The organism is Clostridium chromiireducens, from assembly GCF_002029255.1.
GTDB lineage: Bacteria > Bacillota > Clostridia > Clostridiales > Clostridiaceae > Clostridium > Clostridium chromiireducens.
This window is the reverse complement of the sequence record NZ_MZGT01000009.1, coordinates 1-57,671: the sequence shown is the minus strand read 5'-3', so window position 1 is coordinate 57,671 and position 57,671 is coordinate 1. Positions and strand designations below refer to the sequence as shown.

Here is a 57,671-nt window from a genome sequence, read left to right as displayed (position 1 = left end):
AGCTTAGGCTCTTCTCTTACTACATTTTCTTTAGGTGCTGCTGCAATAACTGCTCCAACTTCCATTCTCTTAGCTGCATAGTTTGCATGATACACTTCTTCAACTTGACCTGTTGCAAGACCAATTTGATTTCCATATGAACTGTATCCATGAGCTGCTCCAAGTGTTATTTTTCTTTGAGGAAGTTTTCCTTCTAATGTATCTTCAACTGGTACTGTTGGATCTGCTGCCCCTGTAACTCTCATTGCTTGATATACATATGTTCTTCCTGAAAGTGGATCTCTTATAGCACCACCAAGACATGTTGCTGCCCCACCAAAAGGTTCAATTTCTGTTGGGTGATTATGTGTTTCATTCTTAAACATTACTAAGTAATCTTCCATGCCTTTTTCTGTTTCAATTCTTACATTAATCGAACATGCATTTATTTCCTCAGAAATATCTAAATCCTCAAGCTTACCTCTTTTTCTAAGTTCCTTCATAGCAATTACTGCCATATCCATAAGAGTTTTGCTCTTTTCTTTATCCCCATAAACATAGTCTCTTGATTTCAAATATCCTTCATAACTCGCTTTTATTGGAGCTGTGAATTTATTATCTTCAATTTGAACATCTTCCAAAATCGTTGAGAATGTTGTATGTCTACAGTGATCTGACCAATATGTATCTATAACTTTAATTTCAGTTATACTTGGATCTCTTTGTTCTCCTTTAAAGTAATCTTGAATCATAAGAAGATCATCAATGCTCATAGCCAAGCCTTGTTCGCTATGGAATTCTTTTAATTGATCTAACGACTTGTTGATAAATCCATCTAATATTTGGACATCTTTAGGTATGTTTGAAGGTACTGATAATTCTTTGCTATCAATTGTAACTTCTCTCGAATCGACTGGATTGATATAATATTTTTTAATTCTATTTACATCATCTTTTGAAAGGTTTCCTTTTAATATTACTACCTTAGCTGATTTAATTTCGACCTTGTCTTCAGCTGTTAAAAGAGCTAAACATTCAGAAGCTGAATCTGCTCTCTGATCGTATTGACCTGGTAAGTATTCTACGGCAAAGGCTTCTTCCCCTTTATTAATTGGTAATTCTGCTTCATACACTATATCTACTGTTGCTTCAGAAAAAATTGTATGTAATGCTCTCTTATAATATTCTTCAGATATATCTGAAATAATATACTTATTTACAAGTCTTACATCTTCCAATGCAAATATCCCTAAGTTTTCTTTAAAATCATTTAATAAACTTTGGGCTTCTACATTAAATCCTTTTTTCTTTTCAACGAATACGCTTCTAATATCTAACATCTTAATTCCTCCAAAAATATTATAAGATTTAGCCTAATCACTACTTCTTTGTAATGGCGAATGTTTTTAATCAACGCTCCACTAACTTTCGTATCGATACTTTAAGATTATCATCTAACACGTATGATGTCAACTCATATTGTGTAAAATTTTATTTATTTTTGCTTTTTTACGAATTTTAATTCTTTTTTTCTTTTTTATAGTTCGTATTTAGTTGTGTATACGTTATATTCAATTACAAGTAAAACATTTCTTACATTTGCTTACGTAAATTGTTTTGTAATATATAATACACAAAAAAAGACTGTCTCAAAATAAAAAATTATTTCGAGACAGTTCATATTTTATCCAATATTTTTTAGATTTATGTTAATAATTCATTAAATGAAATATTAATCTTCTTATTTGTTTTATCCAATGTACATTAATACAAGACTGAAAATTTACTAAACTCTAACAAAAATAAAGAGTCATAAGATTAATCTTATGACTCAATAGTTACTATCTGTCGAAGTTTCTGTTGTTTCTTTGTTGCTTTCTAGCTCTTCTACAATCTGGACATCTAACTGGATCGTTATCAAATCCTTTTTCTTTGTAGAATTCTTGTTCTCCAACTGTGAAAGTGAATTCCTTTCCACAATCTTTACATACTAAAGTTCTATCTTCCATTATAAAAATCCTCCCTTTTTCCAAAGATTATAACCCGATACTTGACCCAATCTCTGAAACAGAGGCTAATGTGCAGTATTGATTAAATCTTGAATTATCTTACTCTTTAAGAATACCACACTTTATCTTATAATTCAACAGAAATTATTACAATCAAATTGATAATTATAAACCTTATCAGTTTATAATATAATAAAATTATTCAATTTTATTATATTATTTATCAAAGCATTTACATAAATGTATATCAATCTATTATTTAGTATTCTTATTAATTCTCAAAGATTAATCCCTCTTGAAGTTTTCCTGAATCCATTGATACAATTCTATCTGCTACGTTTTTAGCAAAGTCCATATCATGAGTTATAATCATCATGCTCATACCTTTGGTACTTAAGCTCTTTATCAATGTTGCAACTTCTCCTGTAAGCCCTGGATCTAACGCAGATGTTGGTTCATCAAAGCACATAATGTTTGGTTCTAACACCAATGCCCTTCCAATTGCAACTCTTTGTTTCTGTCCGCCTGATAATTCAAATGGGTAATTATCTTTTTTTTCTAGCAAATTCAAAAACCCAAGTGTTTCTTCTGCTTTCTTAATCGCTTCATCTTTTGTCCATCCCAGTACTTTTTGAGGCGCTTCTATTAAATTTTCTAAAACAGTCATATGTGGAAATAGGTTAAAGTTCTGAAATACTAATCCTATATCTTTTCTTATTTCTCTAAGCTCTTTTTTATCCACATACTTTCCATCTTTACATAAGAACTTCCCGTTAATTTCGATATTTCCTTCATCACAAAGTTCTAATGCATTTACACATCTAAGTAACGTAGTTTTTCCGCCACCAGAATGACCTACAACAACTAATATTTCACCTTTTTTTATTTCAAGGTTAACCCCTTTTAAAACTTCTGTATTCCCAAATTTCTTTTTTACATTACTAACTTTAAGCATAACTTTTCCTCCAGATTACTTATAGTAGTCATATTTCTCTTCGATTTTCTTTAACACTTGGCTCAAAATTGCTATTACTAGCAAATACACAACTCCAACTATTAAAAGCGGCATTAAAGATACATCTCTATTTGCAGCCATTTTACCTATCTTTAGCATCTCATCTAATCCTAATACGTATACTAAAGAAGTATCTTTTACTAAGGTAGTTACTTCATTTGCAACTGGAGGAATAACTCTTTTAAATGCTTGTGGAAGTATGATTCTGAAAAATATATCTTTTGAACTCAAGCCTAAAACTTGAGCTCCTTCTACTTGTCCATTATCAACAGACATTATTCCTGCTCTAAATATTTCTCCAAAGTAAGCACCATAATTTAAAGTAAATGCAAGAATCGCAGCCGGAAACCTATCGAATGTAATTCCTATTATAGGTAATCCAAAGAAGATTACAATAATTTGCAATAATAGAGGAGTACCTCTCATTATAAGAACATATGCCCCGCTCACTTTGCTTAATATTAGAGATTTAGATGTTCTCATTACGGCTATTACTATTCCAAGTGGAATAGATAACAGTAATGTCATTGCAAATATTTCTAATGTGACTTTAAGCCCCTCTAATACTTGAGGCATTATTTCTAAAATATAACCCAAGGTTATTTCCTCCCCTTTATTGTTTCCATTATTTAAGTATACTATTTAACAAGTATATCTTGTTCAAACCATTTTTTTGATATTTCACCAGCAGTTCCATCTGCTATCACTTCACCTAAAGCTTTATTAAAAGCTTCAACAAACTTAGTGTCACCTTTTCTAATTCCAACACCATATTGCTCGCTTCCAAAGTTTTCAGTTAAAACTTTATACTTTTCTACGCCTCTAGCTTTCATGTAATATCTAGCTAAAATTTCATCTACAACAATAGCATCTAATCTTTTTGCTTCTAAATCCATTAATGCAGCGTTATTATCATCAAATGTAACTAATTTTCCACCATCAAAACTCTTTAATACATTTGCCTCAGCTTCTACTGCGTCAACTGCTGTTGATCCATTTTGAGCACCAACTTTTTTCCCTGCTAAATCTGCTTTAGTCTTTACATTAGAATCTGCTAAAGTAACTATTACTTGAGTATTATTTAAATAAGCTTTTGAAAATTCAACTTTTCCTTTTCTTTCATCCGTAATTGAATATCCATTCCATATTAAATCTATATTTCCATTATTAAGTTCAGTTTCTTTCATACTCCAATCAATCGACTGGAACTTAACCTTTTTATTAAGTTTTTTAGCAACAGCATTTGCTAAATCCACATCAAAACCAACTATTTCTCCACTTTCGTTTTTGAATCCCATTGGAACAAAAGTATCATCTAAACCTATTACTAATTCATCTTTATCTAATGTGCTGCCTGCAGACTTAGTTTCAGATGATTTATTTGCAGCACTATTCCCACTACATGCTACAAGACTTGTACCTAAAGTTGTTATAATCGCAGCTACTGCTATTTTTTTAATTAATTTATTAATCTTCATTATTATTTCCTCCCCAAATTGTTTTTCTCTATTTATCACTTTATCATACTAAAGCAAAACATTCAAGCACTTTTTTTATTTTATAGTTTTTTTCATAAAATATTAAATAAGCTTATTACCACTAAACAAAGAACGGGAGTAAACACATATATTCCCGTTCGGTTGTTTGGCAGTAAACTTAAACAATTCTCTCACTGCAAGTATTTTTATATTTTTCTGGTTAGCAATATCTGTATTAAAGAATATTTACAATCTTTAATAAAATATACGAATAATTTTTAGACTGGTTTATGTGAAATACTTAAAGTTATAGCAATACTAAAGAAATAGAATACATATATGTGGAGTCAGGCATTGAAAAATAAGCTGCTGGAGTATCTTAACGGGAAGTTGTTCCACTTCCGCTTGTCCTGTGCTTGTCACAGGAACACGCAGAAGTGGTGCAACTTTCCATTTAGATATTCCCAGCGAAATTTTTCACAGTCCTGTGGAACATATATGTATTCTATTTCGGTTTGTCATTGCTTCACTTTAAGTTCTTCTCAATTACTTTGTTGAGGATGCTCTATCTAAAGCTCTTTGTAAATTATCCATATGTGTTGTGAATTCATCCACAGTATTTGTGACTTGTTTTTCATCAATTGGATTTTCATATGTATCTACCCTATTTTTTGCGTCATCAACATTATCTTTAATTTCATCTAATTTATCATTTATATCATTAAACTTATTTATAATATCTTCACTTTTACCTTGAAAATCAGCACTATTTAATGCATCTGTCAATTCATCTGCTTTGTCACTTAATTCTCTCATAGTTCTTACTGTATCACTATCAACTTCATCTGACTTATCTGAAACTTCCTTAGGAGTAGTTTTTAATTTATCCATTAAATCTTTCATTTTTTCAGAGTCAAATACTTCATTAACTTTATCTCCAGATGGTATTTCATCTGTGTCTTCTTTAGTTTGAAGTATATAGTCATCTTTTAGACTGCATCCAATAAAAGAAAAAGAGAGTATTATAGAAAGTATTAAACTCATAATGTTCTTCATTTTCATTTTTTTCACCTCAACTCACTTTTTGTACTGCTTAGTATATATTAATATTTTTTTATTATTATTTCAATTATTATTATCAAATTTACTAAGCATATTTATGGTTAAAGCCTTACTACAATTTTGATAACAATCTTTTCTTGTACTTTATACTAGCCACTTCACTTATATCACTTACAAGTCTAAAGTTTGATAATCCTCCGTATACACCTACTATAGGAATTCCTTGAATAACCTTTGAAAATATTATATTTTCCGATAAATTCCTTGAGGTTTCTTTTATCATATTATTTATATCAACATTGCTATATATTTCATTATCAATGTTATATCCAATTCTATCTGATTCGTTAGAATATAAAATCTTCTCAGATGTTTTATTTGCGCTTGCACAAATTACGTTCAAAATAAAAGCTTTTTCCTCATCCGTGTCATAATTAAATCCATAATTCAAACATATTTCATAAACTGTTCTTAGTATCACACTTAAGAATACTGGTATATCAGGCAGTCCTATTCCAAAAACTCCAAGTACAGTGCCTTCAGCCGTAGTAATACCTTTATTTATAATAACTCCTCTTTTAACTTTCTTATCGATTCGATTTAAATTTTTATTATTAACTCTTTTGGATAAAATGTATTCATTTATATCAGCTTCATTTTTCAACTTCTCAGAGTTATAACTTTTTTCTATTAAGCTAGTACCCTTTTCAAATACGAAATAAAATCCTTTTTCGAAAGCTTTTTCAAATGTCTCTAACATTTTATCTGGGATTCTTTCTTCTATTTTTTCTTTTATAGGTAATATTTTATTTTTTATATACTCATTTTCTTTTTTATAAAAAAATTTTTCTTCTCTTTTTATTAATTTCTTCCGTTGAGAATTTATAATTTTTTCTTTCTTAAAATCTTTCTCCGTTATACTCACTTATTACTACCTCCATTTCTAACACCTTCTTGTTTGTACCATTGTATCTTATATAATATATTAATTCCATAAAAATGCTCCCTTTAATCAATAACTTTTTATTTTATCTAATGTCCAGCTACTGAACGCTCCCAATTGAATCGAGTTTTACTTTATAAAAAAAAGACAAGTCATCCTTGTCTCTTTTTATTATTGTATTATTCTCTACTTCCTTTAAGCAATTCTCCAATTGCTGCTATGCTTCCAAGGGATGATAGTGTTTCATTTGGTAATATAAGCTTATTAGCAGGATTATTAGCCATCTCTTTAAGCGCTTCAACCTGTTTTAAAGCTATTACAACTTCATTAGTTCCTGAATCAATGATTGCTTGATTTACTTTTCTTATAGCTTCTGCTTCCGCTGTTGCAATTTCTTCTATTGCCTTTGCTTTACCTTCTGCTTCTAATAATTGAGATTCCTTTAGTCCTTCAGCCCTTCTTATATTAGCTTGCTTCTCAGCTTCTGCTGATAATATTTTAGCTTGCTTTTCTCCTTCTGCTTTTTCGATTTGCGATTGTCTTAAACCTTCTGCTTGAAGAATCATAGCTCTTTTATCTCTTTCAGCCTTCATTTGTTTTTCCATAGCTTGTTGAATCTCAGCTGGTGGAACTATATTTTTTATTTCTACTGACAATATCTTTATACCATATGCATCTGTAACTTCATCAATAATACTTAGAAGATCTTGATTTATAGAATCTCTTCCCGATAGAATTTCATCTAGTGACATATTACCTAATATATTTCTCATATTAGTTGTAGCAGAATATATTATACCTGATTGAAAACTTTCTATATTATAAACTGCATCTCTTGCGTTTATTACTTTATAAAATATAACATTATCCACTAATATTTTAACATTATCTTTTGTTATTACTGATTGTGGCTCTACATCAATAATTTGCTGTTTTGTAGAAATTCTTCTTCTTACAAAATCCACAAATGGAAGCGTAAAATGCAATCCTGGCTCTAGCACCTTATGAAATTGTCCAAATCTTTCAACTACATATAAGTATCCTGTATTTACAACCTTAATTGATGCTAAGATCACTATAAGTGCAATTAATAAAATTATTCCTAAAACAATAATAGTACCCATACCCTAATCCTCCTGAACCTTTTTAATTTTTAATTTTATTCCTTCTATTCCTGTAATAATAAACTTTTCACCTTGATTAATTGTATCCCCTTCATTTATTACAGTCCAATATTCACCATTCACTTTAATTTGTCCTTTATCTTCAATGTCTTTTTCACATTTTATAACTCTTCCTATATAAGTTTCTTCCATGAGAGGCGCGCTCTTAACTTTCACGTTAAATTTTTTCTTAAGCCACGGGTAACCAATAGCAAGCGCTACTATATTAACTACTGCAAAAATTAACACTTGAATCATTAATGGCACACCCAACGTTCCACATATTGCTGCGACAATTGCGCCTATTGCAAATAACATAAAACAAAAATTACTAGTTAATACATCAATAGCTACTGCACAAACAGCAATAATTAACCAAAAGATTACCATTCCCATCATACTTCCCCCCTAAATATATAATAATTTTATTACATGTAATAAAATTATTATACATCTTCTAAAACATTTTTTCAAGTTATTTATTATCTTGAAATAAGTTTTTAAATACCTTTTATCGCTTTTGATTTTACTCTCATGTTAGTATATAATTATGAGGATATATTTCTATTATTTAGCTAAAATATAACAATGAAACTTTTAATATAAAAATTATATATTTCTATATTAAAAATTTGCCAAATACTATAATTGTAAGGAGCGATTTTATGGATTTCATTAAAGTTGCAGCTGCCTGCCCTAAAACTAGGGTCGCTGATATTAATTATAATGTTGAAAATATTTTAATATGCATAGATGATGCAGTGAAGAAAGAAAGTAAATTTATAATTTTTCCAGAACTATGTATTACGTCTTATACTTGTGGAGATTTATTTTTACATGAATATCTAATAACAAAATCTCTAGATGGAATTAATCAAATATTAGAAGCTACTAAAAATTATGATATGTTAATTGCTGTTGGTGCTCCACTTCTTTGTAATAGCGCCTTATATAATTGTGCATTTCTACTTTTTAAAGGAAGTGTTCTAGGGATAGTTCCAAAGTCATATCTTCCAAACTATAGCGAATTCTATGAAAAAAGATGGTTTACAGAAGGGCTTTCTATTGAAAACGAAAAAATAGATTTACCTTTCCAAAAAGACGTCCCTTTTGGTACAAATTTAATTTTTTCATCTGGAGTAGCAAACTTTGCCGTTGAAATTTGTGAAGATTTATGGGTGCCAATCCCTCCTAGTTCATATCTTTCTCTTATGGGAGCTCATATAATAGGGAACCTTTCTGCGTCAAATGAACTTGTAAGTAAGATGGATTATAGGAAAAGTCTTATATCGAATCAAAGCGCTAGAACAATTTCTAGCTATATATATTCATCTTCTGGCGTCCACGAGTCCACTACAGACGTATTATTTAGTGGTCATTTATTAATTAGCGAAAACGGATCACTTTTAAAAGAAAATAATAGATTTCAAAGAGAGAATGAAATAATATGCTCTTTTGTTGATGTATTTAAATTAAAAGCTGAAAGAATGAAGAACTTAAGCTTTAAAGATTCGTCTAAATATTGTAACAAGAAACCTAATATAATCAGATTTGAATTTGAAAATGTCTCATTTAACGGCTTTGATAGATATATTGATAAACATCCTTTTGTGCCTTCATACGAAAAGGAAAGAGAAATTCGTTGCAAGGAAATTTTTAGCATCCAAGCTGCTAGTTTAGCAAAAAGACTTGAACATACAAAATCCCAAAAAGCAGTAATAGGAATTTCAGGCGGATTAGATTCAACCCTTGCACTTCTTGTAATTGTTAAAACCTTTGAACTACTTAACTTAGACAAAAAAAATATTGTAACTATCACTATGCCTGGATTTGGCACAACTGATAGAACTTATAATAATGCAATTTGCTTATGTAAGGAGCTAGGTACAGATCTTAGAGAAATAAACATAGTTAAAGCATCGCTTCAACATTTTGAAGATATTGGCCACGATAAAGATATACACGATGTAACTTACGAGAATGTTCAAGCAAGAGAAAGAACTCAAATATTAATGGATCTTGCAAATAAGGAAAGAGGACTATTAATAGGTACAGGAGACTTATCAGAGCTCGCACTTGGCTGGTGTACTTATAATGGAGATCACATGTCAATGTATTCTGTAAATCCTTCTATCCCTAAAACGCTGGTTAGATACTTAGTAGAATATGTAGCTCAAAACGAATCAACTGAAGTTGTGTGTGACACCCTTATGGATATATTAGATACTCCAGTTAGTCCTGAGTTACTACCTAAAGATAAAAATGGTAATATAGCTCAAAAAACTGAAGACATTGTTGGTCCTTATGAACTTCATGATTTCTTCTTATACCATTTTATTAAACATGGTTCTACAAAAGACAGAATATTTTTCTTAGCAAAAAATGCATTCAAAGCTGATTACTCAGAGGAAGAAATCAATAAATGGTTAGACAAATTTATGTTTAGATTCTTTACTCAACAATTCAAAAGGAGTGCCCTTCCTGATGGACCTAAAGTAGGAAGTATTTCTTTAAGTCCTAGAGGTGACTGGCGCATGCCGTCAGATGCTGAGCCTTGGCTTTAAATGAAAGATTAATAATTATTCATTATTCATCATTCACCATTAATTTATCATGAATTGTGGAAATTCTTTTCAAGTAGTGCTAAAATAGATGTTATTAAATAAACAATGGCAATAAGCCTATATAGATGTGGAGGAATATAAAATGGGGAAAAAAGCTGATATAGACTGGGGTAAATTAGGATTTGAATATATAAAAACAGATCTTCGTTATATTTCAGTTTGGAAAGATGGAAAATGGGATGAAGGAAAGCTTGTTGAAGATAATATGGTTACTGTAAGCGAGGCTTCTACTGTTATTCATTATGGTCAAAGTTGTTTTGAAGGACTTAAGGCATATACAACAAAAGAAGGTAAAATTCAATTATTTAGACCTGATTTAAATGCAGAGCGTATGAATGAAAGTTGTGACAAACTTCTTATGCCGCATGTTCCTGTTGAAAAATTTATTGATGCTGTTAAGCAAGTTGTAAAAGCAAATGAAAAATATGTTCCACCATATGGAAGTGGTGCAACTTTATATATCAGACCATATTTAATGGGTGTTGGAAACAACATAGGTGTTAAACCAGCTCCAGAATATATCTTTGGTGTATTTTGTATACCTGTTGGTCCATATTTTAAAGATGGAGTATCTCCTTGTAACTACATAGTTTTAGATGAATTCGACAGAGCGGCTCCTCATGGTACTGGTGGTAATAAAGTTGGTGGTAATTATGCTGCGTCATTACAAGCTCATGCTGTAGCTGTAGAAAAGGGATTTGCTGATTGTATTTACTTAGATCCAGCTACCCATACTAAAATTGAAGAAATAGGCGCTGCAAACTTCTTTGGAATAACTAAGAATAATGAATTTGTTACTCCTGTATCTCCATCTATTTTACCTAGTATAACTAAGCGTTCTTTACTTTATATAGCAGAACATTATTTAAAAATGCCGGTTTATGAAAGAGAAGTATTTATTGATAAAATAGATGAATTCAAAGAAGCTGGCGCTTGTGGTACAGCTGCTGTAATCACTCCAATTGGAGGAATACAATATAAAGATGAATTACATGTATTCCATAGTGAAACTGAAGTAGGTCCTGTAACTCAAAAATTATATGATCTTCTTGTAGGTATACAACTTGGCGATGTTGAAGCTCCAGAAGGATGGATATACGAAGTAGAAGTATAATACTTCTACAAAACTTGAATTTATGCGATAATCAACCGAAAGAGAAGGTACTCTGTTTCTCGGTTGCTATAAAAAAATAGCTGTGGATTTCTATCAGTAAAAGTTGCACCAGTGCTGCTTGTTCCTTAGGCAAGCTAATGACAAGCAGCACTGGAACAACTTTTACTGAAGAAATAACTACAGCTATTTTTTCGATGCAACACTACGAAAAAAGAGTACCTTCTCTTTCTGGTATGGAAAGTATTTCAAATCATAAATCAAATTCATAGTTAGATAGATAAATATAGGGTTCCTCATCGATAATTAAACTTATGCTGTGATATATTCCCTAACTAGAAATCAATGATATTCTTTTGTGTAGTGTTTCATCTGGAATTTTGATGGCTGTGGTTCTTAGATTAGAAGTTGTTCAAAAGTGCTAGTTCAATGCTTAAGTGAGAATCCAAATCTTGCATTTGGCCCTTCGAACTTACTCAGCGAACGAATGTGAGTCGAGTTTCCTCTTTTGATGCTAGCACTTTTGGTGCAACTTCCAATCTTAGAACTACCCATCAAAATTCCTTAGAAACCGAAACAAACGAATATCATTGATTTCGGTGGGAATACACATAAGTTCGATTATCATTGCGGAACCCTATATGAATGTTTTTTAACTAAAAATTAATGGAATATATTCAAAAATAGTCATCTTTTATTAAGTATGTCCGAATATAATAGTATAAGATATAAATTCTTAAGTTTAGTTAAATTTATGGTTATAAAAAGGAGGATTATATATGTCTGATAACAGAATAATTTCTAGAAGTGAATATGTTGTAACAAGTGTTTCTAACGCTGCTATTGATAATAGGATAATTAAGAGGCCTTATAGTGACTCAAAAAATCCTCCAAGGAAGAAACGCGAAAATTCTAAGTCCTTTAATAATTCATTAAATGCGGCTGCTGAGCATCTATCATCAAATGATAATTCAACAACTTTTTATAATGAACTAGAGAATATGGAAAGATTAAAAAGTGCGGAAAACGCTAGAATAGTACAGGCTCGACTTAATAAGAATAATTTTAATTCACATGTTTCTAATAATGCCGCTGAAACAGAAATTCACAACAAGTTAAGTCAAGCTATGGATGTTGAAATAGATGTATCTACTTTATATAAAAAAGTACAACTATTAAGTTCGTTAAATGATGAATCTGAAAATTAATACGAGGCTGTCAAAAATATTTAATTATTTTTGGCAACCTCTTTTTTTCACAAAACTTATACTGCTGCTAATCTATGTAAGTTACTATATTCTCCTTGCTTTTCCATTAACTCTTCATGTGTTCCTGCTTCTATTATTCCTGTCTTTCCAAGAACAATGATTTCATCTGCATTTTTAATGGTAGACAATCTATGTGCAACTACTATGGTTGTCCTTCCAGTACATAACTTTTCTAATGATTCCTGAATTATGCGCTCAGTTATATTATCTAATGCTGATGTTGCCTCATCCAAAATTAGTATTGGTGGATTTTTAAGAAAAACTCTTGCAATAGAAATACGCTGCTTTTGTCCACCAGACAATTTAACTCCTCTTTCTCCTATATAAGTGTCGTATCCTTCTGGAAGAGTATTTATAAATTCATGAATATTAGCCATTTTAGCAGCTCTTATTAATTCCTCTTCAGTCGCATCTGACTTTCCAAACAGTATATTATCTCTTATACTTCCTGTAAATAAGAAAACTTCCTGCTGCACAATTCCAATATTTTCTCTAAGGGAATCTAACTTAACATCATATATGCTTTTATTATCAATTAATATATCTCCATTTTCTACTTCATAAAATCTTGGGATTAGATTACAAAAAGTTGTTTTACCTCCGCCAGATGCTCCTACTAATGCAAGCATCTTTCCTTTGTTTATCTTCATAGAAATATCTTTTAAAACTTCTTTACCTTCATAGCTAAAGCTGACATTTTTAAATTCTATTTCCCCTTGAACATTTTCAAGTTCAACTGCGTCTTTTTTGTCTTTTTCTCTATCATTGTTCATTATTTCTATATACCTTTGAAAACCTGTAATTCCATTTTGAAATTGTTCCATAAAATCAATAAGTTTTTTTATTGGTGTAATAAATATCTTTATAAACAACATGTATGCCATAAAATCTCCAATATTTATAAAACCAATAAGCGTGAATACTCCTCCACCTACTAAACCTACATAGCTTAGCACATCCATCCCAAATCCTGCACCTGAAGAATATTCTGCCATTACCTTATAGGCTCTTTCTCTCGCCTTAATGAATTTTTTATTCCCTTTTTCAAATTTTTCTTCTTCAGATCTATGACTTACGAATGCTTTCGATATTTTTATTCCCGAAATACTATTTTCAAGATTTGCATTAACTGCCCCTGTTTCTACTTTTGTTTCAAGAAAGGCTTTATTCATTTTCTTTCTCTCATACAAAGTAAACCACACTATAAATGGTATAAAAGCGAATATCAATAATGTAAGTGGAATATTAATTGTACACAATATTATGAATGATCCTATAAGCATAACTATTGATATAAACAAATCTTCTGGCCCATGATGTGCAAGCTCAGATATATCCATCAAATCATTAATAATTCTAGACATTATATCTCCCGTCTTATTATTATCAAAAAAACTATTAGGTAATTTTTGAAGATGCTTAAATATATGCCTTCTCATATCCCCCTGCATTCTAACACCTACAACATGTCCCCAATATTGCATAAAATACCCACAGGCAGCCTTAATTGCAAAAATTATAAGTAATACTACCGCAAATACAATAATTGTTCTTAAATCTCTATTAGGAATTGATTCATTGACAAGATCCCTTGTCATGACTGGATACACTAAATCACACAAAGATGCTATAAGTGCTACTACTAAATCTAAAATAAATAATAATTTATATGGTTTATAAAATGAAATAAACTTCTTTATCATTTTAAATCTCCTTTCTTCTTAGGTATCAACCTATTAATTTTTATATCTTTAAGGAATAAATTTCAAACAGCTTGTATATAATTAAAACAAGATACATAATTTTACAATTGTTAGGCGGTGAATAAATATGTCAAAAAAGCTTTTTTATATTGTCAGTTTAATCTTAGGCACGCTATTGCCTTTGTTCTCTCTGAATATTATAGTAAGTAAATATGATCCAAATGATTTTTTTCCACTAATTTTTATTTGCCTAGGCTTATGTGACACATTACTTGGAATAAATCTGCTCAATGCAAACAAAAAAATTCTAAGTGTATCAAGTTTCATCCTTGCCGGCTTTTTGTTCATTTTAGTTGGAAGTAAGGTCTACATCTATAGTTAAATTCAGATAGTCTATCATAAGTTAATATTCAGGCATAATTGGTACAACCTCATACTGGATTAAAAATAAGTAAGTAACCACCATCAGATTAGATATCAAACTCTTAAATTTGATTTATAACTTGAAATATATTCCACACCAGAAAGAATGGGTACTCTTTTGTGCAGTGTTTCGTAGATAATTTGTCTGTAGGATTTCTTCAGCAGAAGTTGTTCCATTTGAGCTTGTCATTTGCTTTCCAAAGGAGCATGCTCAAATGGGCACAACTTCTGCTGGTGAGTGAGAGTCCAAATTTTACATTTGGGAACTCGAACTTACTCAGAGAGCGAATGCGAGTCGAGTTTCATATTCATCCACAGATAAATTCTCTAGAAACCGAAACAATAGAGTACCCATTCTTTCGGTGAAATATATGTTTCTACATTATTTTTAATACTTCGTTCTTGCATTCCTCTAACTTATTATTGAACACTCCTGCTATTTCAACTGGTTTATCACGAAATACTATTATATTTCCTCGGAAATATATAGCTTCGTCCAAATCATGAGTGACTAATATAACCATCCTTTTTTCACGATTTAATAAATTCTTGAATTCATCTATTATCGTATATTTTAATTTATAATCTAATGATTTAAATGGCTCATCCATTAAAATTAATTTTGATGGCTTCCCAAAAGCTCGTGCTATATTAATCCTTTGTCTCATTCCTCCACTTAATTTATTAGGATATTTGTCTTTTATATCATAAATTCCTACTAATTTTAAAACTTCATTAACTTTATTAGTAAGAGTTGAGTTATCAAAATATCGCTTTAGTGCAAGCTCCAAATTTTCTCTGACAGTTAGCCATTCAATTAGCCTATCTTCCTGAAATATATAACTAATGTCATTCATTGATACACCACTTATTTCTCCACTTTGAGCTTCTATAAGTCCTGCTATAATATTCAAAAGAGTACTCTTACCGCATCCTGATTTTCCTACTATGCAATTTATCTGTTCATCTGAAAAATCAATATTAAAATCTTTAAAAACTATTTCATTTCCATAGGATTTATTTAAGTTTTTAATTTTTATATTCATTTTGCCCACCTATATATCTTTTGTCTTAACGCTTTATTCAATATCTCTAATAATAAAGATATAATAACAATAATTACAATCCAAGCGAATATTCCAGATGTATTAAAATTCACTTTTTCTATCTGTATCTGAGAACCTATGCCAAATTTAGGTTGTCCATATACTTCTCCTGCTATTACAACTTTAAAAGTCAGAGAAAATGTTGATACGAATATGCTCATAAAATAAAATTTAATTACCGGAATATAGATTTTCCTAATTTTATCAATTAAGCTGACTTCGTATATTTTAGTCATATCAATTATTTTTTTATCTATATTAATGAGATTATTTCTTATTCCTTCATACAGAATAGGAAAAATGATTGCAAATCCAACAACAAAAGGAGTTTTATCTTTGTCAAACCAAACCAATGAGAGAACCACTAAAACCATAGTCGGTATAGTTTTACTAAATGAATTTATTGGTTCCATTAAATATTTGAAAAAGGGATACACCATTCCGAGTACCCCTAAAACAATTGAAAAAACTAAGGCTAAAACATAGCTGAGAGTAGTTCTATAAAAACTGCTGATAATAACCCTAAATGAACCTGGTTCATTAAAAATTCCTTTAATTGTTTCTATAACCTGCCCTATTCTTGGAATATATATATCATTATTGATTATTATAGCAGAAGCTTGCCATAATCCTATGAAAAATATGCATGATAAGAAAGTATATATTTTACTTTTCCATGAATATTTCATCATCTGGTATACTTCCTCCAATTGTTTTCGGATCAAATTCATTTAATCTCTCAAAATAAGTTTTATATTCTTTATTGCTGTCTTTTATATCTACAAATTTTATATTCGACTTATCAATCGCTTTTACTACTATTGGTTTCTTCGCTGAAACACCTATTTCTTCACAATATGATCCAACAGTTTCTTTATTAGTATATATCCATTGTGTTGCATCCTTGACCTGTTTTAAAAATTCTCCTATGAATTCCTTATCTTTATCTAGCAATTCCTTTTTAATTATTATTGTTGATTGTGGATATCCATACTCTGAATTATTTATTTTTTTCCATTCTTCATTTAGATCTAACATAACATTAAATTTATCATTTTTGCTTTGAACAGTTGATAATGCTGGTTCCGGTATTACTGCATATTGTGCTTTACCTGCTAAAATCACTGGTGCAAGCTCATTAACTGAATTTACATAACTAAAATTAATATCTTTGTCTACATCAATACCTTTAGCTTTTAGTATTGTCTTTGTAATTATATCAGGAGTCAACCCTTTTCCTATATTATAAACTTCTTTCCCCTTCAAGTCGTTAAGAGTTTGATTCTCATTAGTTGTCCCTATATAAAACGAACCAAAACCTATTGTTCCTGCTATTTTGTATTCTTTATTTTTATTATATACAGTTGCGGCCACATTCGAAGGCACTATTGCAATATCTGGCTCACTTTTCATAACACTTGTAACCAAACTATCAGAATTTTGTTCGATTGTATAGTTGACATTGTATCCAGGTCTTATTTCTGGTTTTTCTTTAATAAGCTTAGATACAGCTATTGCCGTAAGCCCATCTGGTGTTACAAATTTTATATCCTTAGTTTGTGTACTTTGCTCTTTAGCTTCATTTTGAGCTGCACTATTATTTCCACAGCCTATCAACGTTAACATCGATAATACTATAACTAATAATAATGATAATTTCTTTTTCATTTTTATTCCCCTTTACAAATACAATTATCCTATTCTTGAATATATTATTTTCCCAACACGCTCTATATGCTCTTTTAACTCTTTATGATTTATATGTGTTACATCTACTACATCAAAAAAATAAGGCATGGGCCCCTTTTCTTCAAGGTTTGAATGAAGTTTAGAAACTATGTCAAAATTTATTTTTTCTCCATAGATAGCTATATCTATATCCGATCCCGGTTTATAATTTCCTTTTGCTCTTGATCCAAAGATTATTGCTTTTTCTATTTCAGGAAATTTTTCAATTGTTTTAATAATATACTCTAAATCAATTCTTTTTAACCCAAACTCCATATTTAATTCTCCAATTTATTCAGTAATTCTTTAATTATACCATAATACTTTTGTTTTATTAGTTGCTCCGCTTCCTTTGCTACGCCTTCATCATACGTATGTGCCATCAAATTTCTTTTTTCAAGTGCATCAATCCATGTATGACCATCTGTGACTAATTGTGTCTGAAATGCTGTTTGTATAGTTTGTCTAGGACTTTTGACCTCAAACCCCTCATTTTCCAAATAATCTTTCATGGTTTTCCATGCTAATTCAAATGTATATTCAAAGCACTGAATTAGTCCCTGAATTTCAAATTTATTAAGTTCGTCTTTTTCTATAAATTCTTCTAACTGCATTGCTGCTTTTTTATAATTACTAAATCTTTGTTTCCAAAGGATATCCTCATTCATGATCTAAATCTCCTTCCTTTAATCCTGTAATTCTTCATTATTTCTTTACTCTTTATTGTACTACAATAATTGCTATTTAACCATTATATATGAGCACATAAACACGGCTAACGCAAGAAAAGGTTTACGTCATTACCTGTCCATGCAATAAAAGCTTTTACAAATTAAACTGAATCTATACTAAATAGCCGTTGAATTTTATTAGTAATATTCAACGGCTAATTTAAAAAATAAATGGTCTTTTTCAGTGGTCTCCACATAACTAAGTCTTATGCAATAATTTACCGAAAGTAGACACGTTTTTGCACCTAAATACATATAAAAAAGACATGTATTAAAACTAACTTTAAAACATGTCTTCATCGACTTATTATTAAATTAACTACCCTAAGTTTTATAAATATTTTCATAACTTTATGCCTCTTCACTTCACTATATTCTTATAAAGTTCTTCTGTCATTTCTTTAATTAAGCCCCCTAATTCAACCTTATAAATCCATTCTTCTGGTATCGCTTGTACCCCTAATTTTGCTCCCATTATATTCCCACAAATAGCTCCTGTGCTATCACTATCTCCACTGTGATTTACTGCTAATTTTAATGCTTCTTTGAAATCTTCTGGATACGAAAGTGCACAATAAACAGCAATTGATAGTGCCTCCTCACCAATCCAACCTTCACCAAGCTTCGAAAGTTTATCTGAACTCGGATTTCCTTCCTTAGCTAAGAGTAAAGCTTTATTTAACGCATCTATAGTTTCTTCACTATATCCCATAGTTTTTAATATTTTTATTGCATTTATAATAGCCTGATCTATTGGTACATCTAAGCATAAATCTGAAATTATACTTGAGAGAGCTCCTGCTGTTAAATATCCTGTTGGATGTCCATGGGTGATTGCTGCTAATTCACAACCAAGAATAAAAGCATCTTTCTTTCTATGTACATAATATAATCCTGCTGGTGCTGCCCTCATTACACCTCCACAGCCCTTACTACCATTTATACGATTTTCAATTGTTCCAAATTTATCATTTTTGGACTTTTGCAGAGCTGTAAGACAGCTATTTCCTGGAAATCTTTGATCATATAACTCATTATACTTTAATAACCTTGAATCATTTTCATTCATCAAATAATTATACTCTTTTGAAATAGTACATCCTTGGGTATATAACCATCTCACATATGCGTGAAATATACTCTTCTGAATATTCTTCTCCTTTGCAAATCTACTTGTATATTCGTAATCCAATATACCGTCAATAGTAAATAGAGTCATTTGAGTATCATCGGAAATAAGCGCTTTCTTTGAGATTATATTTACATCTAAGTCTTCTATTCCACTTTTTCCATACTTATGATATATTTCATCTAACTTATAAAATTCTATTGGGTAACCTAGCGCATCACCCAGGGCGCCCCCAATTATACATCCAATGAATCGTTCTTTCATATTCATCATAATAATCTCCTTTTTAATACAATTATATCACTTATTACGTAATTATTATTAGATATATTTGACACATATAGAAAAAAAATTATATAATTATGATAACGAATACATTATTTATGATTCTAATCATATATTAAAATATATATCTTCGATTTAAAAAAAAAGGAGTTGATCATATATGTGCACTGCAGATGAAAAATTAATTTATGATTCTTATGTGGAAGGTGACTTTGCTACTGATAAATTAATTGAATTAGCTGAAAAGCATTCACAAATATTAGAATGTGAAATTTATAGAGGAATATTTTTACCAAATATTTTATTAAAAATCGGCAGCAACATAAACAAATATTATTCCACAAAAATTATGTCTTTTTCAAAAAGTTTAGATATAGCAAAAAAATTCTCACAAAGATTATATATTGAAGACCATATTTTTAATCGCCTAAAAAAAGATGGATATGACGTAGCGTATCATTATGCACCTAATGACAACTCTTTCTTCTCAAAAGTTATCATTAGACTTAAAAATCATAAATCTTTTGATTTATATGCTAATTACGAAAATAAAGTATATGAACGTGAGAAAGAAGTTCTAGTACTTACAGAACCACTTTATATTAAATCAATCACTCAAGAAGGTGATATTACCTTTATCGATTGTGTTAATGAGGCCGAATTCTCTAGAAATTATATGCTTAATTCACTTAATCAACTTGAACAAAATGTAATCGGATGATCCTTGGTATTTTCATAATACTTTACAGACTTTTCTTGTACTCTATGAATTAAGTGTTACTTAATTTAGACTTATGTGGTATTAACCGAAAGCGAAGATACTCTATTACTCGGTTGCAAGAAAAAATAACTATGGATTTCTACCAGTAAAAGTTGCACCAGTCGTGCTTGCTCCTTAGACAAGCTAATGACAAGCACAACTGGAACAACTTATACTGAAGAAATACCTATAGCTACTTTTTTCAATGCAACACTGCGTAAAAGAGTACCTTCGCTTTCTGGTATAGAAAATAAATCAAATTCACCATTTGGATATCTATCTATAGATAAACATATCTACAAATTTGTTAAAACTTTAAGTTGATATCTTCACTAGAAATTATAAACATTTTTATGGAGAAAACATTTAAAAATGAGCTGTTAAAGGTTCTTAGTTGTAGGTTGTTCCACTTTAGCTTGTCAAACTGAAAGTTGGAGCATGCTAAAGTGGATACAACCTGCAACTTAGAACCTTCATCGATATTTTTATAGTTTTTCGGAATAAAAATGTTTATAATTTCGGTAAGTTATCACATAAATTTAAATTGTATATTGTTTATCTATATATATCAACAATCATTCCTTGTATTTCATCTATTGTTGATGCAATATTTATGTTCAGTTTTTCTTCTGAAAGAAGTGAGTTTGTTAATTCTTCTAGCTTCGCATCAATAGTGTCAATAGTTATAAAATATTGAGTTTGCCAAAAGCTAATGTCTTTCTTAGTTTCATACATAAACTTTAATATTGATTCTAAATATTCTTTTATCATCTTTTTATACATAACCACATCAACATAAGTCTTTGTAGTTACTAATCTATTTCCTCTTTTTTTAATATCATCTATCATTTTATTGAGTTGTTCTTCTGATTTTTTGCGTCTTTCTTGGTTAAAACTTCCTGAGAAATCTTTCTTTTCAGAAACAATTTTTCTTTCAGATGTTACCGTACCTCTTCTTACTCTCCCAATCTCCATGCCAAACTCAATCCTTTCTTAACTCAAATACAAAAATGTATTATAGGTACCTGCATTTCCTATTATCTCATATGTAATTATTCATTTATATACTTAATCAATTATATCAAAGTTATGTCTTTTTCTCCACTTATATTTTAATCCTAAATGTAATGCGTATTCAGAATTTAAAATCCAATATTTTATAATATGTTCTTTCATATCCAACTTCATTTTTTCCACGTATATAATTTGGATAAAACTCTAATATATATATTGTACATACTAAATATTTGAATGGAGTGATAATATAAATGTGGCTTAATATGATCTCACAAGAAGTCTTAAAAGAATTAAACGTCGATCCGAATACAGGTCTCTCAGAATTAGAGGCTAAAAGCCGTCTTGAAAAGTATGGTGAGAACAAATTAACTTCTCAAAAGAAAAAGAGCATTTGGCAGCTTTTTTTATCTCAAATAAATGATGTTATGATCTATATACTTTTGGGAGCTGCCATTATTTCAACTTTTATGCATGAATATAGTGATGCTGTTGTAATATTACTTGTAATTTTAATAAACGCACTTATAGGCGTAGTCCAAGAATCAAAGGCAGAAAAATCCCTAGAAGCCTTGAAAAAATTATCTACTCCAAAGGCTATTGTAAAAAGAGATGGGATTATCAAAGAAATCCCTTCAGAGGAAGTAGTTGTGGGTGATATCATTATCCTAGACGCTGGCAGATACTTACCTGCAGATTTAAGATTAATTGAAAGTGCTAACTTAAAGATAGACGAATCTGCTTTTACTGGTGAATCTGTTCCCGCCGAGAAAGATAGCAATATTACTATTTCAAATGAAAATGTCCCTATTGGAGATATGTTTAATATGGCTTTTATGTCTACTTTAGTTACCTATGGCCGTGGAACTGGTGTTGTTGTAAATACAGGCATGAAGACTGAGATAGGCAAGATAGCCGATTTATTAAGTAAAGAAGAGGATAATACAACGCCTCTTCAACGAAGGCTAGCATCTCTTGGAAAATTCTTAGGTTTTGGTGCTGTCGGGATTTGTGTACTAATATTTATCATTTCTATGTTTCAAGGAAGAGACTGGTTTGAAATGCTATTGACTGCCATAAGTTTAGCTGTTGCAGCAATTCCAGAGGGGCTTCCAGCTATAGTAGCAATAGTTTTAGCAATGGGTGTTCAAAGGATGATAAAACAAAATTCCATCGTTAAGAAGCTTCCTGCAGTTGAAACCCTAGGTTCAGTTAATATAATATGTTCGGACAAAACTGGAACTCTAACCTTAAATATTATGACAATAAAAAAGTGCTGTATAAATAATAATCTTATTTCCATTGATGACTGTAAATTAGATGATGATGATACTAAATTACTGTTTGAAGGAATGATATTATGTAATGATGCTACTTCAAAAAACGGTACTAAAACAGGAGATCCTACTGAAATAGCTCTATTGGATGCTGGGATTAAATATGATTTATACAAAGAAGATTTGATTTCAAACCATTCAAGAATTGACGAGATTCCTTTTGATTCAGATAGAAAGTTAATGACTACAGTAAATAAATATGATTCGCATTTTAAAGTATTCACAAAAGGAGCAATTGATAATCTACTTAAAATTTCAACTAAGATACTATTAAATGGGAAAATAATTGATTTCACTCAAGAGAGAAAGGATGAAATACTTAACTTTTCAAATTTGATGTCTGATGAAGCTTTAAGAGTCCTTGGCTTAAGTTATAAAGACATACAAGATGAAAGTATAAGCATAAATGCCCTTGAAAAAGATCTGATTTTTGTAGGATTAATGGGTATGATAGACCCGCCAAGACAAGAAGTTAAACCATCAATTGCTCTATGCAAACAGGCTGGTATAACTCCGATAATGATAACGGGAGACCACAAAAATACTGCCTTTGCAATTGCTAGTGAACTTGGAATTGCTAATAACATAAATCAGTGTATGACCGGCGCTGAAATTGATACCTATAGCGATAATGAATTTAATGATTTAGTTAGTAATTATAAAGTTTTTGCCAGAGTTTCTCCCGAAAACAAAGTTAAAATTGTAAAAGCATTTAAGTCTCATGGAAACATTGTCTCAATGACTGGTGATGGTGTTAATGATGCGCCATCATTAAAAGCTGCCGATATAGGTGTTGCTATGGGTATTACAGGTACTGATGTAGCAAAAGGTGCTGCTGATATGATTTTAACGGATGATAACTTTACTACCATAGTAGCAGCTGTAGAAGAAGGTCGAAATATTTACACAAATATCAGAAAATCTATAATATTTTTATTATCTTGTAACTTAGGTGAAATAGTTACTTTATTTATAGCAATTTTATTTAATTTAGCTCCACCATTATTACCAATCCATATTTTATGGGTAAATTTAATAACAGACAGTTTTCCTGCGCTTTCTCTTGGAGTAGACCCAAAGGATTCAAGTGTCATGAAATATCCACCTAGAGACCCAAAAGAATCTCTTTTTGCTGAGCATATGGGATTATTCCTTGGAATAAATGGTATATTAATTGGTGGTGTAACTCTAGCTGCTTTTCTCCTTGGTGAAAGATTATATCCTGGTTCTTTAGTTCATGCTCAAACTTTAGCATTTGTAGTTTTAAGTTTCTCTCAATTATTCTTCTCACTTTCTATGAGAAATAGAGAAAGAACTCTTTTTAACATTGGAGTTTTCAAGAACAAATACTTATTATCTTCAATACTACTAGGTATCTGCATTCAATTATTAATTATCATTATTCCTTTCCTTGCTAATGTATTTAATGTATTTATTTTAAGCGCCAGAGACTGGGGATTAGTTATTTGTATATCATTATTGCCGTTTATCTTTAATGAATTATTTAAAGTTATAAAATACCGCTAGTAATTCTTACTAAATTCTTATGATATTATACTATTTTTCTTGCTATTTTTTATGAATTATATAAAAGTTTTTCTAAATGCTAAATTTTGTTGAAAACGAATAGCATTTATAGTAAAATTTAATTAATAAAAGGGATGTAGGAGGTAATAAACATGATAGTAAGATGTATAGATGCTAATTTGTGTTCGACATTAAGTTTAAATAAGGAGTATGTTGTTATAGAAGAGGCTTCTGAATATTATGTAATTCTTGATGACCAAAATGAAGAAACAACTTGTAGAAAATCAAGATTCGAAGTTGTTGAAGATGGCGGCTTAACTAAGAAAACAAAAGCTACAATAACAGAATTAAGTTATCAATTAGAAAATAACTTCAAAGATATCAAACAATTCACAATTAGAAAGAATTCAAAAGGCGAAATCAAAGAAATATCTGTAAAATTCAAATATAATTAAGAACTTAGATTTATAACATAACCAACCGAAAGGGAGAGTACTCTGTTGTTTCGGTTACTAAGAGAATATGTTGCGGATTTCTATCAGTAGAAGTTGCACCATGTACGCATGCTCCCAATATTCATTGTGACAAGCGCACATGGAACAACTTCTACTGAAGAAATGCCTGCAACATATTCTCTAATGTAACACTGCACAAAAGAGTACTCTCCCTTTCTAGAGTGGTATATATTTCCTTATATAAGTTGATTCTCTAAACTCTTTATTATTGAATTTTACCCTAGACAGCCCATTCCTAAATTAGGTTCAGAAAATACTTGCTAAGAGTTTAGCTCTCACCGAAGAGTCCTATATAAACTAATCACTAGTTCAATTTTTACTTTGAAATATATACTACATCAGAAAGAGAAGGTGCTCTTTTACGCAGTGTTTCATTGAGAATTTGGCTGTAAAAACCGAGTAACAGAGCACCTTCTCTTTCGGTTAGTTATTGCATAATTCTAAATTTCAGTCTGTTTATCTATATATACTAAACTAATATATTTACGTTGTATTCTTCTAGCCAGATATTTACTTGCACTAAATAAGCTAGTAACTGAGGTCCTGTCATTAGTTGACCATACCATGGAGCTTTATATGAATCTCCCTTTGTATCAATAACTTCCCTAACAACTTTTTCATCGATAATATCATGGATCGGAGAAGATTTTTTATCTAATATATCAGTTATCATTTTACATACTATATCTGTATAGACTGGATTATGGGTCTTAGGATATGGGCTCTTTTTTCTATAAATAATATCATTTGGTAACATTCCTTCAAACGCTGCTCTTAATAATCCCTTTTCTCTTCCCTTATATAATTTTATATCTGCTGGCAAATTAAAAGCATAATCTACTAATCTGATATCAGCAAATGGAACTCTTGCTTCTAGACCATTATACATACTAACCCTGTCTTTCCTAGTAAGAAGCTGTACCATAAACCATTTTAAGTTTAGATAAGATACTTCCCTCATTCTATAATCCCTCTTACTTTCACCATCTATATGAGGGACTTTACTTAATGATTTTTGATATTGAGCTTTAACCAATTCCTCTAATGGCATATTCTTCAGACTCTTATTAACTATAGCCTTTCTATCATTAACAAATCTTGACCATGGAAAAGTATCTAAATAAAACATTTCATCTCTTGTGAACCAAGGATATCCACCAAAAATTTCGTCAGCACACTCTCCAGTTAGTCCAACTACAAAATCCTTACGTATTTCTTTGCAAAATAAAAGCATAGACGAATCTATATCTGCCATGCCAGGTAGATCTCTTGAAATAACCGCATCTTTCAAAGCTAATGCTAAATCTGTATGATTTAAAACTACGTTTCTGTGATTACTATCAATAAATTTTGACATTTCTTGAGCCCAATATTCATCTGATGTAGGTTGGAATAATGAAGGCTTAAAATACTTTTCATTATCTTCATAATTAATAGAATAAGTGGTAAGTTTCTTGCCTTTCTTTCTAAATTCCTCTGCTGCTATTACAGAAATAATTGACGAGTCTAATCCACCAGATAAAAATGTACAAAGTGGTACATCTCCAACCAATTGCCTTTTTACTGCATCTATTAACAATTCTCTTGCATGAACAATCGCTTCCTCTGGAGTTTCTTTGCATTCCCTCGCCTCAACTGTCCAGTATTCCCATGTTTTAATTTCTCCATCACCTGAAATCAGTAGACAATTTGCTGGTGCAACTTCTTTTATATTTTTAAACACTCCACTTCCTGGTATTGTAGCTGGTCCAAGTCCAAAAATTTCTGTTAAGCCTTCTATATCAACTTCTCTTTTAATTCTTGGATTCGCAAAAATAGTTTTTATTTCTGAACCAAATACTAAAGTATTGTTATGCACAGTATAGAATAAAGGTTTAACCCCCATTTGATCTCTTGCTAAAAATACTTCTCTTTTATCTTCATCAAAAACTCCAAAAGCAAAAATCCCTATTAATTTGTTAACACAATCTTTCCCCCAATAGATATATGATGTAAGTAATACCTCAGTATCTGAATAAGAATCAAATGTAAATCCTTGACTTTTTAATTCTTTTCTTAAATCCTCAGTATTATATAATTCTCCATTATATACCAATGTATATTTTTTTCCCTGAAATACTTTTGTCATTGGTTGCAATCCACCTTTAGGATCTACTACAATTAATCTTCTATGCCCCAGTAGAACATTAGGAGAAATATAATATCCTTTAGCATCTGGACCTCTCTTTTCTAATGTCTTTATCATATTATTTAATATATCTTTATCTTGTACTATATTCTCTTTAAAATTAACTAATCCAGCAATACCGCACATTCATTTCACCTTCTAATAGTTTTTATATTACTAAAATATGCACATATTGAAAAAGTGCGTCAGCACAATTGAGAACTTTTCACATATTAAAAAAGTGCGATAGCACAATTAAGATCTTTTCACATATTGAAAAAGTACGCACCTTTGAAAAGAGCGCGAAGCGCAATTAAATTCATTCCACCTATGAAAAGAGCGCTAAGCGCAACCAAGATCATTTTGACTTCAAAATAGACGCTAGCACAATTAGGAAATTATTAATCTCAACAAGAAACTTCTCACATATTAAAAAGCACTACACTTAATTTTTTTAATATTCGAGCCTATAATTCCTTTTTTATAATACATCACTTACATAAATTATATGATTTCCCCTCTAACTATATCTTCCATAGTTAAAAGAATAAACTATGAATACTATTTTATATATATCACATACTAGATATGTAATATTTCATTATAGAGAGAAGGTAAGATAATTTGAATGTCACAAACAACTTCCAACAAAATATTGATTTAATTCATGCTAATTTATCAATAGATAAAACTTACGATATTACCGAAAGAAAATTAAAAATAGGCGGACGAGATGCTGTATTATATTTCGTGAATGGTTTCGTCAAAGATCAGATTATGGAGGATATATTAAAATCATTCTTTAAAGTTTCCCCTGAAACTATGAATTCTTATCCTACAATTGAAGATTTTATGAATAATGAAATTCACCACATATCTGTTGAAAAACAGAATGATTTAAACAAAATTATAGATACACTATTAACTGGCCAAACAATACTTTATTTAAGCGGTTATGATGCTTTTATACTTTTAGATTTACGTACTTACCCTGGAAAAGATACATCTGATCCTGAAAAGGAAAAAACTTTAAGGGGTGGAAGAGAAGCATTTGCCGAGAAATTGGTATTTAATACGGCTTTAGTTAGAAGAAGAATTAGAGATCCAAAATTAGTTTTTGAAATGCATTCAGTTGGCAGTGTATCTAAAACAAACGTCTGCTTAGCTTATATTGATGGTGTTGCAGACGAGAAATTACACAAGCAAATAGTTGATAGTTTATCAAACATAAACATAAAAGCCTTAACTCTTGCCGATCAAAGTCTAGTTGATGTTATAAGCAAGAAAAATTGGCTTAATCCATTTCCAAAAGTAAGATTTACAGAGAGACCTGATGTAGCTGCTGCTCACATAGTTGAAGGTAAAATTATTGTGTTTGTAGATAATTCTCCAAATATAATAATGCTTCCAACTGGAATCTTTGATTTTTTACAAGACGTAAATGATTATTATTTTCCTCTGTTTACTGGAAACTATTTAAGGTTCGTTAGAAATTTAGTACTACTAGCAACAATATTGATGACACCTATTTATTTGCTTATTGTAAACGGAAATATTCCTATACCAAGTTATTTTGATTTTATAAAGCCTCAGGATGAATTTGCTTTACCCCTATTGCTGCAATTTATTCTTTTGGAATTTGCTGTAGACGTTCTAAAACTAGCTGGTTTAAATACACCCAGCCCACTTGGAAGTGCAATGTCTTTAATCGGAGGTTTAATTCTTGGTGAATATGCAATAAAAACTGGTTGGTTTATTCCTCAATCTATTTTATACATGTCCATAGTAACCATTGGAGATTTTACTCAGCCAAGCATTGAAATGAATTTTGCTCTGAAATTTGCAAGAATGCTTTTATTGTTGCTTGCAGGTATCTTTAAGTTCTGGGGATTTGTATTTGGAATTATATTTATTGTCGCAGTTATGGCAAGCACTAAAACAATAGCTGGTGAAAAATACTTCTATCCTTTAATACCGTTCAATTGGAAAAAACTTAAGAACTTATTATTTAGAACAAGGATATCAAACGACGTTCAATAAAATATATAATACAGTAATTCTATATAAAAACTTATTTTTTCTGGAATTATATTGACAATTATCAATTAAGATAATATTATATTTACTAATATGAAGACGTCTTTAATAATAAATATTAAAATAGGCTGGGTAATACAATACCCAGCCTATTTTAATATTTATTATTATTTTAGTTTCTAAAATAACATATGACACTATCAATATTTCAATTTATTATTATAGATTTATAAAAGTCTAGTTCCTTCTTTATCTTGTGTAATTAGTTTTTCTTTCATTAATCCACCCAATGTCATCTTGAAGTAATTTTTACTTGTATTAAATTCTTTCTTTATATCTTCTGGAGCAGATTTATCATTATATGGCATAAATCCTCCATTTTCTTTCAAATATTTAAGTATTGTTTCGCTCAATTCACTTCTTGCTTCTAATCTTCTCTTTCTTGTTGTTATCCCAATAGTTCCATCTTCATAAATTCTCTTAACTCTTGCTTTTATTTGTTGTCCTGGATAGATAAAATCAAAATGCTCAGTTGCTAGAATTAGTCCTCTATATTCCCCATCTACTGCTACATTTAAAGTCCCATTTTCATTAGTTTCATAAACTATTACATCCACTTCATCTGAAACTTTATATTTTCCTTCCTCAGCTAAATCTAGATATGGATGTATTCTAGTCGTTGCTGCTAATCTATCAGTCTTATCTACATACATGTAAAACAAGTATTTCTTACCTTCTTTAAGTTTATAACCTTGTTCCTTTAATGGTACAAACAAATCCCTCTCAAGGCCAAAATTTACGAATGCTCCAATATTATTTTGACTTACAACCTCTAAATAACCTATTTGTCCCACTGTTAATAATGGCTTTTTTAAAGTTGAAATTAATCTGTCTTTTGAATCTCTATAAATAAATACTTCTAAATTATCGCCTTCTTTTATTTCATTACCTTTTGCTGCACTATTTGGCAGTAAAACTTCATCTCCAAAATTATCCTCAAGATAATATCCAAAATCTACTTTCTTACTTACTTTTAGTTTATTGTATTCTCCAATTGTTATCATATAGTTATTCCTCCATCAATTTTAACGAATTTCATTTAAATTCCTTACTTATCTCTACATAATGTAAGGCTGATTCTCTAATTTTTTCTATTTCTTCCTCTGATAATTTTCTTATTACTTTTGCAGGATTACCAAGAATTAAAACTCCATCTTCAAATTCCTTATTTTGAGTAACTAAACTCCCTGCACCTATAATAGTATTATTACCAATTTTAGCGCCATTTAAAATTATTGCTCCCATTCCAACTAGCACATTATTTTTAAGACTGCATCCATGTATTATTGCACCATGACCTATAGTGCACCCATCCCCAATAACTACATTATTTCCATGATCAACATGTACTACACAGTTTTCTTGAATATTTGTATTTTCTCCTATAGTTATAGGTTCATCATCACCTCTAAGGACTGCACCAAACCATATATTAGTATTCCTTTTAAGAGTTACATCTCCAATAACTACTGCTGTTTCCGCAATATATAACTCATTATCCAAGTTCGGCTTTTTACTCTTAAAATTTTTAATCATTAATTCTCACCTCACTAAATCTAAAGTTATTTTATCATTAGTTTCAGGTTATTGTCATTATTTTAATTGCTTATCTAATAATATATATTATAAATAATTTTTAGAGGTAATGATATTGGGTAAAAGAAAGTCACCTAAAAACAACTTTAATATAGATGATCTCCATTTCTACTATGGTATCCCTCATGCTCACAGTGGCTTTTCAACTGGACGTGGCACACCTATTGAGGCATTTGATTACGCAAGGCATAATGGGCTTGATTTTTTAATTTTAACTGATCATAATAATTATTTGACAAAAACTATTCATATAAAAAACACCGAATTAAGCAAATGGGATACAGCTAAATATATAGCTGCACGCTATAATAAAAAACACGAAAATTTTTTAGCGTTAATAGGCTTTGAAAGTAAAACCGAGCCTTACGGAGATATAAACATAATAAACTCAAACAGATTTTTTACAGGTTCAGTAAACAATCTGCAATTATTAGTTCTCTGGATGCTTAATAATCCCAATGCATTTATTTCAATTAATCACCCACATAAATCTATAGAATATCTTGAGTATAATCCAATTTTAAATAAATTAATTACATCAATAGAAGTTGGAAATGGTTCCTCTCCTAATAAGTATCAAAGATATGAAAAATATTATTACTACCTACTCGATAAGAAATGGAAATTAGGCGCTATAAATGGTCAAGATAATCATAGATTAAATTTCGGTGATGATGAAAACTTAACCTGCATAATTACCGATGAACTCACAAATACTTCACTAATAGATGCGTTTAGAAATCGCCGCACATTCTCTACCGAATCCAGGACCCTAACCATGTACTTTACGATAAATAATGATTTCATGGGCGATGTTCTATCTTTAAATGATACTAATCTACAGTTTTCAATTTTTGCTCATGACCCATCTCATAAAATATCCGAAATTGATATTTTATCTTCTGGTGGAGTTGTAGTAAAAAAAATAACCGACTTAAATCTTAATAAAGTTAAATATTTATATAATCATGAAGCTCCTGAAAATGAATTATGGTATGTAGTCAAAATTGTATTAGATAATGGTAAAATCGCAATAAGTTCCCCTATCTTTAGAAACTAGACTATGTTGATATCCACAGTGAAACTTATAGTTATAGGTATAGCAAGCCGAAAGAAAAGGTACTCAGTTGTTCCAGTTTCTAGATAATATTATTGTGGATTTCTACCAGCAGAAGTTGTACCCATTTCTGCATGTTCCTTAGACAAGCTAATGACAAGCAAAAATGGAACAACTTCTGCTGAAGAAATACCTACAATAATATTATCAACGAAACATTCCACAACAGAGTTCCTTTTCTTTCTGGCGTGGAATATGCTTTAAATCATAGGTAAATAACACGTAACTTAGACTTATGTACATACTCACCGAGATTAAATACATGTTTATTCCATAGGACCATCAAGATAAGCTGAAAGGTTCTAAATATCTGGTTGCACCATTTCTGCATGCTCCCACTTTCATTGTGACAAGCAGTATATGGCACAACCAGCCATTAAGAGCTTAATCAGCCTATTTTCAAATGCCTATTTCATATTATGACCCTTGAGGTTACAAACATGTACCCAATTTCTAGTTGGAGCAAACTTTAAGTCCTCATTGTGGAACCCTCTATAGATAAAGCAATTATTAATTTGATTTATGCTTTGAAATATATACCACCACAGAAAGAGATGGTGCTCTTTTACGCAGTGTTTCATTGAGAAATTGGCTGTGAGATTTCTTCAGTAAAAGTTGTTCCAGTTGTGCTTGTCATTTGCTTGCCAAAGGAGCATGCATAACTGGGTACAACTTCTACTGTTAAGTGAGAGTCCAAATCTTGTATTTGGTTACTCGAACTTACTCAGCGAACGAATGTGAGTCGAGTTTCATCTTTCCACAGCCAATTTCTCTAGAAACCGAGTAACAGAGCACCATCTCTTTCGGCGCGTGATCACATAACTCTAAGTTACATATTTGTTATCTATACTTTGCATAACTTTGAGATTATTTATTTTTCTTTACTCTATTTGGTTTCGCCTTTGGTTTTATAACTATTTGTTTACCTTTGTTCTTAGGTCCTCTTGTTTGCGTAATATGCATAAACCATAAGAAAAATAGTACTGTGACAATTGATAATCCGCTTGTAAGATATATATTGGTCTTGTCTACAAACATCTGAATTATAAATAATGCTATTGCTATTGATAATGGAATCCACTTATTTATATGTACTCTACTAAATATATATTTTCTACATATTAAAAAAGCTGCTCCTATAATAAGTAACGTTACTAAAAATATTAAAATCGTCATCAAAATGTTCATCTACTTAAATCTCCTCCTCCAAAAAAGTCTATATAGTTAATGATAATTTATCTACAAATTATTATCAAGCATTCCTTTTATATCATTTTAAATATAAAATTTTTTATTTCCATGAAATAGTAGCAAATTTTACGAAAATATTAATAAAATAAAAGTATTTTATTAATTTTATAGTTTTTTCTTTAAATTTGCGTATAAATTTGATAAAATAAAAAAAGTACATTAATGAATATTATGAGGTGATAACATGACTTTAATTTCTAATACCCATTTAGATGAATTAGATTTACAAATACTTGACTTACTAATTAAAGATTGCAGGACCCCTTACTTAGAAATTGCTAGAATATGTCACGTTAGTGGAGGAACTATCCATGTAAGAATGAAAAAGATGGAAGACATGGGAATAATAAAAGGATCTAGAATAATATTAGATCTTCCTAAGCTAGGATATGATGTATGCTGTTTTGTTGGAATATATGTTGATAAAACTTCTTCTTTTAGTGCTGTATTTGATAAAATGTCGACTATAAAAGAAGTTGTAGAATTACACTTAACTACTGGTAACTACTCGATGTTTGCTAAGATTGTGTGTACTAATATTACAGACTTACAAGATGTATTGCTTAATAAAATAAATAATATTGATGGTATTCAAAGAACTGATACTTTTGTATCCTTATCTCAACCTATAGATAGAAATATATCTTTATAAAGTGAAACTTTTCAGGTGGAGTTTTATACTCCACCTGAATTTAGTTGAACTTATCCAGGAGCTAGCATCCGTAACACTCCCACTTGAAGAAGAGGGAGTGTTACGGATGCTAGCTATCGGATAAAATTTTCTTAAATATAGCATAAAAACACATTTTCTAATACATACTATGTTTATATTATAATAAGGAGTGTGTTTTTATGAAAACATTAAATACAATTTCACTTATACTAGTAATTATTGGTGGTATAAATTGGGGCTTAGTTGGTCTCTTTGAATTTAACATAGTTAGTGTTCTATTTGGAACATTTTCAGCAATGACCAGAGTTATTTACTGTTTAATTGGAATTGCTAGTCTATTCTCTATTTCTCTTTTACTTAGAGATAGATCTACTTCAACTAGATAAAATATCTTTATAAATATTTAGAATATTTATATTTAAAATATTCTCTGACAAAATAAGAGAATATTTTTTATTTTGTATAATAAATTATCTAAATATTATTATTAGCATGAATTTTGGATTAAAAATGTGTATTAGTTTGTAACAAAATTTACAATTAATTCTTTAAGATCTAGTAAGAAATTTTTAATGTAAAATTAATATTCTCTGACTACCTTTTGATATATAATAAAATAAACTTCGTTACTCAAATATTTAATAGGAGGTTGGTTTTTATTTGCGCACGATATTAAATCTAAATTTATATAATTTAATATATTTCTTTACACTCTATTCTCTCGCTGGATGGTGCCTTGAGGTTGTATATTATTTTAAAAATGAACGTAGATTTGTTAATAGAGGCTTTCTACATGGTCCATTTTGCCCGATATACGGCTTTGGCGTCTTATTTCTTGTAATATTCCTTGACAGCTATAAAAATAATGTATTTATACTATTCTTACTAGCTTCTTTTTTCACATCAGTTTTAGAATATATTACGGGATTTATATTAGAAAAGACCTTTAAAACCAAATGGTGGGACTATACCGATGATCCATTTAATTTACATGGTAGAATCTGCTTACTTTACTCGTTGCTTTGGGGCGTAGGCGAAGTTGCAATAATTAAAGTAGTTCATCCACTCGTTAATGATTTAATTGTAAATATACCAAAAACATTAGGTGAAATATTTATTTCTGCTATTATAATTTATTTTATAATCGATTTTTGTTTAACTATAATTTCACTTATACAATTTGATAAAATGTCCTATGCATTTCAGTTTGTACCTGTTAATTTTTTGACTGATAAACCTAGCATGTTATTTAGTTTTACAAAGGAAAAGGCTGCTGACAAATTTAGAACCTTTGAATCCTTATTGGGGAAGTTTAAATTCACCATTAATAAAAATAATTCTAGGTATAGCATCTCAAATCGTTCATATAAACAATTAAATAGTATATTTAAATCCATAAAAGATAAATTTAAAAAGGATTAAGGGTGCAAAACCACCTTAATCCTTTTTTATATTATTTAATATTAAGTACTTATTTATTAATTTTTCTTATTTCATCAAATAATTCAATAGCAGCATTTCTTGGGCCTTCTTTTTCTTGTCCTTTTACACCTAAACATGTTCTAATTTGTCCAACCTTAACTTGTCCACTTTCAAACATTTTATCAAAATACTTTTCTATAAGAATATTAGTTTCTTCCTGCTTTTGAGCTGGTCCAAATGGATTAGCAAAGAAGGATTCTACTAGTCCTTTTTCAGTAGTTGTTCCTTTAGCCATTCTAGCGCCTGCCTTAAATACCTTTATAGCATCCTCAGGCGTTTCAAAGTAATTTAAATACTTTTCACCATCTTTCACACTATCATAATTATTAGCATAGAAGAAGAAATCTACAGCATGCCCTTTCATTATTTCTTTATATGATGCAACAGGCACAACAAGTCTCGCATTAACTTTATCAGGGTTCATAAATATGCTTCTATCCATTTCTTTAAATGCATATCCTTGATCCAAATCATCTAGTCTGACAAATGCGCCTATTTCAGTTCCATATCCTATAATTTTATCATCCTCCATTTTAAACGTACCCATATCATCAAAGATAATAGTCATGTCTGAGATATAGTCCTCACTTAATCCTCTAAAGGCTTCTAAACTTTCAGATTTTCCTGCACCACTATCTCCCATAATAACAACATTTGCTTCATCGCCACTTTTTAATACGATGTTTACCATCGATCCATGTATTGGTAGGAATCCTCTCTTTATCATGAGTAAATTATACAAAGTTAACGTCATCTTCTTTATATAGCCAAAATAATCAATCTTTTCAGAATGATTTACATAACCAAGCATTATATCATTTTCAGCATCATCGAAAAATACGGTTTTTAGTTCTTCATCATCATCTTTTGCGCCAAATACATAGATTATATCTGGTTTTCTGCCTCTAGTTTCTTCACTTCTTGCCATTTCAAACAAATTACATAAAGTTATTCCATGTTCCATAAAATCTCTATGGAAGTATATAAACGTTAGTAATCCTCCTATCTTAGCTGGATAACAGAACCAGTGTTCTTTATTTATTTGAGCGTATTTTAGAGGATTGTATTTAATTTCACTAAACATTCCATCTCTTGTGTTCTTTTTAGGATAAGTAATAAAAGGTGTTTCTAGAAGAATATGATCTATAAATGGAACTTCTTCTAATAACTCATAGCCATTTGGTCTTACCCATTCCATTTCATGAATCATTATACAAGCATTTCCCCCTGCCGGTATTTGTCTATAAACTTTTGGTTGATATCCTACAACGTGAATTTCAATTTTTCTATACAATTTTAAAATAAGCGTAGAAAAATTAGCATTTGCTTCAGTAAAACTCACCGCTGCAAGACCTTCTTGAACTTTATATCTATGAACTATAGTATATCTTTCAAGTCTTCTCCAAAATAGATAAAGGTCTTCTATAAATGCTATAAACTTATCTCTATCTTCTAACAATTTAGCATAAGAAGTACTTATTTCTACTATTTCTTCTACAGTCATAAGAGTTAAATATTTAATTATCTGAGTTAAATCTCTTCTTATATCAATTAGACTATCTGTATCTAATGTATTATTAAAATACCTATACGATAATGAATTTTTCTTTTTTGACCTTCTTAAATAAACTTCTAAAATTCGTCTAAATCCATCACTTTCTAGTACTGATTCAAAAGTATTACAATACTTCGCCGTGAAGTTTATCATTACTTTGTCATTACTCATTGAAAATTCTTTTTTCATTTTTCTCCCCCTTTTGAATGCTTGCTAGTTTGAATATTGCATTTTTCTTTTAAAATTCCGCACATTAAAATAATTATACCATACTTTTTGCAATATTCAATTATAGTATTTTTCATTTTACACACATTTAAAACTTCATGGATATATTTTTTCATAAGAATTTATATGCAATTTTCCTTTAAACCCCAAAATACATTTTAATCCTTATTATACTAATATAAGCAAGCAGCTTATATTTTATGAATTTTATATTAATCTATAGAGTATTCGTTCGTACTTTTGTTTTTTTTATCATAAAATATTTTATTTCCATTTAATTCAAATAGTGATAAAATATTATATAAAAAATTCATTAAGAGGTAGCAGTTAATTTTATGAATAAGATATTTATTGTCAAGAAAAAATATATATCCATATTTTTATTTATGATAATCATTTCACTTTACTTAATAAGTTGCAGTTCTTTATATAAAAATTCTAATTACATTAAGCCTGATCCAAATCAAATGATTGTGCACTTCATTGATATTGGCCAAGGAGATTCAATTCTTATTCAGGTTAACAATAAAAATATGTTAATCGATGCAGGTCCTAAATCTGATAAAAATGAACTTTTAAATTATTTGTCTAAACTAAATATAGAGAAGTTAGATTATGTAATTGCAACTCATCCCCATGAAGACCATATTGGAAACATGTCCGACATCATAGATAGCTATAACGTTCTAAAATTTTATGCTCCAAAAGTTCAAAGCACAACAAAGACATTCGAAAAAATGATTGACTCTTTAAAACGTAAAGGTCTAAAAATCAACGTAATTAGAAAGGATACTGATTCTATTGACTTAGGTAAAAATACTAATGTAAGAGTATTTTCTCCTATAGATGATTCTTATGAAAATCTAAATAATTACTCATCAGTTATTAGAATTCAATATGGCAGTACCTACTTTTTATTCACTGGAGACGCCGAAAAAGATGTGGAAGAAAAGATACTCGATAACAACGAAAATATTAGTTCTGATGTATTAAAGGTTGGTCATCATGGATCATCTACATCAACTTCAAAAGCTTTTTTAAATAAGATTAATCCATCAATAGGGGTTATTTCCGTGGGTAAAGATAATACGTATAATCATCCAAATAATGAAACAATTAAGAGCTTAAAAGAGAATAAGGTAACTATATATAGAACCGATAAAGACGGAACAGTAATATTATCTTCTGACGGAACTAAAATAAGCAAAAAATAAAAATAAACCTATCTTTTCTCAATAATTTGAAATGATAGGTTTATTTTATTAATTTAAAATCTATATTAAGCTTTCTTCTTTTAATCCTCATCCGATTCTTCTTCACTTATATTATACTCATCTAATTCTTCCAAACCATCTAAATTATCAACATTTTCTTCTAAAATATTATCTTCGGTAATATTTTCAAAAATATATTTCTTCCAATTTACATATATATAATATAAATTTATAACATCTTGCTCATTATATAGAAGAATCTTTTCTATCTTCTCCTCTGGCATCCTTTTAAAATAACTTCTATCTTTCATAACTTTGTGAAAGGTCTTGGCTAAGTTTGAACCACTAATAACCTCTCCCTCTCTTACTATATCAAAAACCTTTTCTAATTTTTTTAACCCTATTGATAATTTTTTATATTTTTCATACTCTTTTTGAATATCAATGGAATCAAATTCCTCTTCGAAATTGTAGTATATACCATTCTCTTTAAAAAGATAATTAATAACAGTAAAATCATTATTACCTGAAAAAGTGATTATTGCCTTTTTTCCTTTTTGTTTCATTCTCATAAAATAGTCTTTTGCAAGATATAGAATATTTGTTGCCTCATCTCGATCTTCAATCATATATTGAGTTACTAGGATGTTGTTATTCTTTTTATCATATTCACACGCTCCAAATACCCCAATACATTTTGGTTTTTTATAAACATAGTGTTCAAGATCGAAGAAAATAATATCTTCAGGATTATATTCCTTATCTTGAGACTTCAGCATAAATTCATCTATATATTCTTCTACCTTCATCTTGTTTTCACGAATAATCACAGTACCACTCTTTCCTATAAGAATTGTATATCCTCAATGTCTAAATTATATATTACATCCTTTCTTTCAACAACAACATTAATATTTTTAATTAGCTCCCTGTCCTTTAATACTTTTTGCAAAAGTTCTTTTGTTGGATTCATACAATAAGGATGTTTTACATTTTTAAACATAGTATAATCTCCTGCTGTATCACCATAAGCATAACTTTCATTCAAATCTATATCATATTTTTTAACAAAATCATTTATAGCCTTTGCTTTACTCTTACTATCCCACATTGGTATTACTTCACCTGTATACATATTATTACTATCTGTAATATATTGTGCACCAATAAAATCTGTAAAGCCATATTTCTTAGCCATTTCACCAACTAATTCTGAAGGCGATCCAGATATTATAATCAAAGTATGATTGTTAGCTAAGTGCCACTTTATTCTATCTCTCGTAAAAGTATATACCCTATCGCCTTTTTGTTCTACAACTTTTTTAGCTATATACTTCATTTGGTATTTTTCTAGTCCTTTAATAGATTCAATATATATATCTATCATCTTTAAAAGATAACTATCATAGTCACCTTGCCTCTTATCCCATTTCATAAAATGAGGTCTTAGATCATTATACCATCTATCTGAGCCTATAATCTCATACTTTACCATTTTCTTAAATACTTCTGTTATTAGTCCTTCTCTATATAAAGTACCATCTAAATCGAAAAAAGCACCTATTGTTGACACTATCCCACATCCTTTTTACTTATTTTAATTATACTTTATTTTTTTAATTCAGAAAAGTATAGATAAGCTATAAAACTAATTTTATAAACTTAAAGTAATATATTACAACATCTTTTTAAATTATTAAAACACTATCAAAAATACTTACTTATTGATAGTGTTTTTAAAATCCTCTAGGCTTATTCTATAAAAGTTGAAATTTCATCTATGCTCTTTCTTACTTTTTTTCTTATATCATAATTTTCCGGATATCCTATTGCCACCACTAACCGTATTCTTTTTAATTTACTAATATTTAAAAGCTTTTTAAGTTCTTTTTCATTAAACCATCCTAAAATACATGTTCCAAGATTCTGTTCTGTTGCTGCTAAGCAAATATGCTCGGTTGCTATTCCAAGATCAACCGACCTATAATCCTGCTGTTTCATTAACGCGCCTGCTCTAGATGTTAAATTTCCACTTTCCTCTATTACAATAATAAACGCCGGACATTCACTAGTAAATTTATTCATTATTTTATCCTGTAAGCATTCGGCAACTTTGGGAGCCAACTCACTATTATTCACAACAACAAAGTGCCATGGCTGGCTATTACATGCTGAAGGTGCCATTCTCGCAGCATCAATACATTTAACTAATTTTTCTTTCTCAACTAGCTTACTTAAATATTTTCTACAACTTTGACGTTTATTTATTAACTCAAAAAATTCTTCCATAGTATTATTCCTCAACCTCCCATTAAATTATGTTGTATTTTAATCAGTAAAAATATCTAAATCTTCTTTATTTACTAAACTTGGATTGTTCTCTTTAAATTTATTATATATTTTTTCATAATATATTTTAATCGTAGCCATTGTTGGAGATCCTAAAAGCATTCCTATAGGTCCCAAAATACCTCCACATATTGTTACACCTAATATAATTCCAAGAGGGCTTATCCCAACCTTTTTGCCTACAAGTCTAGGCTCAAGATACCATGCGTCAAACTGTTGAATAGAAAGCAAAAGTATAAAAACAATTATCGCTTTTGTTGGCGATACAAAAATCGCAACTATTACACTGATAATATCTCCTACAAGCGGTCCAAAGTAAGGAATCATGTTTGTTACACCTACCATTAGTGCAATCAGTGGTGCATAAGGTTCTCCAACTGTAACCAATCCTATTAATGCTAATATTCCAATTATGGAAGAATCTATTGCCTTTATGCCAATATATGTACCGATCATTTTATTGTAGGTTCTAATAAATTCTATTAGATTAGTTCCTTTCTCTTCCTTTAAAATCATATAAGTAATGATTCTCAAACTTTTAATAAACTTTTCTTTATCTGCAATGATGTATATTGATATCACAAAGCCTAAAACCACACTAACTAAATTCGAAGTAAAGGAAAGTAGATACATGGCTAGATTTTGTAGTAAATCTATCGACATATTACCTGCCTTATTTGATATTTGCTGCAAATTATCTAAAAGACCTGCTTGCGTAATTAATACTTTTATTCTTTCATTTTCAAGAATTGTATTAACCCATTTCTGTATAATTTCAACATACGTTGGTATCTCTATTGTAATATTTACAATACTATCAATTAAGCTAGGTATAGAATAAAATAATACAATAAAAACTAATGCTACAATTATAAAATATGTAATTGCAATTGATATTTTTCTTTTTATTTTGAACCTTTTTTCCACAAAACTTACCACCGGATTTAATATATACGCACAAATCATTGCATAAATAAATGGCGAAACAATTGATAAGGCTTTCTTTCCTATATTAAAAAAATAATCATAATTATCTATTAATTTATATCCAATCAAACCCATTAATGCAAATATTAATATATCTCTATATTTAATATTTTTATTTATAAACAATCCACCTCAAATCCCTTCAAAAAAACTTACCTAAATAGTGACTTAATTATATCATATATCCATTTTTCACATCACGTATTCTTTATTATGTACTAAAAATATAATTATAGACAATTAATATAAATTAAACTTATGCTATAACTTAAGGTTTTAACAAATTCGTAAATATGTTTATCTATACACCAAAGACATAAAGCTAGAGAAAGGGAGTAAAATCTGTTATGACCGCTGCAATAGAATGCTAATGCAACACTGCATAAAAAAGTTTACTCCCTTTATAGTGTCATATATTATTTAGAAGTTGAAATACTCCATAGTTTTTTTATATCTCTATATATACTTTTATAATCTACATTTTTTCCACTACATCTATTCCAATTAACTCTAATCCATTCTTTATTACTTGTAGACTTGCTTTAACCAAGTTTAATCTTGTAGCTTTTAAATCTTCGTCTTCTAAGTTTAATACTGAGTGGGCATTATAGAATTTATTAAAGCCTTTAGCAACTTCTATAACGTATCTTGTTAATATTGATGGTTCTAATTTATCTAACGCTAAAGTTATCATATTATTAAAGTTAGCTATGCTCTTAACTAATTCAAATTCCTCTTTTGATGATAATTTACTATAATCAACAGTTCCAGTACATTCATTTCCTCTGTTTAATATACTATTTCCTCTAGCATATGAATATTGAACATATGGCCCTGTTTCTCCGTCAAATGATAATATTTCTTTCCAATCAAAGACAATATCTTTTTCTCTTGAATTTTTAAGATAAGTAAAGATTACAGCTCCAACACCAATCTTCTTTGCTACTTCTTCTTTATTTTCAAGTCCAGGATTTTTCTCGTTAATAACTTCCATAGTTTTATCTACCGCTTCACGTAATAGATCATCTAGTAAAACAATTGAACCATTTCTTGTTGAAAGCTTTCTATCTGCAAACTTAACTAATCCAAATCCTACATGTACGCAGTCTTTTGCCCATTCATTGCCTGCAAGTTCTAAAACCTTAAATACTTGCTTAAAGTGTAATGCTTGTGGAGTTCCAACTACATAAACACATTTGTAAAAATCATAAGTTTTCTTTCTGTACATAGCCGCTGCTAAATCTCTTGTAGCATATATTGATGCTCCATCGCCCTTAAGTACTATACAAGGAGGCATATTATACTCTTCAAGCATAACAACTTGAGCTCCATTACTTTCAACAAGAAGACCTTTTTCCTTTAGTTCATTAACAACAACATCCATCTTATCATTATAGAATGCTTCACCTGCCAACGAATCAAATTTTACTCCTAAAATATTATAAACTCTTTCGAATTCCTTCAAGCTCAATTCTCTAAATTTCGTCCAAAGCTCTGTAGCCTTTTCGTCACCAGTTTCTAATGCTTTGAAATTAGCTCTTGCTTCGTCTTCTAAAGAAGGATCTTTTTCTGCTTCTTCATGGAATTTAACATATATTCTAAGCAGTTCATCTATTGGAGCCTTTTCTAAAGCTGCTTCATCTACCCATCTATCATAAGCTGATATAAGCTTACCAAATTGAGTACCCCAGTCTCCTAAATGGTTTAAACCAACTGTATCATAACCTTCTTTTTTAAACATTTTATATAAGGCATTTCCTATAGCTGTAGTAAATAAGTGCCCTACATGGAAAGGCTTAGCTATATTAGGTGAAGAATACTCAACACAAACTGTTTTACCTTCTCCACTATTTGATGCACCATAATTATCTCCATCTTCTAAAACTTTCTTGATTGTATTTTCTGCAAATACACCTTTATCAACAAAAAAGTTAAGATAAGGTCCTAAGCTTTCTATTTTTTCAAATCCTTCAGTAGACATATTGTTTTTTAATTCTTCCGCTATCATATTTGGTGCTTTTCTCATAACTTTTGATAGCTGAAAACATGGGAATGCATAGTCTCCCATTTCTGGCTTTGGTGGTATTTCAATTAATTTTTCTATTGTTTCAATATCTAATTCCACATGAGCTTTTATTAGTTCTGCAACTTTATTTTTGTAATCCATAAATATCCTCCTTAAATATGCTTAAACATTATTATTTAAACTTAAACAGGCATTAACCTGTAAGACTATAACTAATTATTTTATTCTAGTACTAATTACTATTTTTTACTTCTTTTCGTAAAAGTATTTACATAATTTATAACAAATATGTTAGCATGCAAATAAAAAAAGCTCCTCTCTTAAACAAAGAGACGAACTATCCGCGGTACCACTCTAATTGTATTTTATATAAATAAAATACCCCTTAACTTTTAACGCAAGTTTTTTTGCGACCAACCCTACTAAACATTCAAAAATAATAACTCATATATAAGATATATTAAATTATTATATTTTAACTACTGATTTCAGGTGATTTCTCCAAGGCTCTCTTCATTATAATCTATCCATAGGGCTTACACCGTTCCCCCACTCGCTTAAGGAATCAATTAAACTACTTTCCTCTTCTCAGAATTTTCAATATTAATGATAATATATTATACAAATTATCTATATATTTGTCAACTTGGTATTATATATATCACAAATATATTAATTTAGACTTATGTGTAACTTACCGAAATAAGTAATATATTGTGTTTCGGTTTCCAGTATAGTGATACGCTCAAAGTTAACAAGTATGTATATCATTCTAGTTATAAATCAAATATATAATTTAGATATCCAAACTATGAATTTGATTTATGCTTTGAAATACTTTCCATACCAGAAATAGAAGGTACTCTTTTTCGTAGTGTTGCATTGAAAAAATAATTGTAGGTATTTCTTCAGTAAAAGTTGTTCCAGTCCTGCTTGTCATTAGCTTGCCTAAGGAACAAGCAGGACTGGTGCAACTTTTACTGATAGAAATCCACAGTTATTTTTGGTAGCAACCGAGAAACAGAGTACCTTCTATTTCGGTTGGTTATCACATATATCTAAGTTTTCTATTGAATATCTATACTATAAAAAGTTAAGTATTAAATTACCGAAACTATATAACATATTTATTATAATTCTTCCAGGAATCTGAATTATTCTTCCTCCAACAAATATAAGTACCATCATTATTATCATCTGATATTGATAATACATATTTTCATATTTGTAAAAAACTTTTGGGTATAAATCTCTTAGAATACTAAAGCCATCTAACGGTGGAACTGGTATTAAATTAAATAACCCTAAAAACACGTTAAGTGTAAGAATAGAATATATCATAGATTCTAATACTCTATACAATGCCATTGGAATTCCATGTCCAAACCTTACAAAAAGCACAAGTACTATTGTAGCAACTATAGAAACTAAAAAGTTTGCAGCCGGTCCAGCTAAGCTTACCTTTAAATCATCTTTATAATAGTTTTTATATGCTGACGGATTAGTTTGTACCGGCTTTGCCCATCCAAATCCAAAAAGTAAAACTAAAATGAATCCTACTGGATCTATATGCGTAATTGGGTTTAAATTCAATCTTCCTTGAAATCTTGGTGTCTTATCTCCCAGCTTATCAGCGACAAATGCATGTGCATATTCATGGAATGTAAAAGCAATTAGTATTGCTGGGATTAATATAATCTTATCATATATTGTTTGCTGTATATTAAATAATGAATTCATATTTTCCTCCTTATTAGTTGTACATGTTTTGTATTATACCATATTTTACGCCTGTTCATGCACTATTTTCAAAAGATTAACATTCATTTTTCATTGCATTATTTATCATCTCTATCATTTCATCCAAATCTTTTCGACATCGAAGTTTTACATAAAAAGGAGTATCTAATTTAATATTTAGATACCCCTTTCATAATATTACTTTTTATCTAAATTCTTATAAGTCAACTTTCCTTTGTTATCCATAGTTGCTATAAAATCATCTTTGATTTGAATAAGTTTTCCTTCATATTCAATTTCTTTTCCAGTCATCAAGTTTTTAACACTGCCTTTAAGATTATCATTAAGCAAAATTTCACCTTGATTACTAAAATATAAATCATTACAATTTACAACCGAATCTAAAGTTACCTTTTTCCAAGAAGAAGTATCTTCACTAATTTTTCCATAAGTAATTGTTGTAACTTTATCACCGTTTAATTCACCCATGTAAATTACATCTTTTCTATCAATACCTAAAAGTGTTAACTTTTTATTTGAATTAAACTTTAGCTGCTTATTTGGATTTGTAACAAAAAATCTACCATCTACTTTATCTTCATAAATTAACCTATCTTCATGAGGTATTATCTGCATATTCCCTAAAATGTTAGTTTGAAGTTGAACTTTAGTTAAAGTACCATTTATATCAATTCTATAAACTATACTCTTCAATCCGCCTTTATAGAGGTCAATATAATAAACACCTGTAATGGTTGATTCACTTACCTTTCTAACTTCCATGCCTTCCTGATAAGTACAGATATCTTCATTATTTTCAGTTGCAGCAGTCTCAGATGAATCCTTTGGATTATAGGTTACAAGCTGAATTTTCTTTTCACCATCTTTTTCTACTTTTTTAGCCATTATAAGTCTGTCTCTATCAGATAGCCATTTATAATAAAGAATTTCTCCATTATTCTCTGTTTTCACTTGAGTATTAGTACCTGTTTTTGTATCTTGTATGTATAGATTATTATCTTGACTATACGTTAAATACTTTCCATCATATGATACATTTACATCTTTAGCACCAGAAGGAATAGTGGCTTTAATGTCTTTAGTCTTATCTTTGCTTAACTCTATCTTTTCACTCTTAAAATCTGACGAATGTTTGAATACAAAGTTATCTAATATGTATAATCCGCCAATTTGTAGTATTATAGATAATATTGCCCACGCAATTATCTTCTTAAATACTTTCATAACTTACCCTCACCTTCTGTTTATTTAACAATAATTGCAGTTGGGATAGATCTTTCCCCCATACTATATGATGGTGTGTTAACAATATCTCCATCATAATACATTGTGGTAGATTTTCCTCCATCTAAATTCATTGCATTAACCGCTCCCAGTTTATATATAACTTCTTGAGCTTCTTTTAATGTAGCGCCTAAACTGCTTGCACCTCTACCATCAATAACCAGAAGAATAATTGCACTATCTTTTCTCTGCCCTATAACTGTTCTTGGAGCTATTCCCCAGCCTCCATCTCCACTCATAGGGGTCATTTTACCATTAATCACTAATGATGGTCCAAAACTTAGAGCCTCTTGAACTCCTAGCTCTTGAAGTTTTTCAGCTGAATACTTACCAACAAGCATTATGCCTTGTTTATCTATTGCAAGTAAGTCAGCTTCTTGATCCTTTCCTAAATCATTATAGATAACCTTACCACTACTCATAATAAGTCCTATTGGAAGACCGCCATTTCCTGTCCACTTTTGATTTGAGGATTGATCTGTGAATCCTCCACCATTAACAGCTGCAATAGCATCATTATTTTCTGCTATTTGAGATGTAGTTTCACCCTCTACTTGTAATTTAGAAGTATATCCTATTTTGACTCTAGTCGAATCTTTTATTACAAGATAATGACCTGTATATTTTTCGTTCTCGATTTTATAGTATTCTATTGTATCATCTTTAACTTTTGGAATTTCAATTTCTGATGTATTTGTTGTTTCACTTGTTCCTTCAGTTGAGTTCTGTCCTAAGATTTTTGCTATCTTTTCATCTGATAAAAACCAAGTAGCCAGATATTGATGGCTCATTGAAGTCATAGCAGCCCCTACATATGTAGCTTTTGCATTTTCAAACGGTCCATATAAAAGCGTAAGCGGAGCCGTACACAATGTAAAAATCATTTCAAACGCAAAAAATGCTATCAATGTTTTAACTGAAATTCTTTTTGTATTTTTCTTAACTTTTTTAGGTTTCACTCTAGATTTTTGATCTATATTTTTATTACCTTTATTCGTATTCATTTTATTATCCTCTCTAAAAGTTCCTCATCGACATATAATTATTTTAAATTACACCAAAATTTATTATATATTATTTTTATTTATATTACAATAATTTGATTTTTCCATCATTTTTTTCAAATTCCAATTATACTTTTTTCTTTAAATTCTGTTATGTTATAATGGATTTTAGGAGGTATACGTTTTATGGAAGAGAAAGTTTTAAATGAATTAAAAAAATTTGAAGATTATGTTTCTGGCGAGCACCTTAGTTCGACTTTAAATGTTTCAAGAACCGCTATATGGAAGCATATAAAAAATTTAAAATCAAAAGGATATGTAATAGAAGGAATTTCAAATAAAGGATATAAGTTAATATCGTCTCCAGACATTTTAAGTAAAAGCGAACTTTTACCTATGATAAAAACATCTAAAATTGGCCGTAATATAATTTATTTTAATGATATAGATTCAACAAATATAAAAGCGAAAGACCTTGCACAAAAAGGTGCTGAAGATGGTACTATTGTTATAGCTGAAAAGCAAACTCTTGGTAGTGGTCGTTTCAATAGAAAATGGGTTTCTCCAAGCGGCGGACTTTGGTTTACTCTAATACTAAGACCAAATATTCCTCCAACCGAAGCCCCTAAGATAACGCAAATTGCTGCTGCTTCTATCTATAAAACCCTAGAAAAATATGATATACACTCAACAATAAAATGGCCAAATGATATTCTGTTAAACGATAAAAAACTTTGTGGTATATTAGCTGAAATGAAATGTGATATGGATGCTGTTCATTATTTAGTATTAGGGATTGGCATGAATATAAATATAAATAAAAGTGATTTTGATGACAACACCGAATCTACTGCCACTTCATTAAAGATTGAGCATAATAAAGAATTTAAAAGAAGTGAGATACTTGCTGAGTTACTTCTAAATTTTGAAATCCTATATAATAAATTTACTGATAATTTAGATCTAACCGAAACAATTTCTATTTGCAGAAACCATTCAAGCATTTTTGGAAAAAAAGCAAAATTAATAACCTATAATAATGAAGAAATCGTAACTTGCGTTTCTTTATCCGATACAGGAGATCTTATCATTAGAGATAGCTCTGGCACCGAAAAAGCAGTACTTACAGGAGAAATTAGCTTTAAGGGAATAGATTAAATATAAAAATACTTGCACTAAGATGTTATTTAGAGTTTACTTCTAAGCAACCGAAATGGAATATATGTGTTTACTTCGGTTCTTAGAAGATTTTACTGGGTGATTCTAAGAACATAAGTTGCATCCAAAGTGCTTGCTTCAAAGACTACGCTTTTGAACAAGCACATTTGGAACAACTTATATTCTAAGAATCACGACCAGCAAAATCTCCTTATGAACACTGCGCAAAAACATATATTCCATTTCTTTGTTCAATAGTAAGCTTAAATAGCTATATATTTATACAAGTATTTATATTTCTCTTATTACAATATATTTAATGACTGAATATTTAAGACTTTTCATACAGTTCTTATATTTATAATACAATACTCATACAGTCTTTTGTATGTATATGTGAAATACTTAAAGTGATAGCAAGACAAAGAAATAGAAGACATATATGTGGAGCAGGCATTGAAAAATAAGCTGCTGGAATATCTTAATTGAAAGTTGTTCCACTTTTGCTTGTCCTGTGCATATCACAGGAACATGCAGAAGTGGTGCAACTTTTAATTTAGATATTCCCAGCGAGATTTTTCATAGTCCTGAGGAACATATATGTCTTCTATTTCGGTTGTTCTCGCTTCACATTAAGTTCTTCTCAATACTATCAAAATATTTACTTCTTGTTTAATACCTTTTGAATGTGATCTTTTAAGACATTTGCTGATTCTTGTAATTTTTTTAGCTCTTCTGCATCTTTTATTTCAGGATTTACTATATTTACTGCTCCTGTACTGTTGACTATAGCAGGTACTGCTAGATAAACATCTTCTATTCCATATTCCCCTTGTAATAAACAAGATACAGTTAAAATAGTATTTTCATCTCTTAATATTGCTTCTACTATTCTGTTTACAGCTAATGCTACTGCAAAATAAGTTGCATTTTTTCTACTTATTATTTCATAGGCTGCATTCTTTACATCACTTTCAATTACTGCTTTTACTGCATCATCCCATTCCAAATTGAATTTTTGTGCATATTCCTCAAAGCTTCCACCTGCTATACTTGCAGTGCTCCAGCTTATAACTTCGCTATCACCATGTTCACCTAAAACATATGCATGGATATTATTATTATTAACATTGAAATACTTACCAATAACATACTTTAATCTTGAAGTATCAAGAACTGTACCTGATGCAATTACTCTTTCCTTAGGGAACCCTGATAATTTATAAGTTATATACGCTAATACATCGCAAGGATTTGATACAACTAATAAAATTGCATTTGGACTCGCTGCTGCAATTTGTGGCACGAATCCTTTAAATATATTATAATTTTTCTCAATTAAATCTAATCTAGTTTCCCCTTCTTTTTGAGCCGCACCAGCAGTAATTATAACTATATCTGAATCTTTTGTCTCTTCAATACTTCCCGCATAAATACTAACTGGTTTAACAAAAGATGTGCCATGAACTAAATCCATTACTTCACCCATTGCTTTATCCATATTTATATCAAATAAACAGATTTCTGTAGCCACTCCGCTATTCATTAAAGCATATGCTGTTGTCGCACCTACAAACCCTGCACCAATCACTGATATCTTACGTTTTCTCTCTATCATTATAAATTCCTCCTCTTTATGGACTATTCTTTCCTAATAAAGAAATTATTATTTATTGTTAATTTTTTGTCATATAACTATATATAATCCCTTACATTATTAATTAATAATAATTCTTACTATTAATTATAACTTATTTGAATTTTCTCGTAAATACTATATAATTAAATTTAACAACTTATTCGTAATTTTTTTATTTAGGCATTTTTTAATTTTGTTTCAAATGCCTGATATTCAATATGGAGGTACACTTTAATGAAATTATTATTTTTTGATACAGAAACAACCAGTATAAAACCAGGCAGTATATGCCAATTAAGTTATATTACTGTAGATGCTAGCGTAAAACCACAAGTAACTACGGGAAAGAACTTTTTTTTCACTGTTGAAGATATGGATCCATCGGCTGAAGAAATTCATGGTTTCTCTTTGGAAAAACTTTATGATTTATCAAATGGTCAATACTTTGAGGACTTAGTTCCTGAATTTCTTGATGACTTTATTAATGCAGATTTCCTTATCGGACATAATGTAAATTTTGATGTCAGATTTTTAAAGCACGAATTACAATCTTTAGGAGAAGATTTTGTTCCTAAAAATGTTTTCTGCACAATGGCTTATTACAGGGATATATGCAGAATTCCTAAGGCCAATGGTGAAATAAAAAATCCAAAGCTATCTGAAGTGATTGAATGGCTTAATATACCTAGCAGCCAAATTACTGAGACATCAGAAAAATTATTTGAAGGAAGCGGAAACTACCATGATGCTAGATTCGATACAGCTGCAACTTATTTAACTGTTATTGAAGGTTTAAAAAAAGGTCATTTCCCTAAAGGATATTTTTCAAATCGTTTAAACTCAAGATCTTAGTATACAAATTTTTTTTATCATTAACACCTTAACAATATAATCATATAATATATTATATGATAATTTGCAACATTAACTATTTATTATTCTTTAATACTTTTATATATGTTATAAGTGCTTATTGATTAGTTATAGTATTTCAATCTTGTTTAAATTATAAATGAGGTGATAAAATGGAGAAATATGTTTGTGAAGTGTGTGGATATATTTATGATCCTGAATTAGGGGATCCAGATGGCGGAATACCACCTAATGTTGATTTTGACGATTTGCCTGATTATTGGGTATGCCCTATCTGTTCCTTTAACAAAGATAATTTTTCTATTCAAGAGTAATTACAATCTATGAAAGTAATATAATATACTAGGTTATAATTAATACACTTAAGTAAATCTAATTGTATCAATAATACTATTGTACTTAGACTTTATTTCAAGAAAAAAGACTATAAAAACAAGTACTTGTTTTTATAGTCTTTTAATTATGGATTAAATTGTTATTTTATTTTTATATATTTTTATGGAAAGTTCTGCTTATAACTTCTAATTGTTGTTCTTTTGATAATCTACTGAAGTTAACTGCATATCCTGAAACTCTAATTGTAAGTGTTGGGTACTTATCTGGATTTTCCATAGCATCAATTAATGTTTGTCTGTTAAGAACATTAACATTTAAGTGATGAGCACCTTGAGTGAAGTATCCATCCAGTATTGCCACTAAGTTGTTAACTTTTTGATTTTCGTCTTTTCCAAGTGCATCTGGAACTATTGAGAATGTATTAGATACACCATCTTGGCAGATTTCATTGTATGGAATCTTAGCTACAGAGTTAAGTGATGCCAATGCTCCATTTATATCTCTTCCATGCATTGGATTTGCTCCTGGTGCTAAAGGTTCACCCTTCTTTCTACCATCTGGAGTTGTACCTGTTTTCTTACCATACATTACATTTGATGTTATTGTAAGTGCAGATAATGTATGCTTCGCATCTCTATATAATGGGTGTTTCTTAAGCTCATTTGAGAACTTAGTAACTAATGCCACACCTAAATCATCTGCTCTATCATCATCATTTCCGTATTTAGGGAAATCTCCTTCAACTTCAAAATCTATTGCTATACCTGCTTCATTTCTTATAGGTTTAACTTTTGCATATTTAATTGCTGATAATGAATCTATAGCTACTGAAAGTCCTGCAATACCAAATGCCATTAATCTTTCAACTGCTGTATCATGAAGTGCCATTTGACTTGCTTCATAAGCGTATTTATCATGCATAAAGTGAATTATATTCATTGTATCTACGTAAACTTTAGCTACATATTCCATTACCTTATCATAATTTGCTTTAACTTTATCAAAATCAAGAACTTCTTCATCTGTAAGTTTTGGAATTCCTGGCACTACCTTAATGCCTTTTAATTCATCTACTCCACCATTTATAGCATATAAAAGTGATTTAGCTATATTTGCTCTAGCTCCAAAGAATTGCATTTGCTTACCAACTTTCATTGCTGATACACAGCAAGCTATTGCATAATCATCACCATATACTGGTCTCATAACTTCATCATTTTCATATTGAATAGAATCTGTTTTTATTGAGATTTCTGCACAATATTTCTTAAAGTTCTCTGGAAGTTTATCTGACCATAAAACTGTAAGGTTCGGTTCAGCTGATGTTCCTAAGTTTATTAAAGTATGAAGATATCTAAATGAGTTCTTAGTAACAAGTGACTTACCATTGATACCCATACCTCCAATTGATTCAGTTACCCAAGTTGGATCTCCACCGAATAGTTCATTGTATTCTGGAGTTCTTAAGTGTCTAACTAATCTTAACTTAATTATTAATTGATCTACTATTTCTTGAGCTTCTTTTTCTGTAATTAATCCTGCTTCTAAATCTCTTTCGATATAAACATCTAAGAAAGTAGAAGTTCTTCCAAATGAAGTTGCAGCACCATTGTTTTCTTTAATACCCGCTAAGTATCCAAAGTATAAATGCTGCGCAGCTTCTTTTGCATTTTCTGCTGGCTTAGATATATCAATTCCATATTTAGCCGCCATCGATTTTATTTCACCTAAAGCTCTAATCTGCGTAGAAACTTCTTCTCTTTTTCTTATTAATTCATCAAGCATGTCCCCATTAAGGTTATCAAGATCTTTTTTCTTTTCTTCTATTAAGTAATCTATACCATAAAGAGCGACTCTTCTATAGTCACCTATTATTCTTCCTCTACCATAAGCATCTGGAAGACCAGTTAATAATCCTGCACTTCTTGCAGCTCTTATTTCCCTTGTATAACCATCAAATACACCTTCATTGTGAGTTTTTCTGTATTTTGGAAAATATTCTTCGATATTCTTATCTAGCTCATATCCATATTCTTTTAGAGAACTTTGAACCATTCTCATTCCACCAAATGGATTCACAATTCTTTTAAGAGGTGCATCTGTTTGAAGTCCAACTATAACTTCGTTATCTCTATCTATATATCCAGCATCATAATTATCAATTCCTGATACTCTATCTGTTGCAACACCTATGATTCCTTTTTTAACTTCCTCAACAATTAGCTCATATGCTTTTGTCCATACTTTATTTGTTTTCTCAGTTTTATCTTCTAGAAAGCTTGAATCACCTTCAAATAACTTATAATTTTTTTGTATAAAGTTTCTTACGTCAATCCCCTCTTGCCAAGTTCCACCTTTGAAGCCTTCCCATTGTTTAAACATAATTTTTTCCTCCTTAAAAACAAATTTGATTACATAATTTTTTCCATATAAAAAAGCCGACAATCCAGGCTTTTTTGCCCAGACGGTCGGCTCTTTGGCATATAATATAATATATTATGCCTTAGTCATACTTCATGTGGTAACTCCACTTCCGTCAGTCATATGACCAAATCTTAATATAAGAATAATACGAACCTATTTAGTTTGTCAACATGAATTAATATCCAAATATCTCTTTTTGATATTTTTTTATTAATTCTTTATCTGCCGCTTCTACATTTTCAAGTGGATATTTAAGCCCTAACACTTCATACTTATTTGCACCTAATAAATGATATGGAAGCAACTCTACTTTCTCAACATTAGGTATCTTATCTATATATTTCTTAAGTTCCTTTAAATGCTCTATATCGTCTGTTAATCCTGGTACAACAACGTGCCTTATCCACATTTTTGTATTATTCCTCTTCATTGCTTCCAAGAATTTCAAGGATTCATCTATATTCATTAAAGTCACATTTTTATATCCTTCTGGAGTAAAATGTTTTATATCAAATAAGACTAAATCAGTGTATTTTAATATTTCATCATAATTTCCAAATCCGTAGCCTGCTGTATCAATACAAGTATTTATTCCTTTGCTCTTGCATAATTTAAGAGTTTCTAAAAGAAATTCCGGTTGCCTTAAAGGCTCTCCTCCTGAAAATGTAACTCCTCCGCCACTGCTTGCGAAATAAGTTTTGAATCTTTCTATCTTCTTTACTAACTCCTCTGGAGTGTACTCTTCTCCACCGCTAGCTGACCAAGTATCAGGATTGTGACAATACTTGCATCTTAATGCACAACCTTGTAAAAATACTACTACTCTAATTCCAGGCCCATCTACAAGACCCATGCTCTCTATTGAATGAACGTTACCTTTCAACATTTATTACACCCCCTATATTTATTATACTTTAAAACTGTATTTAAATTTATTATTTCCTTGAATTAAGGTTATTAACATTTAATATCTTGTATATATGAAAAATACATACTTTATTACTTAATATTAATGAATTCTATCCTTATTCATCTTAAAGCAAAAGAAGGGAAAGTCAACCTCCCCCTTCTTCCAATAATTTATTTATTTTTTATAATTTATATTGCTATGAATGCAATTAGATGCTTTGGTGGAAAGTTCTGCTTATAACTTCTAATTGTTGTTCTTTTGATAATCTACTGAAGTTAACTGCATATCCTGAAACTCTAATTGTAAGTGTTGGGTACTTATCTGGGTTTTCCATTGCATCAATTAATGTTTGTCTGTTAAGTACGTTAACATTTAAATGATGAGCCCCTTGAGTGAAATATCCATCTAAAATTGCAACTAGATTGCTAATCTTTTGATTTTCGTCTTTTCCAAGTGCATCTGGAACTATTGAGAATGTATTAGATACACCATCTTGGCAGATTTCATTGTATGGAATTTTAGCTACAGAGTTAAGTGATGCCAATGCTCCATTTATATCTCTTCCATGCATTGGATTTGCTCCTGGTGCTAAAGGTTCACCCTTCTTTCTACCATCTGGAGTTGTACCTGTCTTCTTACCATACATTACATTTGATGTTATTGTAAGTGCTGATAATGTATGCTTCGCATCTCTATATAATGGGTGTTTCTTAAGCTCATTTGAGAACTTAGTAACTAATGCCACACCTAAATCATCTGCTCTATCATCATCATTTCCGTATTTAGGGAAATCTCCTTCAACTTCAAAATCTATTGCTATACCTGCTTCATTTCTTATAGGTTTAACTTTTGCATATTTAATTGCTGATAATGAATCTATAGCTACTGAAAGTCCTGCAATACCAAATGCCATTAATCTTTCAACTGCTGTATCATGAAGTGCCATTTGACTTGCTTCATAAGCGTATTTATCATGCATAAAGTGAATTATATTCATTGTATCTACGTAAACTTTAGCTACATATTCCATTACCTTATCATAATTTGCTTTAACTTTATCAAAATCAAGAACTTCTTCATCTGTAAGTTTTGGAATTCCTGGCACTACCTTAATGCCTTTTAATTCATCTACTCCACCATTTATAGCATATAAAAGTGATTTAGCTATATTTGCTCTAGCTCCAAAGAATTGCATTTGCTTACCAACTTTCATTGCTGATACACAGCAAGCTATTGCATAATCATCACCATAAACTGGTCTCATAACTTCATCATTTTCATATTGAATAGAATCTGTTTTTATTGAGATTTCTGCACAATATTTCTTAAAGTTCTCTGGAAGTTTATCTGACCATAAAACTGTAAGGTTCGGTTCAGCTGATGTTCCTAAGTTTATTAAAGTATGAAGATATCTAAATGAGTTCTTAGTAACAAGTGACTTACCATTGATACCCATACCTCCAATTGATTCAGTTACCCAAGTTGGATCTCCACCGAATAGTTCATTGTATTCTGGAGTTCTTAAGTGTCTAACTAATCTTAACTTAATTATTAATTGATCTACTATTTCTTGAGCTTCTTTTTCTGTAATTAATCCTGCTTCTAAATCTCTTTCGATATAAACATCTAAGAAAGTAGAAGTTCTTCCAAATGAAGTTGCAGCACCATTGTTTTCTTTAATACCCGCTAAGTATCCAAAGTATAAATGCTGAGCAGCTTCTTTTGCATTTTCTGCTGGCTTAGATATATCAATTCCATATTTAGCTGCCATTGATTTCACTTCACCTAAAGCCCTAATCTGCGTAGAAACTTCTTCTCTTTTTCTTATTAATTCGTCAAGCATATCACCATTTAGGTTATCAAGATCCTTTTTCTTTTCTTCTATTAAGTAGTCTATACCATAAAGGGCCACTCTTCTATAATCACCAATTATTCTTCCTCTACCATAAGCATCTGGAAGACCAGTTAATAATCCTGCACTTCTTGCAGCTCTTATTTCCCTTGTATATCCATCAAATACACCTTCATTGTGAGTTTTTCTGTATTTTGGAAAATACTCTTCGATATTCTTATCTAGCTCATATCCATATTCTTTTAGAGAGCTTTGAACCATTCTCAATCCACCAAATGGATTTACAATTCTCTTAAGTGGAGCATCTGTTTGAAGTCCAACTATAACTTCGTTATCTCTATCTATATATCCAGCATCATAATTATCAATTCCTGATACTCTATCTGTTGCAACATCTATAATTCCTTTTTTAACTTCTTCCACTATTAAATCATAAGCTTTTGCCCATACTTTACTTGTTTTTTCAGTTTTATCAACAAGGAAACTTGCATCTCCTTCATATGATTTGTAATTCTTTTGTATAAAGTTTCTTACATCTATACCTTCTTGCCAAGTTCCACCTTTGAAACCTTCCCATTGTTTAAACATTTGTTTTCCTCCTTTATACTTTGCATTAAAACTTTGTTAAATTTTAATCAATTAATCTATATATTTATTTTATATCCAATTTTAACTTTTGTCAATGATATCTTTTATCAATTAGTATTAATTTTCATTTTTTCTTTTTTATATAGTTTTAACCAAAAATCTTTTTTCGAGCCTCTATACAATATATAGT

53 protein-coding genes, 1 riboswitch and 1 other annotated feature (1 of these 55 running past the window's edge) are annotated in these 57,671 nt (G+C 30.0%); of the genes, 17 read left to right on the top strand and 36 right to left on the bottom strand.

Annotated features, from left to right (window positions below; translation table 11 throughout):
* The 9 genes from CLCHR_RS04470 to CLCHR_RS04430 form a co-directional block, all read right to left on the bottom strand.
* Window positions 1-1,319 carry the start of a phosphoribosylformylglycinamidine synthase gene (locus CLCHR_RS04470; RefSeq protein ID WP_079438493.1) on the bottom strand. Its footprint begins 2,428 nt before the window's first position, so the window shows 1,319 of its 3,747 coding nt (coding positions 1-1,319); the start codon lies at window positions 1,317-1,319; its stop codon lies beyond the left edge, outside the window.
* A gap of 501 nt (window positions 1,320-1,820) precedes the next feature.
* Window positions 1,821-1,988, bottom strand: coding sequence for a zinc-ribbon domain-containing protein (locus CLCHR_RS04465; RefSeq protein ID WP_079438492.1), 168 nt, complete (start codon window positions 1,986-1,988; stop codon window positions 1,821-1,823).
* Between the two features lie 271 nt (window positions 1,989-2,259).
* Window positions 2,260-2,943: an amino acid ABC transporter ATP-binding protein gene (locus CLCHR_RS04460; protein ID WP_079438491.1), complete on the bottom strand. Its 684-nt coding sequence runs from the start codon at window positions 2,941-2,943 to the stop codon at window positions 2,260-2,262.
* Between the two features lie 15 nt (window positions 2,944-2,958).
* Window positions 2,959-3,600 (bottom strand): amino acid ABC transporter permease, encoded by a 642-nt coding sequence (locus CLCHR_RS04455; protein WP_079438490.1) that lies wholly within the window; start codon window positions 3,598-3,600, stop codon window positions 2,959-2,961.
* Window positions 3,601-3,641: 41 nt separating this feature from the next.
* On the bottom strand, window positions 3,642-4,481 hold the full coding sequence (locus CLCHR_RS04450) for an amino acid ABC transporter substrate-binding protein (RefSeq protein ID WP_079438489.1): 840 nt from the start codon (window positions 4,479-4,481) through the stop codon (window positions 3,642-3,644).
* A 546-nt stretch (window positions 4,482-5,027) separates the two neighbouring features.
* The gene (locus CLCHR_RS04445) at window positions 5,028-5,543 is read right to left on the bottom strand and encodes a hypothetical protein (RefSeq protein WP_079438488.1); all 516 of its coding nucleotides are present in this window, start codon (window positions 5,541-5,543) and stop codon (window positions 5,028-5,030) included.
* A 112-nt stretch (window positions 5,544-5,655) separates the two neighbouring features.
* A complete protein-coding gene (locus CLCHR_RS04440; RefSeq protein ID WP_079438487.1) occupies window positions 5,656-6,468 on the bottom strand; it encodes an EcsC family protein in 813 nt (270 codons plus the stop codon).
* Between the two features lie 197 nt (window positions 6,469-6,665).
* Complete coding sequence (locus tag CLCHR_RS04435; protein ID WP_079438486.1) at window positions 6,666-7,610, bottom strand: SPFH domain-containing protein; 945 nt, start codon at window positions 7,608-7,610, stop codon at window positions 6,666-6,668.
* Between the two features lie 3 nt (window positions 7,611-7,613).
* On the bottom strand, window positions 7,614-8,045 hold the full coding sequence (locus CLCHR_RS04430; protein WP_079438485.1) for an NfeD family protein: 432 nt from the start codon (window positions 8,043-8,045) through the stop codon (window positions 7,614-7,616).
* A 269-nt stretch (window positions 8,046-8,314) separates the two neighbouring features.
* Here CLCHR_RS04430 and CLCHR_RS04425 point away from each other — a divergent pair, with 269 nt between their 5' ends.
* The 4 genes from CLCHR_RS04425 (at window position 8,315) to CLCHR_RS04415 (ending at window position 12,592) form a co-directional block, all read left to right on the top strand.
* Entirely contained in the window at window positions 8,315-10,213 is a 1,899-nt protein-coding gene (locus tag CLCHR_RS04425) for an NAD(+) synthase (protein ID WP_079438484.1), read from the top strand.
* A gap of 142 nt (window positions 10,214-10,355) precedes the next feature.
* On the top strand, window positions 10,356-11,387 hold the full coding sequence (locus CLCHR_RS04420) for a branched-chain amino acid aminotransferase (RefSeq protein ID WP_079438483.1): 1,032 nt from the start codon (window positions 10,356-10,358) through the stop codon (window positions 11,385-11,387).
* A gap of 137 nt (window positions 11,388-11,524) precedes the next feature.
* Window positions 11,525-11,656 (top strand): hypothetical protein, encoded by a 132-nt coding sequence (locus tag CLCHR_RS25415; RefSeq protein ID WP_278336983.1) that lies wholly within the window; start codon window positions 11,525-11,527, stop codon window positions 11,654-11,656.
* 507 nt (window positions 11,657-12,163) lie between these two features.
* Entirely contained in the window at window positions 12,164-12,592 is a 429-nt protein-coding gene (locus tag CLCHR_RS04415) for a hypothetical protein (protein WP_079438482.1), read from the top strand.
* 56 nt (window positions 12,593-12,648) lie between these two features.
* On the opposite strand, the gene CLCHR_RS04410 is transcribed toward CLCHR_RS04415, so the two are convergent.
* The 8 genes from CLCHR_RS04410 to CLCHR_RS04375 all read right to left on the bottom strand — a co-directional run bounded on the left by CLCHR_RS04410 (window position 12,649) and on the right by CLCHR_RS04375 (window position 19,745).
* Window positions 12,649-14,355 carry an ABC transporter ATP-binding protein gene (locus CLCHR_RS04410; protein WP_079438481.1) on the bottom strand — a complete coding sequence of 569 codons (1,707 nt, stop codon included), beginning with the start codon at window positions 14,353-14,355 and terminating at the stop codon, window positions 12,649-12,651.
* A 144-nt stretch (window positions 14,356-14,499) separates the two neighbouring features.
* Window positions 14,500-14,703 carry a hypothetical protein gene (locus CLCHR_RS24695; protein WP_169896762.1) on the bottom strand — a complete coding sequence of 68 codons (204 nt, stop codon included), beginning with the start codon at window positions 14,701-14,703 and terminating at the stop codon, window positions 14,500-14,502.
* 452 nt (window positions 14,704-15,155) lie between these two features.
* A complete protein-coding gene (locus CLCHR_RS04400) occupies window positions 15,156-15,824 on the bottom strand; it encodes an ABC transporter ATP-binding protein (protein ID WP_079438479.1) in 669 nt (222 codons plus the stop codon).
* Window positions 15,821-16,576 carry an ABC transporter permease gene (locus CLCHR_RS04395; RefSeq protein WP_079438478.1) on the bottom strand — a complete coding sequence of 252 codons (756 nt, stop codon included), beginning with the start codon at window positions 16,574-16,576 and terminating at the stop codon, window positions 15,821-15,823. The genes CLCHR_RS04400 and CLCHR_RS04395 overlap by 4 nt, the downstream gene beginning before the upstream one ends.
* Window positions 16,551-17,552, bottom strand: a complete 1,002-nt coding sequence (locus tag CLCHR_RS04390) for an ABC transporter substrate-binding protein (RefSeq protein WP_079438477.1) — start codon at window positions 17,550-17,552, stop codon at window positions 16,551-16,553. The genes CLCHR_RS04395 and CLCHR_RS04390 overlap by 26 nt, the downstream gene beginning before the upstream one ends.
* A 24-nt stretch (window positions 17,553-17,576) precedes the next feature.
* The gene (locus CLCHR_RS04385) at window positions 17,577-17,888 is read right to left on the bottom strand and encodes a nucleotidyltransferase domain-containing protein (RefSeq protein WP_079438476.1); all 312 of its coding nucleotides are present in this window, start codon (window positions 17,886-17,888) and stop codon (window positions 17,577-17,579) included.
* A 2-nt stretch (window positions 17,889-17,890) separates the two neighbouring features.
* Window positions 17,891-18,280, bottom strand: coding sequence for a nucleotidyltransferase substrate binding protein (locus CLCHR_RS04380; RefSeq protein ID WP_079438475.1), 390 nt, complete (start codon window positions 18,278-18,280; stop codon window positions 17,891-17,893).
* 424 nt (window positions 18,281-18,704) lie between these two features.
* Window positions 18,705-19,745 (bottom strand): ADP-ribosylglycohydrolase family protein, encoded by a 1,041-nt coding sequence (locus CLCHR_RS04375; RefSeq protein WP_242965987.1) that lies wholly within the window; start codon window positions 19,743-19,745, stop codon window positions 18,705-18,707.
* Window positions 19,746-19,917: 172 nt separating this feature from the next.
* Between CLCHR_RS04375 and CLCHR_RS25075 the strand changes: the two genes are divergently transcribed.
* Window positions 19,918-20,478 carry a hypothetical protein gene (locus CLCHR_RS25075; protein ID WP_182629320.1) on the top strand — a complete coding sequence of 187 codons (561 nt, stop codon included), beginning with the start codon at window positions 19,918-19,920 and terminating at the stop codon, window positions 20,476-20,478.
* 186 nt (window positions 20,479-20,664) lie between these two features.
* Window positions 20,665-20,841 (top strand): hypothetical protein, encoded by a 177-nt coding sequence (locus tag CLCHR_RS24690; protein ID WP_169896761.1) that lies wholly within the window; start codon window positions 20,665-20,667, stop codon window positions 20,839-20,841.
* A 231-nt stretch (window positions 20,842-21,072) separates the two neighbouring features.
* On the opposite strand, the gene CLCHR_RS04365 is transcribed toward CLCHR_RS24690, so the two are convergent.
* Window positions 21,073-21,492, bottom strand: coding sequence for a YaaR family protein (locus CLCHR_RS04365; RefSeq protein ID WP_079438473.1), 420 nt, complete (start codon window positions 21,490-21,492; stop codon window positions 21,073-21,075).
* A 293-nt stretch (window positions 21,493-21,785) separates the two neighbouring features.
* On the opposite strand from CLCHR_RS04365, the gene CLCHR_RS04360 reads away from it, so the two are divergent.
* Window positions 21,786-24,395 (top strand): calcium-translocating P-type ATPase, PMCA-type, encoded by a 2,610-nt coding sequence (locus tag CLCHR_RS04360; RefSeq protein WP_079438472.1) that lies wholly within the window; start codon window positions 21,786-21,788, stop codon window positions 24,393-24,395.
* A gap of 152 nt (window positions 24,396-24,547) precedes the next feature.
* A complete protein-coding gene (locus CLCHR_RS04355) occupies window positions 24,548-24,850 on the top strand; it encodes a hypothetical protein (protein WP_079438471.1) in 303 nt (100 codons plus the stop codon).
* Between the two features lie 529 nt (window positions 24,851-25,379).
* Here the strand turns inward: CLCHR_RS04355 and asnB are convergent.
* A complete protein-coding gene (gene asnB, locus CLCHR_RS04350; protein ID WP_079438470.1) occupies window positions 25,380-27,224 on the bottom strand; it encodes an asparagine synthase (glutamine-hydrolyzing) in 1,845 nt (614 codons plus the stop codon).
* 477 nt (window positions 27,225-27,701) lie between these two features.
* Here asnB and CLCHR_RS04345 point away from each other — a divergent pair, with 477 nt between their 5' ends.
* Window positions 27,702-29,117: a spore germination protein gene (locus tag CLCHR_RS04345; RefSeq protein ID WP_079438469.1), complete on the top strand. Its 1,416-nt coding sequence runs from the start codon at window positions 27,702-27,704 to the stop codon at window positions 29,115-29,117.
* 224 nt (window positions 29,118-29,341) lie between these two features.
* On the opposite strand, the gene CLCHR_RS04340 is transcribed toward CLCHR_RS04345, so the two are convergent.
* Complete coding sequence (locus tag CLCHR_RS04340) at window positions 29,342-30,178, bottom strand: CvfB family protein (RefSeq protein WP_079438468.1); 837 nt, start codon at window positions 30,176-30,178, stop codon at window positions 29,342-29,344.
* A 31-nt stretch (window positions 30,179-30,209) separates the two neighbouring features.
* Window positions 30,210-30,710, bottom strand: a complete 501-nt coding sequence (locus CLCHR_RS04335) for a gamma carbonic anhydrase family protein (protein ID WP_079438467.1) — start codon at window positions 30,708-30,710, stop codon at window positions 30,210-30,212.
* Between the two features lie 115 nt (window positions 30,711-30,825).
* Between CLCHR_RS04335 and CLCHR_RS04330 the strand changes: the two genes are divergently transcribed.
* Window positions 30,826-31,830, top strand: coding sequence for a CehA/McbA family metallohydrolase (locus tag CLCHR_RS04330; protein WP_079438466.1), 1,005 nt, complete (start codon window positions 30,826-30,828; stop codon window positions 31,828-31,830).
* An 89-nt stretch (window positions 31,831-31,919) separates the two neighbouring features.
* Here CLCHR_RS04330 and CLCHR_RS25410 read toward each other — a convergent pair whose 3' ends face one another.
* Both CLCHR_RS25410 and CLCHR_RS04325 read right to left on the bottom strand, forming a co-directional pair.
* Window positions 31,920-32,051: a hypothetical protein gene (locus CLCHR_RS25410; protein WP_278336982.1), complete on the bottom strand. Its 132-nt coding sequence runs from the start codon at window positions 32,049-32,051 to the stop codon at window positions 31,920-31,922.
* 703 nt (window positions 32,052-32,754) lie between these two features.
* Entirely contained in the window at window positions 32,755-33,075 is a 321-nt protein-coding gene (locus CLCHR_RS04325; protein WP_079438465.1) for a hypothetical protein, read from the bottom strand.
* Window positions 33,076-33,322: 247 nt separating this feature from the next.
* Between CLCHR_RS04325 and CLCHR_RS04320 the strand changes: the two genes are divergently transcribed.
* The 3 genes from CLCHR_RS04320 (at window position 33,323) to CLCHR_RS04310 (ending at window position 35,233) form a co-directional block, all read left to right on the top strand.
* Window positions 33,323-33,790: an Lrp/AsnC ligand binding domain-containing protein gene (locus CLCHR_RS04320; protein ID WP_079438464.1), complete on the top strand. Its 468-nt coding sequence runs from the start codon at window positions 33,323-33,325 to the stop codon at window positions 33,788-33,790.
* Between the two features lie 200 nt (window positions 33,791-33,990).
* Window positions 33,991-34,197: a DUF378 domain-containing protein gene (locus CLCHR_RS04315; protein WP_079438463.1), complete on the top strand. Its 207-nt coding sequence runs from the start codon at window positions 33,991-33,993 to the stop codon at window positions 34,195-34,197.
* Between the two features lie 274 nt (window positions 34,198-34,471).
* The gene (locus tag CLCHR_RS04310; protein WP_079438462.1) at window positions 34,472-35,233 is read left to right on the top strand and encodes a putative ABC transporter permease; all 762 of its coding nucleotides are present in this window, start codon (window positions 34,472-34,474) and stop codon (window positions 35,231-35,233) included.
* Window positions 35,234-35,282: 49 nt separating this feature from the next.
* On the opposite strand, the gene CLCHR_RS04305 is transcribed toward CLCHR_RS04310, so the two are convergent.
* On the bottom strand, window positions 35,283-37,037 hold the full coding sequence (locus CLCHR_RS04305) for a phosphoenolpyruvate carboxykinase (ATP) (protein ID WP_079438461.1): 1,755 nt from the start codon (window positions 37,035-37,037) through the stop codon (window positions 35,283-35,285).
* A gap of 374 nt (window positions 37,038-37,411) precedes the next feature.
* On the opposite strand from CLCHR_RS04305, the gene CLCHR_RS04300 reads away from it, so the two are divergent.
* Window positions 37,412-38,290, top strand: a complete 879-nt coding sequence (locus tag CLCHR_RS04300) for a ComEC/Rec2 family competence protein (protein ID WP_079438460.1) — start codon at window positions 37,412-37,414, stop codon at window positions 38,288-38,290.
* 80 nt (window positions 38,291-38,370) lie between these two features.
* On the opposite strand, the gene CLCHR_RS04295 is transcribed toward CLCHR_RS04300, so the two are convergent.
* The 8 genes from CLCHR_RS04295 to CLCHR_RS04260 all read right to left on the bottom strand — a co-directional run bounded on the left by CLCHR_RS04295 (window position 38,371) and on the right by CLCHR_RS04260 (window position 47,701).
* A complete protein-coding gene (locus CLCHR_RS04295) occupies window positions 38,371-39,120 on the bottom strand; it encodes a ribonuclease H-like domain-containing protein (RefSeq protein WP_079438459.1) in 750 nt (249 codons plus the stop codon).
* A 14-nt stretch (window positions 39,121-39,134) separates the two neighbouring features.
* Window positions 39,135-39,863, bottom strand: coding sequence for an HAD-IB family hydrolase (locus CLCHR_RS04290; protein ID WP_079438458.1), 729 nt, complete (start codon window positions 39,861-39,863; stop codon window positions 39,135-39,137).
* A 179-nt stretch (window positions 39,864-40,042) separates the two neighbouring features.
* The gene (locus tag CLCHR_RS04285) at window positions 40,043-40,579 is read right to left on the bottom strand and encodes a nitroreductase family protein (protein ID WP_079438457.1); all 537 of its coding nucleotides are present in this window, start codon (window positions 40,577-40,579) and stop codon (window positions 40,043-40,045) included.
* A gap of 39 nt (window positions 40,580-40,618) precedes the next feature.
* On the bottom strand, window positions 40,619-41,752 hold the full coding sequence (locus CLCHR_RS04280; protein WP_079438456.1) for an AI-2E family transporter: 1,134 nt from the start codon (window positions 41,750-41,752) through the stop codon (window positions 40,619-40,621).
* 349 nt (window positions 41,753-42,101) lie between these two features.
* The gene (gene argS / locus CLCHR_RS04275) at window positions 42,102-43,793 is read right to left on the bottom strand and encodes an arginine--tRNA ligase (protein ID WP_079438455.1); all 1,692 of its coding nucleotides are present in this window, start codon (window positions 43,791-43,793) and stop codon (window positions 42,102-42,104) included.
* Between the two features lie 184 nt (window positions 43,794-43,977).
* Window positions 43,978-44,251, bottom strand: a binding site (T-box leader).
* Between the two features lie 484 nt (window positions 44,252-44,735).
* Window positions 44,736-45,392, bottom strand: coding sequence for a site-2 protease family protein (locus CLCHR_RS04270; RefSeq protein ID WP_079438454.1), 657 nt, complete (start codon window positions 45,390-45,392; stop codon window positions 44,736-44,738).
* 198 nt (window positions 45,393-45,590) lie between these two features.
* Window positions 45,591-46,637 carry a dipeptidyl-peptidase IV gene (locus tag CLCHR_RS04265; RefSeq protein WP_079438453.1) on the bottom strand — a complete coding sequence of 349 codons (1,047 nt, stop codon included), beginning with the start codon at window positions 46,635-46,637 and terminating at the stop codon, window positions 45,591-45,593.
* A gap of 20 nt (window positions 46,638-46,657) precedes the next feature.
* Complete coding sequence (locus tag CLCHR_RS04260; RefSeq protein ID WP_079438452.1) at window positions 46,658-47,701, bottom strand: phosphodiester glycosidase family protein; 1,044 nt, start codon at window positions 47,699-47,701, stop codon at window positions 46,658-46,660.
* Window positions 47,702-47,887: 186 nt separating this feature from the next.
* On the opposite strand from CLCHR_RS04260, the gene CLCHR_RS04255 reads away from it, so the two are divergent.
* Window positions 47,888-48,859 carry a biotin--[acetyl-CoA-carboxylase] ligase gene (locus CLCHR_RS04255; RefSeq protein WP_079438451.1) on the top strand — a complete coding sequence of 324 codons (972 nt, stop codon included), beginning with the start codon at window positions 47,888-47,890 and terminating at the stop codon, window positions 48,857-48,859.
* Window positions 48,860-49,520: 661 nt separating this feature from the next.
* Here the strand turns inward: CLCHR_RS04255 and CLCHR_RS04250 are convergent.
* Window positions 49,521-50,477 (bottom strand): L-lactate dehydrogenase, encoded by a 957-nt coding sequence (locus CLCHR_RS04250; protein WP_079438450.1) that lies wholly within the window; start codon window positions 50,475-50,477, stop codon window positions 49,521-49,523.
* A gap of 255 nt (window positions 50,478-50,732) precedes the next feature.
* Between CLCHR_RS04250 and CLCHR_RS04245 the strand changes: the two genes are divergently transcribed.
* On the top strand, window positions 50,733-51,350 hold the full coding sequence (locus CLCHR_RS04245; protein ID WP_079438449.1) for a 3'-5' exonuclease: 618 nt from the start codon (window positions 50,733-50,735) through the stop codon (window positions 51,348-51,350).
* 173 nt (window positions 51,351-51,523) lie between these two features.
* Window positions 51,524-51,685 carry a rubredoxin gene (locus CLCHR_RS04240; protein ID WP_079438448.1) on the top strand — a complete coding sequence of 54 codons (162 nt, stop codon included), beginning with the start codon at window positions 51,524-51,526 and terminating at the stop codon, window positions 51,683-51,685.
* A gap of 172 nt (window positions 51,686-51,857) precedes the next feature.
* Here the strand turns inward: CLCHR_RS04240 and pflB (CLCHR_RS04235) are convergent, their stop codons facing one another.
* From pflB (CLCHR_RS04235) to pflB (CLCHR_RS04225), 3 genes are all read right to left on the bottom strand, one after another.
* Window positions 51,858-54,089, bottom strand: coding sequence for a formate C-acetyltransferase (gene pflB, locus CLCHR_RS04235; RefSeq protein ID WP_079438447.1), 2,232 nt, complete (start codon window positions 54,087-54,089; stop codon window positions 51,858-51,860).
* A gap of 69 nt (window positions 54,090-54,158) precedes the next feature.
* A riboswitch (ZMP/ZTP riboswitch) is annotated at window positions 54,159-54,261 on the bottom strand.
* Window positions 54,262-54,306: 45 nt separating this feature from the next.
* Complete coding sequence (gene pflA, locus CLCHR_RS04230) at window positions 54,307-55,017, bottom strand: pyruvate formate-lyase-activating protein (protein ID WP_079438446.1); 711 nt, start codon at window positions 55,015-55,017, stop codon at window positions 54,307-54,309.
* A gap of 232 nt (window positions 55,018-55,249) precedes the next feature.
* The gene (gene pflB / locus CLCHR_RS04225) at window positions 55,250-57,481 is read right to left on the bottom strand and encodes a formate C-acetyltransferase (protein WP_079438445.1); all 2,232 of its coding nucleotides are present in this window, start codon (window positions 57,479-57,481) and stop codon (window positions 55,250-55,252) included.
* Window positions 57,482-57,671: the final 190 nt, after the last annotated feature.

Bases quoted from the DNA above. Each gene is read 5' to 3' on its own strand.
- CLCHR_RS04465 (WP_079438492.1), bottom strand. From the start codon at position 1,988: ATGGAAGATAGAACTTTAGTATGTAAAGATTGTGGAAAGGAATTCACT.
- CLCHR_RS04460 (WP_079438491.1), bottom strand. From the start codon at position 2,943: ATGCTTAAAGTTAGTAATGTAAAAAAGAAATTTGGGAATACAGAAGTT.
- CLCHR_RS04450 (WP_079438489.1), bottom strand. From the start codon at position 4,481: ATGAAGATTAATAAATTAATTAAAAAAATAGCAGTAGCTGCGATTATA.
- CLCHR_RS04445 (WP_079438488.1), bottom strand. From the start codon at position 5,543: ATGAAAATGAAGAACATTATGAGTTTAATACTTTCTATAATACTCTCT.
- CLCHR_RS04435 (WP_079438486.1), bottom strand. From the start codon at position 7,610: ATGGGTACTATTATTGTTTTAGGAATAATTTTATTAATTGCACTTATA.
- CLCHR_RS04430 (WP_079438485.1), bottom strand. From the start codon at position 8,045: ATGGGAATGGTAATCTTTTGGTTAATTATTGCTGTTTGTGCAGTAGCT.
- CLCHR_RS04425 (WP_079438484.1), top strand. From the start codon at position 8,315: ATGGATTTCATTAAAGTTGCAGCTGCCTGCCCTAAAACTAGGGTCGCT.
- CLCHR_RS04420 (WP_079438483.1), top strand. From the start codon at position 10,356: ATGGGGAAAAAAGCTGATATAGACTGGGGTAAATTAGGATTTGAATAT.
- CLCHR_RS25415 (WP_278336983.1), top strand. From the start codon at position 11,525: ATGACAAGCAGCACTGGAACAACTTTTACTGAAGAAATAACTACAGCT.
- CLCHR_RS04415 (WP_079438482.1), top strand. From the start codon at position 12,164: ATGTCTGATAACAGAATAATTTCTAGAAGTGAATATGTTGTAACAAGT.
- CLCHR_RS04410 (WP_079438481.1), bottom strand. From the start codon at position 14,355: ATGATAAAGAAGTTTATTTCATTTTATAAACCATATAAATTATTATTT.
- CLCHR_RS24695 (WP_169896762.1), bottom strand. From the start codon at position 14,703: ATGAACAAAAAGCCGGCAAGGATGAAACTTGATACACTTAGAATTTTT.
- CLCHR_RS04400 (WP_079438479.1), bottom strand. From the start codon at position 15,824: ATGAATATAAAAATTAAAAACTTAAATAAATCCTATGGAAATGAAATA.
- CLCHR_RS04395 (WP_079438478.1), bottom strand. From the start codon at position 16,576: ATGATGAAATATTCATGGAAAAGTAAAATATATACTTTCTTATCATGC.
- CLCHR_RS04390 (WP_079438477.1), bottom strand. From the start codon at position 17,552: ATGAAAAAGAAATTATCATTATTATTAGTTATAGTATTATCGATGTTA.
- CLCHR_RS04385 (WP_079438476.1), bottom strand. From the start codon at position 17,888: ATGGAGTTTGGGTTAAAAAGAATTGATTTAGAGTATATTATTAAAACA.
- CLCHR_RS04380 (WP_079438475.1), bottom strand. From the start codon at position 18,280: ATGAATGAGGATATCCTTTGGAAACAAAGATTTAGTAATTATAAAAAA.
- CLCHR_RS04375 (WP_242965987.1), bottom strand. From the start codon at position 19,745: ATGATGAATATGAAAGAACGATTCATTGGATGTATAATTGGGGGCGCC.
- CLCHR_RS25075 (WP_182629320.1), top strand. From the start codon at position 19,918: ATGTGCACTGCAGATGAAAAATTAATTTATGATTCTTATGTGGAAGGT.
- CLCHR_RS24690 (WP_169896761.1), top strand. From the start codon at position 20,665: ATGACAAGCACAACTGGAACAACTTATACTGAAGAAATACCTATAGCT.
- CLCHR_RS04365 (WP_079438473.1), bottom strand. From the start codon at position 21,492: ATGGAGATTGGGAGAGTAAGAAGAGGTACGGTAACATCTGAAAGAAAA.
- CLCHR_RS04360 (WP_079438472.1), top strand. From the start codon at position 21,786: ATGTGGCTTAATATGATCTCACAAGAAGTCTTAAAAGAATTAAACGTC.
- CLCHR_RS04355 (WP_079438471.1), top strand. From the start codon at position 24,548: ATGATAGTAAGATGTATAGATGCTAATTTGTGTTCGACATTAAGTTTA.
- asnB (WP_079438470.1), bottom strand. From the start codon at position 27,224: ATGTGCGGTATTGCTGGATTAGTTAATTTTAAAGAGAATATAGTACAA.
- CLCHR_RS04340 (WP_079438468.1), bottom strand. From the start codon at position 30,178: ATGATAACAATTGGAGAATACAATAAACTAAAAGTAAGTAAGAAAGTA.
- CLCHR_RS04335 (WP_079438467.1), bottom strand. From the start codon at position 30,710: ATGATTAAAAATTTTAAGAGTAAAAAGCCGAACTTGGATAATGAGTTA.
- CLCHR_RS04325 (WP_079438465.1), bottom strand. From the start codon at position 33,075: ATGAACATTTTGATGACGATTTTAATATTTTTAGTAACGTTACTTATT.
- CLCHR_RS04320 (WP_079438464.1), top strand. From the start codon at position 33,323: ATGACTTTAATTTCTAATACCCATTTAGATGAATTAGATTTACAAATA.
- CLCHR_RS04315 (WP_079438463.1), top strand. From the start codon at position 33,991: ATGAAAACATTAAATACAATTTCACTTATACTAGTAATTATTGGTGGT.
- CLCHR_RS04305 (WP_079438461.1), bottom strand. From the start codon at position 37,037: ATGAAAAAAGAATTTTCAATGAGTAATGACAAAGTAATGATAAACTTC.
- CLCHR_RS04300 (WP_079438460.1), top strand. From the start codon at position 37,412: ATGAATAAGATATTTATTGTCAAGAAAAAATATATATCCATATTTTTA.
- CLCHR_RS04285 (WP_079438457.1), bottom strand. From the start codon at position 40,579: ATGGAAGAATTTTTTGAGTTAATAAATAAACGTCAAAGTTGTAGAAAA.
- argS (WP_079438455.1), bottom strand. From the start codon at position 43,793: ATGGATTACAAAAATAAAGTTGCAGAACTAATAAAAGCTCATGTGGAA.
- CLCHR_RS04270 (WP_079438454.1), bottom strand. From the start codon at position 45,392: ATGAATTCATTATTTAATATACAGCAAACAATATATGATAAGATTATA.
- CLCHR_RS04265 (WP_079438453.1), bottom strand. From the start codon at position 46,637: ATGAAAGTATTTAAGAAGATAATTGCGTGGGCAATATTATCTATAATA.
- CLCHR_RS04260 (WP_079438452.1), bottom strand. From the start codon at position 47,701: ATGAATACGAATAAAGGTAATAAAAATATAGATCAAAAATCTAGAGTG.
- CLCHR_RS04255 (WP_079438451.1), top strand. From the start codon at position 47,888: ATGGAAGAGAAAGTTTTAAATGAATTAAAAAAATTTGAAGATTATGTT.
- CLCHR_RS04250 (WP_079438450.1), bottom strand. From the start codon at position 50,477: ATGATAGAGAGAAAACGTAAGATATCAGTGATTGGTGCAGGGTTTGTA.
- CLCHR_RS04245 (WP_079438449.1), top strand. From the start codon at position 50,733: ATGAAATTATTATTTTTTGATACAGAAACAACCAGTATAAAACCAGGC.
- CLCHR_RS04240 (WP_079438448.1), top strand. From the start codon at position 51,524: ATGGAGAAATATGTTTGTGAAGTGTGTGGATATATTTATGATCCTGAA.
- pflB (WP_079438447.1), bottom strand. From the start codon at position 54,089: ATGTTTAAACAATGGGAAGGCTTCAAAGGTGGAACTTGGCAAGAGGGG.
- pflA (WP_079438446.1), bottom strand. From the start codon at position 55,017: ATGTTGAAAGGTAACGTTCATTCAATAGAGAGCATGGGTCTTGTAGAT.
- pflB (WP_079438445.1), bottom strand. From the start codon at position 57,481: ATGTTTAAACAATGGGAAGGTTTCAAAGGTGGAACTTGGCAAGAAGGT.